The organism is Neobacillus sp. DZ-9 (genome assembly GCF_059587065.1).
This window is the reverse complement of sequence record NZ_JCAIOL010000008.1, coordinates 173,940-231,610: the sequence shown is the minus strand read 5'-3', so window position 1 is coordinate 231,610 and position 57,671 is coordinate 173,940. Positions and strand designations below refer to the sequence as shown.

The following is a 57,671-nucleotide window of genomic DNA, read 5'->3' as shown; positions in this document are numbered from 1 at the left end:
AAGGGTAAATTAAACGGTATGGCAATGCGCGTTCCAACTCCAAACGTTTCTGTTGTAGACTTAGTTGCTGAATTAGAAAAAGAAGTAACGGCTGATGAAATCAACGGAGCATTAAAAGCAGCGGCTGAAGGCCCATTAAAAGGTATTTTAGCTTACACTGAGCTTCCATTAGTTTCTACAGACTTTAACGGAAGCACTGCTTCTTCTACAATTGATGCATTGTCTACAATGGTTCTTGAAGGCAACATGGTAAAAGTATTATCTTGGTACGACAACGAAGTTGGTTACTCAAACCGTGTTGTTGACTTAGTAGATTATATTGCTTCAAAAGGACTATAATATTGGATTGAATTTCCAACGATAAATCATTTATAATGGTTAATGGTATTCCAAGGGGAGTGGGGAGGATTCCCCCTCTCCTTTTTTATTGCACGTCACTTACATATGTGGGAGGTCCTTTACTTGAACAAGAAAACCTTAAAAGATGTCGATGTAAAAGGCAAACGCGTATTTTGCCGGGTTGATTTCAACGTTCCAATGCAAGATGGAAGAATTACGGATGAAACACGAATCCGTGCCGCATTGCCAACGATTCAGTATTTAGTAGACAATGGTGCAAAGGTGATTTTAGCGAGCCATTTTGGCCGTCCGAAGGGTAAAGTTGTTGAAGAGATGCGCTTGACTCCAGTTGGTGTTAGACTGTCTGAGCTTCTTGGCAAAGAAGTGAAAAAGGCGGATGAAGCTTATGGTGATTCGGTTAAGGCAACGATTGATACCATGAACGAAGGCGACGTTCTTCTGCTTGAAAATGTTCGTTTCTATCCTGGTGAAGAAAAGAATGATCCGGAACTTGCCAAATCATTTGCTGAACTTGCTGATGTTTATGTGAATGATGCCTTTGGCGCTGCACACCGTGCCCATGCTTCAACTGAAGGAGTAGCTCACTATCTTCCAGCTGTATCTGGCTTTTTAATGGAAAAAGAACTTGAAGTACTTGGTAAGGCTCTTTCCAATCCAGAGCGTCCTTTTACAGCGATAATCGGTGGTGCGAAAGTAAAGGATAAGATTGGTGTAATTGAAAATCTCCTAGAACTAGTAGATAACTTAATTATTGGCGGCGGCCTTGCTTATACATTTGTAAAAGCACAAGGTCATGAAATCGGGAAATCTCTTCTAGAAGCAGATAAAATCGACCTTGCTAAGTCGTTTATGGAAAAAGCAAAGGCGAAAGGTGTTAACTTCTACATGCCAGTTGACGCCATTGTTGCTGATGATTTCTCTGCAGATGCTAACACTAAAGAAGTCTCAATCGATGAAATTCCTGCTGACTGGGAAGCTCTTGATATTGGACCAAAAACGGCAGAAATCTATCGTGATGTCATTCAAAAATCCAAGCTAGTGATTTGGAACGGACCTATGGGTGTGTTTGAAATCGATAAATTTGCTGGCGGAACAAAAGAAGTTGCAGAAGCACTTGCGGAAGCAGAAGGCGCTTTTTCTGTTATCGGTGGCGGAGATTCTGCAGCAGCAGTTGAAAAGTTTAATTTAGCGGAAAAAATGAGCCATATTTCCACAGGCGGCGGTGCCTCACTTGAGTTTATGGAAGGCAAAGCATTGCCAGGCGTTGTGGCCTTGAACGATAAATAATTTTTTTCACCAGAAAGGATGTGCCTCAATGCGTAAACCGATCATTGCAGGAAACTGGAAAATGAACAAAACCATTTCGGAAGCAAAAAGCTTTGCAGAAGAAGTAAAAGGACTTGTACCAGCTCCAGACAAGATGGATTCAGTCATTTGTGCACCTGCTTTATTTTTACAAAGCCTATTAGAAGTTACTGCAGGCAGCGATGTGAAAATTGGTGCTCAAAACATGCACTTTGAAGAAAGCGGTGCGTTTACGGGAGAAATCAGCCCTAAGGCACTTGCTGACCTTGGTGTACACTATGTGATTATTGGACACTCTGAACGCCGTGAAATGTTCAATGAAACGGATGAATCTGTTAACAAGAAAACTCTTGCGGCCTTTAAATACAACTTAACTCCAATCGTATGCTGCGGCGAAACGTTAGAACAGCGTGAAAACGGTGAAACAAACCAATTAGTCGGTGACCAGGTTGCAAAGGCACTAGCTGGTCTAACAGACGATCAAGTGAAACAAACGGTCATTGCTTACGAACCGATTTGGGCAATTGGAACAGGTAAATCTTCCACTTCTAAAGATGCCAATGAAGTATGTGCCCATATCCGTCAAGTAATTGCTCAGCAATTTTCACAAGATGTTGCCGACGTAGTAAGAATTCAATATGGCGGCAGCGTAAAGCCGGAAAATATTAAAGAATATATGGCAGAGCCAGATATTGATGGTGCATTAGTAGGCGGCGCAAGCCTTGAAGCACAATCATTCTTGCAATTACTGGAGGCAGGAAAGTATGAGTAAATCTCCAGTTGCTCTGATCATCCTCGATGGCTTTGGATGCAGGGGCGAGACGAAAGGGAATGCCGTGGCGCAGTCGAAAAAACCAAATTTTGACCGGTTTTGGAGCACCTACCCACATTCCCACTTAACAGCTTCAGGTGAGGCGGTCGGTCTTCCTGAAGGACAAATGGGAAACTCCGAGGTTGGGCACTTGAATATCGGTGCCGGCCGCACTGTTTATCAAAGCTTAACACGTGTGAACATTGCCATCCGCGAAGGTGAATTTGAAAAAAATGAAACCTTTACCGGTGCCATGGAACATGTAAAGAAAAACGGTACAGCCCTTCATTTATTCGGTTTACTATCTGACGGTGGTGTTCACAGCCACATCAGCCATATGTTTGCCTTGCTTAAGCTGGCTAAAGAAGAAGGCGTGGAAAAAGTTTATGTTCATGCCTTTCTTGATGGCCGTGATGTCGGTCCGAAGACTGCTGCAAAATATATTCAGCAGACACTGGATAAAATGAAGGAGTATGGTGTCGGCGAATTCGCCACCATTTCTGGAAGATACTATTCCATGGACAGGGACAAGCGCTGGGAGCGCGTCGAAAAGTCCTATCGTTCGATGGTATACGGTGAGGGACCAACTTATAGCAATCCGTTAGAGGTAGTGGAGGATTCCTACTCACATGGAATCTTTGACGAATTCGTGCTTCCATCGGTGATCACAAAAGAAGATGGCCAGCCAGTTGCCACTATTCAAAACAATGATGCTGTTATTTTCTATAACTTCCGTCCAGACCGTGCGATTCAAATTTCGAACACGTTCACGAACGAAGATTTCCGTGCGTTTGACCGCGGACCAAAGCATCCGAAGGATCTGTTCTTTGTGTGCTTAACCCACTTCAGTGAATCGGTCAATGGTTATGTTGCTTTTAAACCGAGTAACTTGGACAATACTTTAGGCGAAGTGCTGTCGCAGAATAATTTGAAGCAGCTGCGGATCGCGGAAACAGAAAAATATCCGCATGTCACCTTCTTTATGAGCGGTGGTCGTGAAGCTAAGTTCCCTGGCGAAGAACGGATTTTAATCAACTCTCCAAAGGTTGCAACCTATGACCTTAAGCCGGAAATGAGTGCTTTTGAAGTAACGGATGCGCTTCTAAATGAAATTCAAAATGATAAATTTGATGCCATTATCTTAAATTTTGCCAATCCAGATATGGTCGGGCATTCAGGGATGCTTGAGCCTACCATTAAGGCGATCGAAACCGTTGATGAATGCTTAGGAAAAATTGTCGATTTAATCCTTGAAAAAGGCGGCACAGCCATCATTACAGCTGACCATGGCAATGCAGACGAAGTAATAACTTTGGAAGGCGAGCCAATGACAGCTCACACAACAAATCCTGTACCGGTTATCGTAACAAAACAAGGTGTAGATCTACGTGAAGGCGGAATCCTTGGGGATTTAGCGCCAACCATGTTAGACTTATTAAATGTGGAAAAACCAGCAGAAATGACTGGTACATCTTTAATAAAATAATCCAATTTTAAGGAGAGAAAAACAAATGCCATTTATTGCTGATGTATATGCACGTGAAGTATTAGATTCCCGCGGTAATCCTACAGTTGAAGTTGAAGTTTTCACTGAATCAGGCGCTTTTGGCCGAGCTTTAGTTCCAAGCGGTGCTTCAACAGGTGAATACGAAGCTGTTGAGCTTCGTGACGGCGACAAAGAACGCTACCTTGGAAAAGGTGTTCTTAAAGCGGTTGACAATGTAAACGAAATTATTGCTCCAATGCTTGTTGGTGAAGAGTTCAGCGTCCTTGATCAAGTGGCTGTTGATAACGCTCTAATCGAGCTTGACGGCACAGACAACAAAGGTAAATTAGGTGCTAATGCCATCCTTGGTGTCTCTATGGCGGTTGCTCATGCGGCTGCAAACTACTTAGATATTCCTTTATACCAATACCTTGGCGGCGTCAACGCTAAGCAGCTTCCTGTGCCTATGATGAACATCGTAAACGGCGGCGAGCATGCAGATAACAATGTGGACATTCAAGAATTCATGGTTATGCCAGTAGGTGCTCCAAGCTTTAAAGAAGCACTTCGCATGGGTGCAGAAATTTTCCATAGCTTAAAATCAGTTTTAAAATCTAAAGGCCTTAACACTGCTGTTGGTGATGAAGGCGGCTTTGCACCAAACCTTGGTTCAAACGAGGAAGCACTTCAAACCATTGTAGAAGCAATCGAAAAAGCCGGCTACAAGCCTGGCGAAGAAGTCATGCTTGCAATGGATGCTGCATCCTCTGAGTTCTACAATAAAGAAGATGGAAAATACCATCTTGCAGGCGAAGGTGTTGTGAAGACTTCTGCAGAAATGGTTGATTGGTATGCAGAACTTTGCTCTAAATACCCAATCATTTCAATCGAAGACGGCTTAGACGAAAACGACTGGGAAGGCCACAAGCTATTAACCGAGCGTCTTGGCAAAAAGGTTCAATTAGTGGGTGACGATTTATTTGTTACTAACACTAAAAAGTTAGCTGAAGGAATTGAAAAAGGAATTGGCAACGCCATCCTAATCAAAGTTAACCAAATCGGTACTCTTACTGAAACGTTTGATGCGATTGAAATGGCAAAACGCGCTGGTTACACAGCTGTAATTTCCCACCGCTCTGGTGAAACAGAAGACAACACAATCGCTGACATTGCCGTTGCAACGAACGCAGGTCAAATCAAGACTGGTGCTCCTTCACGTACAGACCGTGTGGCAAAATACAACCAATTGCTTCGCATTGAAGACCAATTAGGTGAAACAAGCCAATACAACGGTTTTAAATCATTCTACAATCTTAAGAAGTAATTTTTATAAAAAAACCCTTGCTCACATTGGGCAAGGGTTTTGCTTTTTTTTGGGATGGCTGTGTTAAAGTCCATTGTGATTTTTAACAATGTTGATTGGAGCGGAAGGCGCGAAGACTCCTGCGGGAGTACGGGACAGGGGAGACCCCACAGGCGCTTTAGGCCGAGGAGGCTCCCCGGAACGCCCGCGGAAAGCGAAGCGCCTGGAGCGTAAATCAACAACAAAGTTTAACAGAGCTTTTGGAATAAAAAAGCAGGGAAATAACCAGTTCATGTTTAATATAAAAATAAACAAAAAAACTGGGGAGACATAGATGAAAAAATATTTAGCTAAACTATCACGGACACAACAAATCATTATTCTCTTTGCTGTTCTCTCTTTAGGATTTATTTATTATTTTTCAAAAGGTGCATTGCCAGTTCAAAAGGATACGGTAACCGTTAAAGTACAAAAAACGGACGAAGGAGAAACCGTCATTCAAATTCAGGATAAGAACAGTGATGAAATTGCTAAAGACTTTCCTTTAAATATGTCCGAAGATGACATGAGGGATGCCATCCACCAAATGTCACATCAAAAAGTAGTGGCAGAAAAGAAGTGGGGAGCGATTCCCTTAAGCAACAAGCGGGTAAATCGGTTATTAGAAGTAGTGAAAGAAAATAAGGCAAACTATAAAAACACGGATGTTTATTACGGTATTTTAAGGCGCTGGGCCGATGGCGATTTTTCCCGTGTCGATGAGGACCATAATGAAATCTGGAGCCTTCAGAACGGGTCTGTCGGGAAAGCAAAAGGAATTGCCTCCTCCAAAGAAGAAAGAGATTTTATTGTTGAGAATTTCAAAGTTAAACAATAAACGGCATTCCCAAAAGCTGTCACAATAACTACTATTGTTAAAAGGGAAATAATATGGTAAATTAAGAATACTGTGAAATGTACGTTCTAACAGGAGGTGGCCTTCATGCATGCATTAATTGTTACACTATTAGTAATCGTAAGTATTGGACTTATTATTGTTGTATTACTTCAATCAGGTAAAAGCGCTGGATTATCTGGTGCCATTTCAGGTGGTGCTGAATCCTTATTCGGTAAGCAAAAAGCACGTGGAATTGATTTGATCCTACATCGTATTTCGATTGTATTATCTGTTTTATTTTTCTTGCTTGCTCTTGCTGTTACTTACTTTAAAATCTAATAATCAAAAATGCAAAACCTGGCCAGTGGGTCAGGTTTTTTGTGTGTAGAAATGGACGCTCGCGAATTAATTGTGTAAACAGGTGAAATCCACTTTCCATAAGCCTTTTTTCTGGAATGTTCATCACTGCTTTGCTTAAACTAAGATAAGCTAATAGATATTGAAGGAGTTTTTTGTATGAAAGTTACTTTACCAAAGCCATTTACCTTTGAGGGAGGAAAGCGAGCTGTTCTTTTGCTGCATGGATTCACCGGTAATTCTGCGGATGTCCGGATGCTGGGACGGTTCCTTGAAAAAAAAGGCTACACAAGCCATGCACCGCATTACAAAGGGCATGGGGTCCCGCCGGAAGAACTTGTTCACACTGGTCCTGAGGATTGGTGGCAGGACGTTCTAAAGGGCTATGAATTTTTGAAAAATAAAGGCCATGAAGAGATTGCGGTGGCGGGACTTTCCCTTGGCGGCGTATTTTCTTTGAAATTAGGATACACTGTACCTATAAAAGGAATTGTAACGATGTGTGCGCCTATGTATATAAAAAGTGAAGACGTGATGTACGAGGGAGTTCTCGATTATGCACGGGAATTTAAGAAACGGGAAGGAAAAACAGACGAGCAAATCGAATTGGAAATGAACGAGTTTAAAAAGACACCGATGAACACTTTAAAAGCGCTGCAGGGATTAATCGCAGAGGTTCGCGATAATGTCGACATGATTTATGCACCAACCTTCGTGGTCCAAGCACGCCACGACAATATGATCAACACCGAAAGTGCCAATATTATTTACAACGAAATCGAGTCAGTTGAAAAGGAAATCAAATGGTACGAAGAGTCGGGACATGTCATTACGCTTGATAAGGAACGCGACCAGCTGCATGAGGATGTTTTCGCCTTTTTAGAAAAACTGGACTGGCGCGATTAAAAGGAGAGATTTTTTTGGAAGAAAACATACAAAAGCACATTGACAGGCTTTTGCAATATATGAAAGACGAGGCTTACAAGCCATTAACAGTTCAAGAGCTGGAAGCAGCATTTGGCATCGAGGATTCCAGTGCCTTTAAGGAATTTGTCAAAGCCCTCGTGCAAATGGAGGAAAAAGGGCTGGTTGTCCGTACCCGCAGCAACCGTTACGGCCTTCCGGAAAAAATGAATTTAATCCGCGGTAAGCTGACCGGGCATGCGAAAGGCTTCGCATTTGTCGTTCCTGATGAACCGGGTATGGATGACATTTTTATCCCGCCAAATGAAACAAACACGGCGATGCATGGCGATACGGTCCTAGCCAGGGTTTCTTCAGAATCGTCCGGACAACGCCGGGAAGGAAGCATTATCCGCATCATTGAGCGCGGTGTCCAGCAAGTAGTTGGAACCTATGTGGAAAGCAAAAGCTTCGGGTTTGTGATTCCCGATGATAAAAAGTTTGCCAGTGATATTTTTATTCCTAAATCAGCATCAAAAGGAGCAGTCGAGGGTCATAAAGTAGTGGTGAAACTTGTCACCTATCCGGAAGGGCGAAAAAGTGCAGAGGGTGAAGTCATCACTATTCTCGGTCACAAAAACGACCCTGGAGTGGATATTCTTTCGGTTATACATAAGCACGGCCTTCCGCTAGCCTTTCCTGATGATGTACTAATTCAGGCAAATGAAACGCCAGATACCATTGATGAAAGTGAATTGGCCAACCGCCGCGACCTCCGTAATGAAACAATCGTGACGATAGATGGGGCGGATGCGAAGGATCTTGATGATGCCGTAACCGTTACGAAGCTTGAAAACGGTAACTATAAGCTCGGTGTTCATATTGCCGATGTCAGCTATTATGTTAAAGAAGGAACACCTATTGATGTTGAAGCAGAGGACAGGGCGACAAGCGTTTATTTAGTAGACCGAGTGATTCCGATGATTCCGCACCGGTTATCGAATGGAATCTGTTCGTTAAATCCAAAGGTGGATCGGCTAGTATTATCGTGCGAAATGGAAATTTCCTCAGAGGGTGCTGTCGTTTCGCATGAAATTTTTCAAAGTGTAATTAAAACAACCGAGCGGATGACCTACCATGATGTGAACCGAATCCTGATCGATAAAGACGAAGAAACTCGCGCACGGTACGAACCGCTTGTACCGATGTTTGAATTAATGGAAGAACTCGCGGGGATTCTTCGAAACAAACGGATGAATCGGGGAGCAATAGATTTTGATTTTAAAGAATCAAAGGTATTAGTTGATGAGGAAGGCAAGCCGACGGATGTCATTCTTCGTGAGCGCTCAGTAGCAGAACGGTTAATTGAGGAGTTTATGTTAGCAGCTAATGAAACGGTCGCTGAACATTTCCACTGGATGGAAGTACCGTTTATTTATCGAATTCACGAAGATCCAAAGGAAGATAAGCTGCGGAAATTTTTCGAGTTTATCACGAACTTTGGCTACATTGTAAAAGGAACTGCTAACGATGTTCATCCTAGGGCTTTGCAGGAAATTATTGAAGAGGTTCAAGGAAAACCGGAGGAAATGGTTGTTTCAACGGTTATGCTTCGTTCGATGCAGCAGGCAAAGTATGATCCTGAGAGTCTCGGACATTTCGGATTATCAACCGAGTTTTATACTCATTTCACCTCGCCGATTCGCCGTTATCCTGATACAATTGTTCATCGCTTGATTCGTACCTATTTGATTGAAGGTAAGCTTGATGAAGCAACTCGGGAAAAATGGAATGCCCAATTGCCGGAAATTGCCCAGCATTCTTCGAAAATGGAGCGCCGTGCCGTAGATGCCGAGCGTGAAACGGATGAATTGAAGAAAGCTGAATACATGGAGGACAAGATTGGCGTTGAGTATGACGGCATTATCAGCTCGGTGACCAATTTCGGTATGTTTGTCGAGCTTCCAAATACGATCGAAGGTCTAGTCCATGTCAGCTATATGACCGATGATTATTACCGGTTTGATGAGCGTCACTATGCGATGATTGGCGAGCGGACGGGAAATGTGTTCCGTATCGGCGATGAAATCACTGTTCGTGTTGTAAAGGTTAATAAGGAAGAGCGTGTGATTGATTTTGAAATTGTCGGCATGAAGGGGACGCCGCGCCGGGATCGTTCAGAAACACCAAAAGTTTTTAAAACCGGCAGTGATACCAATAAGCCGCGCAGGAACAAACAGCAGGGTGGACAGAATCAAGACCGTAATCAAGGTAGAAGCCAAGAGCGAAACAAAGGGCGCAATCAAGGCGGCAGCCAGCAAGGTAGTTCTGAGGCCGGCGCCGGTCAAGGCAAAAAGACGAAAAAGAAACGTAAATTTTACGAAAATGTCCCAAAAAATAAGAGCACGAAGCGGAAAAACAAACGGAATTTTTAATATGAGGGAGGGCCTAATGTAAGAGGCTCTCTTTTCATTGTCTCGGTTAGTTTATTTTGCTAAAATAAAATGTATAAACGAGGTGAAAAATATGCCAAAAGGTGAAGGGAAAGTCGTTGCGAATAATAAAAAGGCTTACCATGATTATTTTATCGAAGAAACCTACGAAGCCGGCATCGTTCTACAGGGGACAGAGATAAAGTCCATTCGCGCAGGAAAAATAAATCTCAAGGATTCCTATGCGCGAATATTAAATGGGGAAGCTGTATTAATTGGATTGCACATTAGCCCATACGAGCAGGGGAATCGTTACAATCACGACCCATTGCGAACAAGAAAGCTTTTGCTTCATAAGCGTGAAATCAATAAGCTGATTGGCGAAACCAAAGAAGCCGGATATGCACTTGTTCCTTTAAAAATGTATTTGAAAAATGGTTTTTGCAAGGTATTAATCGGCCTGGCAAAAGGTAAGAAAAATTATGATAAGCGTGAAGCGTTAAAGCAAAAAGAAGCGAAGCGTGAGATTGAACGGGCATTCCGCGATCGTCAAAAGATGTAGCTTACAAATAATTACAATTGAAATTCGCTCACAGTGTGTTATAATAAGTTTGTCGCTAAGTTGCGACACAATCTTTTGCTCAAACAACTTGTTGAGCATCCGATATCGTCTGCTAGAAACATTAAGTTGTTTTAGCACATTCTATAATGGGGACGCTACGGATTCGACAGGGGTAGTTCGAGCTTGGGTTGCGAGTCGAGGGGATCGGCCTCGTTAAAACGTCAACGCCTATAACTGGCAAAACTAACAACAACTTAGCTTTCGCAGCTTAATACTGCATAGCTGTTCGCCCCTCCATCGCCTATGTGGTAGGGTAGCGGACTCACTCTTAGTAGGCTACGCCGGAGTCCACCGTCTGAGGGCGAAGGAAGAGAACAACCAGACTAGCTGACCGGACGCCTGTCGATAGGCAAATGGCTCAGCGAAATGCGAATATGTCGACTACACTCGTAGAAGCTTAAGTGCCGATATCTTTGGACGCGGGTTCGATTCCCGCCGTCTCCACCATACATAGGTGGATAACAAGACCAGTCTAACAGGCTGGTCTTTTTTATATTTGAAAAAAAGATTCCTCAAAAGCTATTTTCTTTTTAAGTATTTCCTTATTATATTTTCCATTCCTTGGAGTACACTTTTCATAGTTTTCCAGTATCCATAAAGTACAATTTCTTTTTTTGTTCACTCTAAGAAACAGAGAATTGACAAAACCAAAGTAATAGTAAGAATCTTTTGGCTATGTATTTACCGGAAAATATTCTATAATTGGGGGGCTATAAAAATACTGGCGGATTGAAATGTTAGCTAATGATGTTTCAAAGTATTTTTGAACCTGTCAAGGAAAATAATAGGAAATATGGATTCGGAAAACAGATTGTTTAGGGTGTGAAAATAATGCTGGAAGAGATATTGCAGCAAGTTCAAGAAGGCAAATTAAGTGTTTCAGAGGCGAAAGATAAGTTAGCCACATATGAGAATTTAGGCTTTGCCAAGGTCGATCATCATCGCAAGAATCGTCAAGGGTTCCCGGAAGTGATTTATGGAGAAGGGAAGACGAAGGAACAAATCCTATCCATCATTCAAGCCATCAAATTAAAAGGTAATGATGTCTTAGTTACACGGATTTCAGAAGAAAAAGCTGATTTTATCCTTCGTGAGCATCCTGAATTTATCTATAATGAAACAGCACAGATTCTCTTCTGGAAAGAGAACAAAAATAGTAAGGATTCTTATCAAGGCTACGTTGCCATTGTTTGTGCTGGCACATCAGATTTGAGAGTGGCCGAAGAAGCAGCAGTAACAGCAGAGGCATTAGGAAGTGAAGTGCGCCGCTTTTATGATGTGGGTGTTGCTGGGATTCACCGATTATTTGACAATATTGAACAAATCCAACAGGCGACTGTTTCAGTAGTGGTAGCAGGAATGGAAGGCGCGTTGCCAAGTGTCGTTGGGGGACTTGTATCACATCCGGTCATTGCCGTTCCAACCAGTGTTGGTTATGGAGCCAATTTCCATGGTTTATCAGCATTATTGACCATGTTGAATTCGTGCGCGTCTGGCATCAGCGTTGTAAATATCGACAATGGCTTTGGTGCTGCCTACAACGCGGTACTGATTGATAACATCGCAAGAAAAGGAGGCAACAAGGGATGAAAACACTTTATATCGATTGTTTTTCGGGGATCAGCGGTGATATGTTCATTGGAGCGCTTTTAGATGCAGGGGCAGATCCGGCTGTTTTAGAAAATGAATTAAAAAAGCTTAATTTTGAAGATGAATATCAATTGACGTGGAAGAAAATCGTGAAGAACGGAATCACAAGTACTAAGTTTGATGTAGAGTTAGCACAAACTAGTCACCAACACGAGCATAACCACCATCATGCACAAGATCACCAACACGAGCATGACCATCACCATCACCATGAGCATGATCACCATCATGCACATGATCATCATCACGAGCATGACCATCACCATGAGCATGATCACCATCACGAACATGATCATCATCATCACCGTTCATACAGTGATATTGTAAAAATGATCGAATCATCCGATTTGGCACCTGAAGTAAAAGAGACTTCATTAAAAATCTTTCGGAAAATTGGTGAAGCAGAAGGGCATATTCATGGTATGCCATTAGAAAAAGTTCATTTTCATGAAGTAGGTGCAGTCGATTCGATCATTGATATTGTGGGAGCGGCCATCTTAATTCATCAGTTAGACATTAAGAAAATAAAATCTTCAGCTGTTCCTGTCGGCTCAGGAAAAATACATATTGATCACGGTATTTATCCAGTTCCTGCACCAGCCACACTAGAGGTATTAAAAGGTGTACCAATTGAACAAAGCAATGTGCGATTTGAACTTACAACCCCAACGGGTGCAGCTATCGTAGCAGTGCTGGCAGAAGAATTTTGTGCGATTCCATCTATGAAAGTAGAATCAATTGGGTATGGTGCTGGAACAAAAACCTTTAAAGACCGTCCCAATGTACTCCGTGTCATTGTTGGAGAATAGGCCGTAGGAGGAGTAAAATTGGTTTCACATCCTCATAACAACGAACATATTGATGATGAAATGGTCAAGATGGAAGTGAATCTTGATGATGTACCAGGTGAATGGCTCGGTTATGTCATGGAATTACTTTTTGAAGCAGGGGCGAACGATGTATTTTATACCCCTATCTATATGAAAAAAAATCGGCCGGGAGTTATGCTGCAGCTTCTTTCCTCGCGACACAAATTAGAAAAAATGAAAGAAATATTATTTAACGAAACCACCACTTTAGGGGTGCGCTATTATCCCTTAACGGTCCATCGGCTTGAGAGACAGTTTAAGCGAGTCGAAACCGTGTGGGGCCCTGTGACGGTGAAAGAAGGGTATTATCAAGGTCTGCTTGTCCAAAGAGCCCCAGAGTATGAGGAGTGTAAAGAAATAGCCAAACTTCATCGTATCCCATTGAAACAAGTATATGAGCAGGTTTGGAAGAAACTCGATCAAGATGAATAAAAATGTTTAGTAAAGCGGGTAAAGGCTTCGGGCCTTTATCCGCTTTTTTTATCATTAATAGTTGGTAATACCTTGCAGATTTTAGGAGAGAATAAATATAGTTCAACAAACGATAAAAGGTCAATTCGCCCAATTGTGTTGCGAGAATAAGAGGTGATCTTTCAATCAAAATAATATTTGTTGAAAAAACTAACAAAAAAATAATACAACTTGTCCTATTGACAACTTTTAATGAAGATTATAAAATGATAACGTTAACATGTGATGCGATATACGACAGTTTTAACGAAATCTATGATCACCTCTTATGAAAATGTTGCAATTTTATCTAAGTTAAGAAAAAGGTGTTTCATAGAACAACATTTCTAACTCAAGCGAATAATAGGGAAAAACGATCAGTGAGTCTACACTCCTGATATTTTTATCCGCTTTGATGAAAGCATTTGCAAACGTGCCGAGAGTCACTATGTGAAGGTGCAGAAACGTTGTAAGTAAGAACAATCAATATACGTCATATGTAAAAGAAATCATCTAATATTTTTATAAAAAAGAAAGAAGATGGGGGAAAACAATTATGCCTTTAGTAATAATCGCATTAGGGGTACTATTATTACTTATTTTAATTATGCGCTTCAAATTAAACACATTTGTATCATTGATCATCGTTGCCTATCTTGTAGCATTGGCATTGGGCATTCCAATGAAAGATGTTGTTAAATCAATTGAAACCGGTTTAGGTGGAACACTTGGCCATATAGGAATTATTTTTGGACTTGGTGCCATGCTTGGCCGTTTAATCGCCGATGCAGGCGGTGCAAACCGAATTGCTACAACTTTAATTGACAAATTTGGTGAAAAAAGAATTCAATGGGCGGTATTAGTCGCTTCATTCATTTGTGGTATCGCATTATTCCTTGAAGTTACAATCGTATTATTAATCCCAATTATTTTCTCAATCGCAAAAGAATTAAAAGTATCCATTGTAAAATTAGGGCTTCCAATGGTAACAGCTGCCCTTGCGGCACATGCTTTCTTGCCTCCGCATCCGGGTCCAATCGCTGTTGCAGCAGAATATCATGCCAATGTTGGTCTCATGTTACTTTACGGAATCATCGTTGCCATCCCAACGGTCATTTTAGCTGGTATTTGGTATCCTAGAATTGCTCAAAAAATTGTTCCATCGGCATTCACTAGAGAAGGCAGTTCGTCATTCGGCGTACAAAAAACATTTAAATCAGAAGAAACACCAGGTTTTGGAATCTCTGTTTTTACTGCATTATTCCCTGTTATCTTAATGGCGATTGGTGCCATTGTGGATATCTCGCAGCAAACGTTAGGATTTAAAGATAATGCGGTAATTGGTTTTATCCGCTTTATTACAAACTCTGACTCTGCTATGATCCTTTCCGTTTTATTCGCAGTCTACACAATGGGATTACAAAGAAAGATTCCTGTGAAAACGTTAATGGATTCTTGTTCTTCAGCGGTAAACGCTTTAGGAATGCTGCTTTTAATTATCGGCGGCGGCGGTGCCTTAAAGCAAGTGCTTATTGATGGCCATGTTGGTGATTATGTTGCTAAGTTATTCGAAGGTACTCATATGTCACCGATTCTTTTTGCTTGGATTGTTGCAGCATTATTACGTGTATGCTTAGGCTCTGGTACTGTTGCTACCTTAACAACTCCTGGGCTAGTGCTTCCAATGCTTGCTACAATGCCGGATGTTAACTTAGAACTTGTTGCCTTGGCAACTGGTGCTGGAAGTGCGATTGCATCACACGTGAACGACGCTGGATTCTGGATGGTTAAAGAGTCTTTAGGTATGAACATCAAAGAAGCATTTGGAACTTACACAGTGCTTTCAACGATCGTTGGTGTATCAGGATTAGTCTTCACCTTAATATTAGATATGTTCTTTTAAAATAAAGAAGGGGCCATTTTATAGATTCTATAAAATGGTTTCTTTTTTTAATGGACAAATAATTTGCGAATATTGCAAATCAATTACTGCCTGCTTTTACTTTAATGGAAATTAGCTTATACTTTTAATGTGTTGCAAAATGCATAAGTTGAAATCTGAAAGGGTTTAAAATATTAAGATAGGTGGAATTCGGCATGAATCAGAAGTATGAACGGTTGAAAGAAATTTTAAGTGAAATGGGTAATGTAGTAGTTGCTTTTTCGGGTGGTGTGGATAGTACATTTTTATTAAAAGCAGCTGTCGATGTTTTAGGAGTGGGCCAAGTCCTGGCTGTGACGGCTGATTCGGAAACGTACCCTTCCAGTGAATTAGAAGAAGCGAAAAGATTAGCAAAAATGATTGGCGCAGCCCACCAAGTAATTGAAACCTCTGAATTAAATATACCGGGCTATGTAGAAAATGACCAAAACCGCTGCTATTTCTGTAAAAATGGCTTGTTTGAACAAATTATTCCGATTATGCATCAGCAGGGCTTTGAAAACGTAGTATACGGTTTGATTGCTGACGATATGAGTGAGCATCGTCCTGGTGTACGTGCAGCCAGAGAGCATGGTGTCCGCGGGCCGCTCCAAGAGGCGAACCTTTTTAAAGAAGAAATCCGGGAGCTTTCGAAACAATTAAACTTGCCTACCTGGGAAAAACCTTCTTTCGCCTGTTTATCGTCCCGCATTGCCTATGGTGAAAAAATTACGCAGGAAAAATTAACGAAGATTGAAAAATCCGAGGCTTATATCAAAGGCTTGGGAATCAGACAAGTGCGCGTGCGGACTCATCAAGAGATCGCAAGGATTGAAGTGGAGCCTCAGGATATGCCATTAGTGCTGGCACACTACCAAGATATATTGGAAAACCTCCAACAATTCGGTTACAAATATGTCACGCTTGATCTTCAAGGCTATGTCAGCGGCAGTATGAATAAAGTGTTGAAACCAAGCTTTACTAAGGTGAGCCAATAATGGAAAATAGAAGAATAGAGGATATCTTAGTAGGTGAAGGGTAATGATGAAGGCATTGGTAATTGTCCCTTATGAGGGATTGTTTGAAATGATGAAAGAAATCCAGCAACAGGTGGATGACATTCAATTAGATATTGAATTAGGGAACTTGCATGAAGGGGTAGCTATTGCCAAGGCAGCTGAGCATAATGGCTACCATGTCATCATCAGCCGCGGCGGAACAGCTTCGATGATTCAGGAGGCCGTATCTTTACCTGTGATTGATATCCAGGTGACTGGCTATGATGTATTACGCATTATCACACTCGTAAAAGGATTTTCACGAAAAGCTGCTATTGTTGGTTTCTCGAATATTACACATGGGGCTGCTACGATCTGTAAGCTGCTTGATTTAGATATTGAGACATTCACGATTACACAGGAGTTCGAGGTTCAAGAAAAATTAGCCCATTTAAAAAGCCTTGGCTATGAGGTGGTCATTGGAGACGTTGTTACGGTACAGTCTGCCAGGCAATTGGGGCTGACAGGAGTCCTCATTACTTCTGGAAAGGAAGCTATTATTGATGCATTAGAAGAAGCGAGAAGGACTTATCGGATATACTCGCAGCTCCAACAGAATGTTTCTTTATTTCAATCGATTCTCGATTGCAATGAACAGGCGGTCGGGGTTTTTAACCTCGAAGAAAAAATGGTATATGGAAATGAGCTTTTCAATAAAGAATTTCATGGAATGAATCTAGAGAATTTGCCGGAAATTAAAAGATTAATCCAAGAGACGAGAGATGGAACTCAAATCAAAACCCTCCACATCCATCCTTCGTTTTGGAAAATAACAGCAAGCCCGAAAGAGGATGCGGTTGTCTTATTTTTTGAAAAAAGCCTTCCACATCAAAGGCATTTTCAGGATCAGGAAAGTATTCAAAAGAATGCGTTAGAAATTCATACATCCGCATCGTATTCCCCGATTTCAGGAAAAAGTGAATCGATCCAGCGGGTGTTAAAGCAAATCGATCAATACAGTAAAAGTGAAGAACCTGTCTGGATTATTGGAGAAACGGGAAATGGCAAAGAATTAGTTGCCAACTCCCTTTATTCAAAAAGGAAATCGATAAATGAACCATTTATCGTCGTGCATTGTGACGTATTAAACGCAGACCAGCTGAAGGATTTGATAAACGATGACTTTATCCAAAAGTTTGCGAATGGGGTTATCTACTTAAAGAACATCGATCAGCTGAACGGTTATATGCAAAATGAATTAAACAAAATCGTCCAGAATGAAAAGCATCATAAGCTGCAATGGCTTGTGTCTTCTGAATGCAATATGGAAGAAAAGGTCAAAACTGGCACGTTTAATGGTGAATTGTATCATTCGTTAGGAAAATTAACCATTTGTATACCGCCGCTCCGGGAACGCAGAGAAGATATTGAGGACCTGGTTCATGTCTTTATTTCTGAATTGCATCCCAAATATGGCAGTTTGGTGGTGGGAATTCGACAGGACGCATTAATGGAATTGACCAACTATGATTGGCCAGGAAATGTTGAACAGCTCAAACAGGTTATCGAGCAATTGTTTTTACAAACAAAAGCTTATTATATTGAAAAAGAAGATGTTGAAGTCGTTTTAAAACGATTCGTTCAACAGGAGAAGAAAAGTGATGCATTGGCACCGATTGATTTAAGCGGAACATTGGAAGAAATCGAAAAACAAGTAATCACGAAGGTGCTCGAAGAGGAAGGGTTGAATCAATCCAAAGCAGCTAAACGTTTAGGGATTAACCGCTCGACCTTATGGCGCAAGCTAAAATAATAGCTTGCGTTTTTTTGTGGCAAAAATGATGCAAAAAGCAACATAATGAAAATTTTGTAGAATTTTTAAAAATATATATTGCTAAATGCAACATTTTGATTTAATATTAATAGTGCTGAAAGCGTTTTTAACGCTTGAAAATGAAACAGTATTTAGAGCCGTAATGATAGCCAAACTTGAATAGGCAATTGAAGTCGGACTAAAAATAATAAAACGCAAACATATTGAAATTGCGCGTAAAGGGGGTAGGGATCTAGGTGAAACTAGCGGTTATAGCAGATGATTTAACAGGTGCAAATGACACGGGTGTCCAATTTGCCAAACAGGGCCTACACACCACTGTGCTATTTTCAGATACAGCATTACAACCATCACATTTAAATGAAGATGTCATTGTTTTAAATTCAGATAGCCGAGCGGTAGATTCGAGAAAGGCTTACGGTGACGTTTTTCATCTGGCAGAACAATTGAAAAACCTAAAGGTTCCAAAGCTATTTAAGAAAATAGACTCCACCATGAGAGGAAATATTGGTCCGGAAATTGATGCAGTCATGGATGCATTTAACTATAAGATATCGTTCGTTGTCCCGGCTTTCCCAAAGAGCAACAGGATTACAATGAATGGTAATCATTTTGTTAATGGTATTTTATTAGGGGAAACGGAAATCTCTCAAGATCCGGTCACCCCAGTAAAAGAAAGTTACCTGCCTAAATTGTTGCAGGAGCAAAGTAAGCGGGAGATAGAAATCATTTCCATTTCTGATGTAAGGAAAGGAAAAAGCCATTTATCTAAGATGATGCATGACTTGTCCTCAGGGGAAATGTCGAAAATTATTATCGTTGATGCCACAACGGATGAAGAACTAGAGACGATTGTGGAAGCTGCAGAAATTTTACATGAGAATTTTCTTTGGGTTGGTTCAGCTGGGATTGCTTATCATCTTTTCAACACAGGCCAGCCTGAGGAGCAACTATGCAGCAAACAAACTGGGGAAAGACTTCCGGTACTAGTGGTAGCAGGCAGTGTGAATCCGATCATTGATCGGCAAATAGACGTGCTGAAAGAGAAAAATCATGTTGAAGAAATTGTTATTTCTCCTGAAGAATTCTTTTATGAAGATAGAAGAAAACGTGAAATTGATCGCATTGTGAAAACAGGTCAAGCTTTATTGGAAAAAGGCGATTTAGTGATCACAACCAACCGGGAGCGCGAAACCATCAACAGGGTGAAGGAGCTTCAACGTCCACTTGGTTTATCGAACTTTGATGTAGGGAATACCATTGCTCAATCGATGGGGATCATAGCAGGCCGATTAATAGAAAGCAGGAAGATTTGCGGGGCCGTTTTAACAGGCGGTGAAATTGCAGGCGCCACATGTAAAGTATTGAATGGCGAAGGAATCCGGGTCATTGGTGAAGTAGAAGCCGGTATTCCTTACGGGAAATTGTTCGGAGGCTTCTTCGACGGGATGCCGCTTGTGACAAAAGCGGGAGCATTTGGAACTGAACAGGCTCTTTCGAAAGCTCTTCAAACGATTACTGAAGTTAATGCACAAGTTGAAAACTGCGATTGGCGGTATACAAGTATTTCATAAATGACAATTGGAAATTTTATAATGGGAGGAAACAAAAATGGTAGCCAACAAACCAAGCATCGCGATTACAATGGGGGATCCATCAGGAGTAGGACCGGAAATTATCGTTAAATCGTTAAACGATCACAACATCTATGAAAATTGCCAACCATTTGTAATTGGCGATCTTAAAATTTTAAAAAGAGCTTTAGATGTAACCAATAGCGATCTTCAATTAAATAGTATTTCAAATCCGGAAGAAGCAAAGTTCCAATACGGAACCATTGATATTATCGATTTGGATTTAGTTTCTGAAGATTTACCGTGGGGACAAGTTTCTGCTGAGGCAGGAAATGCTGCATTCCGCTATTTAGAAAAGGCAATTGCTTTTGCAAATGAAAAACAAATTCATGGAATTTGTACCGCACCTTTAAATAAAGAGGCGCTCCATAAAGCTGGTCATATTTATCCGGGGCATACTGAAATATTAGCTGAATTAACAAATACTAAAGATTTCGCGATGATGCTTTCAGCTCCTGGATTACGTGTTATACATGTAACAACCCATATCGGAATTATCGATGCAGTTAATAAAATTAATGTTGACCGTCAATATACAGTTATCAAATTAGCACATGATACTTTACAAAAAGCAGGGATTAAATCTCCACGCATCGCCGTTTGCGGAATTAACCCTCATGCCGGAGAAAATGGACTTTTCGGCAATGGAGAAGAGGAAGAAAAAATCATTCCTGCTGTAGAAAAAGCTCAGGCAGAAGGAATTAATGTGCAAGGGCCTCTTCCAGCCGATACCCTATTCTTTAGAGCAAGACGCGGCGATTTTGATATTGTTGTGGCACAATATCATGATCAAGGGCATGGGCCAATTAAAGTATTGGGTCTGGAAGCTGGTGTCAATATTACGGTTGGTCTTCCAATTATTCGTACAAGTGTTGACCATGGAACGGCTTTTGATATCGCCGGAAAAAATATCGCGGATGAGCTTTCGTTAAAAGAAGCAATTCGGATGGCGATTGAATTGGCTCCAGAGAAACTATAATAAAGAATTCAAGCAAGAGGTCATCGATGATCTCTTGCTATTCACGTATTGTCAATAAAGAAAGGGGACTTGTATAATGTCTTTTCCTAAAATGGCTAAAATCAGACAAAATTTTGTGGTGGAAAGTCTAAAGGATATATCCGGAACGATTTCTGATCAATTTAACCATGTGAATGCCGATGAAAAAATTAAGCCTGGCATGGAGATTGCCATTACCGTAGGAAGCAGGGGGATTAACAACATTCCTTTAATTGTGAAAAGTGTGGCTGATGAAATTAAGAAAAGAGGGGCAACACCGTTTATCATTCCTGCCATGGGAAGCCACGGAGGCGCAACAGCTGAAGGGCAAAAAGAGATGGTGGAAAGTTTAGGTTGTACGGAAGAATTCACGGGCTGTGAAATTCGTTCATCCATGGATGTGGTGGAAGTCGGAGTTACGTCAGCAGGCATTCCTGTTTATGTGGATAAGATTGCTTACAATGCTGATGGAATTGTCGTAATGGGCCGTGTGAAGCCGCATACCGATTTTAAAAATAAAATCGAAAGCGGCGTTTTGAAAATGGCCTCAATCGGAATGGGCAAACATAAGCAGGCATTGGCTTTACATACTTATGGCATTTATGGAATTAGTGAGATGATGCCTGAAGTAGGAAAAGTGGCGATTGCCAATTCCAATACCCTATTTGGTGTAGCAATTGTGGAAAATGCTCATGAAGAAACAGCGATCATTGAGGCGATTGAACCAGAGCAAATTGAAGAACGTGAAAGAGAATTATTGAAAAAAGCCTTTAACTTGATGCCAAGTCTGCCAGTCGATGAAATCGATATATTGGTCGTTGATGAGATTGGCAAAAACTACAGCGGCACGGGTATGGATACGAATATTATTGGCCGAATCCGTGTTTTAGGAGTAGAAGAGCCGAAAAAGCCTAGTATCAAATATGTGATTGCTTCCAATTTAAGTGAAGTAAGCCATGGTAATGCATTAGGAATTGGCTTAGCGGACCTGACAACCAAGCGTTTATTCGAAAAGGTCGATTTGAAAACGATGAATGAGAATGTAGTCACAAGTACATTTTTAGCTCGGGCTAGTATTCCAATTGTACTTGATAATGACCAAGAAGCACTAAAAGCGGCTTTACGCGCTACATGGGGAGTGGCTTCCGAAGAGGCAAGAATCGTAAGAATCCCAAATACGCTTCACATTGGGGAGTTATATGTATCTGAAGTTATTTTTAATGAGTTAAAGGATAAAGAAAACATCGAAGTTTTAGAGGACCTGCAAGAAATGAATTTTGATGCAGATGGTTATTTCTTGTCTTTGTAGCAGTTATTAAAGATAAACAAACACAGAAAAAAGCTATCCTTTCCACATCGGAAAGGATAGCTTTTTTTAATGCTTCATATTATTCATATTCATGTTGTTCATATTGTTTTGCATCTGTGGCATGCCTTGAGCTGGCCCAAATGCGTTCAAGATTTGTTGCATATCCTGCTGGGCAAGCTGCGGTACTTGGTAATAATGGTTTTTATTTTGATAAATAGAAAGTTCATAAGCCATTTCAATACAATTCGGAACGGAGTCAGCGAGTACACGGCGCACAACCGGATTGGTTACCTCACATGCAGCTACAGTCTTCATTGAAGCACCTGTTTTACATGAGGCTAGCATGCAACTTGAAATGTATTCATCATTAATCTCAGATGCGGATTGCCAAGGTTTTTTAGGCTGAGATGGAGTCATGCCATAGACCCAATCGTTGCCTTGCTTCATCATATATTTTCCTGTCGGTTTCGATGGATCTTGTCCGGTTTTGAAACACTCCAAGGTGATATTGTATTCATCCTGTATAAATTGATACTGCCTATTGAGAATATCCAATAATTCTGGATCTTTTACGTGTTGACGCAGCATTAAATACGAATTCATTGTCCCAATAGTGCTTGATAACACTTCATGTACATCGAAAAGTTCATGTCCCCCGTGATTCATTTGCGGCGGTACTGCTCCTGTATGCATATTTTGGTGCATTTGTCCTTGTTGTTGGTTTTGCATCATATTGAATCTCCTCCTATTGATATTGAACATAACCATAGTTAGTATGTTTCGGGATGTGGGAGTTATTCAAAAATAATGGAAAGATAGTTTTAAAGATACTCTTAAACGTCAATAATGAATTCTAGATGATTATTCAGGGGTGTGCAGAATGAAGGAAGAATTGAAGGTATTTTATCGGATTTTTACCACGACAAAGGATGCGATTGAAAAATTTATGAGCATGCTCGATCCGGTTATTCAAAATGCAACTGACGATCATGAGCGATTGTATTACCACCATATTTTTGAAGAGGAGGAGCAGCGGCTATCACGCTTGGTGGAGCTAATTCCACTCATCAGCAAATTTGAAAAGGAAAAAAGCGAAAAGGATTTCGCTCCGACGAATAATGAGTTTAATCGACTTTTGCAAGAGCTCAATCTTGAAAAATTCGGCTTACATAACTTTGTGGAACACCTCGATTTAGCCTTATTTCGCTTTACAGATAAAGAGCGGAGCACGATGCTAAATCAATTACGGGAAGTATCCTACCAGGACTATCAGCAGGTAAAAGGGATGTTAAATGAGATCAACGGCCGTTTTGATACTAACTACGTTGACCCGCATGCCCATCATGATGAGCATCATGACCATTTAGACCGATCGGGCTCTGCACCAGCTGCAGCCTCTTCAGTAATCGCTCCAGCCAAAATGAAAAAAGGATTTACGGTCGGAAGTTTGAGATAAAAAACAGGGTTATCGCGGAATAAATCGCAAAGTTGGCGGAATTAATCCTAGATTCCGCGGAATTATCATCAAACTTCGCGGAATAAAGGCTTGATTTCGCGGGAATTACTCAAAAACGCGCGAAATCCTGAAACAACTATTATAAAAGGAGAGGAAAAACGAATGAACAAATCACAATTATTCCCTGATTCACCCCTAACGGATCCAGAATTTTCTCAATTAGATAAAACCGTCATTGATACAGCACGCAGGCAGCTCGTCGGCCGCCGGTTTATCGAATTATACGGTCCGCTTGGACGTGGAGTCCAAGCAATTGCCAACGACATTTTTACAGAAAACAACGAAGCAAAAATGGATATCCAAGGCTCTTTTGACACCACCTTTGAATCCAGCAAACGCGTCAACCATACCATTCCCTTCCTATATAAGGACTTCGTTTTATTTTGGCGCGATCTTGAACAAACAAAGGTATTAGACATTCCGATTGATTTCTCACCTGCAGCCAATGCAGCCAGAGACGTCGCCAATTTAGAGGACCAAATGATTTTTCACGGGGCAAAGGAATTTGACATCCCAGGATTAATGAATGTTTCAGGCCGTTTAACCCATTTAATTGGTGAATGGTATGAATCAGGCAGTGCCTTTCAGGATATTGTTGAGGCCAGAAGCAAACTGCTCGAGATGAATCACCATGGACCATTTGCGCTTGTCCTTTCGCCGGAACTTTATTCCCTTATCCACCGTGTACATAAGGATACCAATGTTTTAGAAATTGAACATATTCGTGAATTGGTGACAGACGGGGTGTTCCAATCACCGATGTTAAAGGGCAGGGCTGGAGTCATCCTCAATACTGGACGGAACAATCTCGATCTTGCTGTATCCGAGGATTTTGATACAGCTTATATGGGGCAGGAAGGGATGAACCATCCGTTCCGTGTATATGAAACCGTTGTTTTAAGAATCAAAAGGCCGTCCGCCATCTGCACGCTGGAATCGATAGGGGATTAACCGGTGAGGCAGCGAGTATTTACTGTTGGCTCCCTGGTGCCAGGCAGTATTTCAATGGCAATTATTCAGGAGCAACCACAACCAGTAGTCAAGCCAATTCCTGAAAAAATTATCATTCAACAAGGCAGCCGAAAATTTGAGATTTCCCCGGCAAAAGGGAAACTGCTAGACGCGGCGCTTAACCAAGGGAAGGCAATCCAGTACAAATGTCGAAAAGGAACATGCGGCCAATGTACCGTGAAGGTTTTACAAGGTCCAACACTATCCACGCCCAATGAACAGGAGCATAAAAAGCTGGCGAATGCATTAAATGATGGGTATCGCTTGGCTTGCCAAGCAGAAATTCTCCAATAAAAAACGAGGTCCGCGTGAGTGGACCTCGTTTTGCTATGCAAATAACTGTACTAATTTTTCTTCAACTGGGAATGGAAGTGAAATGCTATGGTTTTTCAATTCCTTCACACTAATATCGCGGACAAGTTTAAGGGCTTCTTTCTTAAAGGAGCTAGTGACGAAGCCTTGGTTTACTTCACAAAGTTTTTGTAAGTATTGCAGTGTATCGCGAAGCAATAATTGTTTAATATAAGTATTATTCAGCTGGCAGATTAATTTGTGCTGCAGTCCTTTAATGACTGCAATTTGATCGACATGGATAATCATATTTGTGCCATTTTCATCGATAAAGCAGACGGATACATATTGCCCTTTAGAGATATCAACATTGGTAAACACCGGGTTTTGATAGGTTTCACCGGATGATAAGCGAATCGAATCCGCTTCAGCGGCACCGCCGATTTTACGATGATTAGTAATAACCGTATGTATATCCTTCAACCCATATAGCATGTTAAACATGTTGATAATCTCCCTTCGTAAAAAAAAATCTGCTATCTATACCGTCATTTTAAAGATAATGAGAATCATTGTCAATAAGATTTCGGAAACTTAATTTTGGCAGATTTATGAAACACTCCAATCAGATAAAACGTCTAATATAGCTGAAGGGCCATTTGAGGGGATGTGTGAATAGTGGTTAGATGGAAATTTCTCTTCATCGTAATAGCTTTATTTCTTTTAGCAGGATGTACTGCACAAAGCCGGGATAAAAAACCGGTTAAAGATTTGCCGCCAAAGCAAACGGAGCTCAAGCCGAAAGAAGAAAATCCTATTTCAATCCAATTAGATGGTATTAAAAATAAGGCAAAATTAGGATTGGTCAATGATTGCGAATTTAGTGCTCTCGATAGCACCATCGATCAAGTGAAGGAAAAATGGGGAGAGCCAGACAGAATTGACCGTGCCGGCTCAGGCTATTATGCGACATTTGAAAAAAGGGGGATTGCTTTTGGCTTTAATGCAGAAGGAAAAATATTCGATGTCCGATCCTATTCTAAAGATCTCCAGGACATTACCTTCGATGAAATTAAAGCCTATTTTGGAAACCCAGCTCAAGTAACAGAATTCAATCATGATAAAATATATACTTACGATATCAGTGCTGCAATCCAAATAAAGTTCATCCTTCCAGAGAAGACCAAGGTTGTAGACCATATCTCCGTTTTTAATCAACAAAGGTCGGAACGATATCTACTTGAAATTAAAGGGAACTCGAATCAACTATCAGCTACTGCCTGGGATAAAATGCTGCAATGGCGGAAACAAATCGTCAATTTTTCAAAGGGACAGGAAAATGTCTACATTAATGGTCCTAATGTAAAAAGGGTTGCCCTCACTTTTGATGATGGTCCTGATGCCACGATTACTTCCGCTATCATTGATATATTAGATAAATATAAGGTTACAGGAAATTTCTTTTTCGTTGGAGGCAATGTAGAGAAACATCCTGACGTTGTAAAGAAAGCGTATGACAAAGGCAACTTAATTCTAAATCACAGCTATAATCACGTCGATTTAACCAAATTAAATAACCAAGAAATACAATCGCAACTTGAAAAGACAGATGACGCAATCGCCGCGATTATTGGACATCGCCCTGCTATCCTCCGTCCACCATATGGAGAAACAAATGATCAGGTGGCGGACATTGCCAAAAAAGAAGGCTTTTCGATTGTGATTTGGTCGATTGACACGCTTGATTGGTCGCAAAAGGAAGCAGGTAATATTGTAAAAAATGTTGTGGATAATGTGAGAAACGGCGAAATTATTTTAATGCATACCACTCCAGAGCAAACTGAAACCAAAAAGGCTCTGCCAATCATCATCGAGGAACTTCAAAAGAGAAATTTTGAAATTGTCGGTTTAGACAAATTATTAAATGTAAAGGCCTATCAATAAAACAAACCATCTCGCATTCGTGAGATGGTTTGTTTTTTATAGTTGAAGCATGTCTCCTAGTTTAAAACCTAATTTTGCAACAGTACCTGGTGGAAGTTCTAGGACGGAGTAGGCATTTCGTACCGGTTTCACAAATTTCCACGGTTTAAGTTTTTCTACCATTTTTACAATTTGCCCCTCTTTATTAAGAAACACCGCATCAATATCGAACTTCATAAAGCACATATGGATGGAATTGCACGGTACAATCCACAACCCCTCCTCCACCAACTGATCCTTTCGAAACATCAATCCTTTTAATCTTTTAAAAAATGAATCTGCAAGGTTAATAGAATAAGGAAGTGTTCTATTTGAATGCTCCATATTTAATAGCTCCTATCATAAAATTTGTTCTATATATTGAATATACATCAGTAAAGGTTTGTTCTCAATAGTGAAAAATGTAGAATACTGTCGTACAGTATTTAGAACATTTTTCACAATTTCTATTTACAATTTGGGACGAACATACTATTATTTACTCAAGGGTTGTTCATTATACAGAACGAACCTCAAAAAAGATCGTTGTTCGATAAAATGAACATCATTCGAAAAAATAAACCATTTTTAGGAGGAAAGAACATGTTACAAAAATTGAAAAATTTAGTAGTTGAAGAAGATGGGCAAGGATTATCTGAGTATGGATTAATCTTAGCAGGTGTAGTAGTAGTTGCTGTTTCTGCTACAGCATTATTAACAGGTTCAATTACCACATTATTTACTAAGTTAAAGACTAAATTAGACTCTATTACTACACCATAATTTTGTGAAGTTAAAAGAGATTATCTTTAACCTAAGGAAATAGTATTTTTTAGAATCGGGGGCAACCGAAATTATTAGAATAGTGAAGAATTTAGTAGTTGAAGAAGCAGGGCAAGGATTGTCTGAGTATGGATTAATTTTAGCAGGTGTAGTAGTAGTTGCTGTTTCCGCTGTTGCATTATTAACAGATTCAATTACCGGATTATTTACTAACTTAAAGAACGCATTAGATAAAGCTTTGTAATTTTATGATTTTCTATATTAAGGCCCTACTTCCATAGGTAGGGCTTTCATTCTATTAAAACATGTGAGGTTGAAGTATGATTATTAATTTTGTACTGGGATTTGCATTGTTGGTCTCATTAATAACAGATATTAAATTTAGAAAAATATTAAATATAGTAACATTGCCAACTATCATTTTTGGATTTATTTATTATACAACTGTTCAGGGGTTCGGAGGCTTACTATATAGTGGGAAAGGCTTCTTGCTTGGATTCTCGTTATTATTGATTCCATATTTATTAGGGGGAATGGGAGCTGGTGATGTTAAATTACTGGCTGCAGTTGGTGCTTTAATGGGGGCGAGTTTCACTTTGAGTTCATTTGTTTATATAGCTCTAATTGGGGGATTAATTTCTGTTATCTTAATTTTGAAAAAAAATGGAATAATATATTCCTTAAAATCTTTTTGTTTTCAGATTATTTACTTAAGGGGTAATTTGGGAGCTCTACTACTTAGTAAAGATAAAAGTTCAAGCATTTCATTTCCATATGGGGTTGCAATAGCTTTGGGTACATTTTGTTCGTTCATTTTGGGGGGAGTTAGATGAATTCGGATAAAGGACAATCGTTAGTGGAGTTTGCACTGATTGTTCCGGTACTTATATTTCTTCTGTTGGGTATTATAGATTTTGGCCGAATTTTCCATGCTTATTTAACAATCGATAATGCCGGTAGGGAAGCAGCCCGGGCAGCAAGCATAGGCAAAGATGTACCCACTGTCCAAAGCATTGCTGTTAATCAGGCTTCAAGCATAGGTTTAACCACAGGGCAGGTTCAGGTAGCCACCGGGTCATCTGGAACGTATGCATCGATAACCATAGAGTATCCGGTAACTTTTCTAACCCCAATTATCGGTAGTATCCTAAGTCCCTTGACTTTAAAAGATACCACTATTATGAGGGTGGAATAATAATATGAAATATTTACTACGTTTATTAAAATTACGTGATGAAAGCGGTGGAGCATTAACTTTTATTGCTTTATTTATGGTGGTGTTACTTGGAATTACTTCGTTAGTTGTAGATGGTGGAAGATTATACACTGAGAAAAGCAAACTTCAAAAGGCTTTAGACGCTTCGGTATTAGCTGGGGGACAAGGGCTGCAAACCAGTCAAAATAGAGCAAGAGAGATTGCTGAAGATGTTTCTGAAAAAAATAGCTATAAAGTATCAGGAAGTGAAATTACCTTTCCAACAGACTCTATAAAAGCATCTAAAAGGGTTAGCATTCCTATGACATTTGCAAAAGTAATAGGAATTAATAACACAACAATTAGTGCAACAGCAACAGCAAAAATAGGCCAGTTAACCAAAGCTAGTGGGATTGCACCTATAGTAATTGAAAAAAGTAATATTCCGAATGCTACTGTATTGAATTGTGGAGAGACAAATCCAGGGACACTTCAAGGCAATTGTGGATATCTAAAATATAGTGGTGGGAATCTTAATAGTTCATTAGAAAATGGCGCGACCTATGAAGTTGGGAAAACAGCTTTTACGGATCCTGGAGGAAAAGTGGGACAGGTAAGAGATGCCATAAATTACTTAATAGCTAGTGATGAAGCCAAGCCACAATGTCAAAGTGCAAGTACTGCAGATAATTCATGCAAAAGGGTGGTAACGATTGTAGTTATTGAAAATTGGACTGATGTTAATGGCAAAGCGGTAACGGGCAGTAGTGAAGTAAGAATCATTGGATTTGCAGCTTATTGGATTGAAAAATATGAAGACAAAAAGCTATATGGAAAATTTATTAAAATGATTTCACCAGGGGAAATTGGTAGTGGTACAGGAATAGGGGAATATGGCCTTTATGGTGTCAAGCTTGTTGAGTAGACCACTTTTTGCCTAAAAGCTAGGGGGACATTATGAATACGAGAAAGATTTGGATCATTTCATTAATATTAGGAATCGCAGTGGCTGGTGTTGCCTATCTTACTGTCATTTCAAAAGGAAAGGCAACAACCACTTCAACGGCGGAGGTTAGTCAGGATAAAAAGGAAGCAAAAACAGACAGTAATTTGGAAAAACAAGTAGAAGAACAGAAAAAAGCTGATGAAAAGAAAAAGTATGCGAGGGACATCAAAAATCCCCTCATTGACATAAGCGAAGGAAAAAGGGCCATTTCGATCAAAGTCGATTTAGAACAAGGTGTTTCAGGTTATATTGCCCCAAATTCACTGGTAGATGTAATGGCCTATGAATCAACCAAGGATGATAAAACAAAGAAACAATATAAATCTGCCGTGTTGGTTCTTGAAAATATCAAAGTGTTATCTTCTGGTAAATCGGCAGACAGCAAAGTAGAGGCACTAAACTATGAAACAGTTACATTGGAAGTCACTCCAGAACAAGGGGTAATGCTTGGTTTAGCTTCAAAAGATAAGGATGGATTCTATCTAATGCTCCGAAATCCTGAGGATACAGGAACAGGAAAAGAAGGTCTAAAGCAAACAAGAGAAGTAATCAAAGATGATTCACAGGAGGAAAACAAATGATGATAAACTGGGTTTATTTTTCTGATACAAACATTCCTCCCGGGGAAATACAAACACTTTTGGAGAAAAAGCAATTTCCGTTGTCAGCAACCAATGAATTGGATAAGCTACATACCCTCTTAAATGAAAACAACCATACTGTCCTATTCATTAAAGCGCATACATTGTATAACGTTTATGAGTTTAGCCAAGAAATCGCCGCTCGATATCCGCATGTCTATATCATTTTAATCACTCCAGATAATATGGAAAATTTAAAAAAAGCGATGCTGATGGGGGCATCGGATGCCCTACGTGCATCGAATACGTCCAAAGAACTCAGTGAAACAATCAATCACGCAATAAAATTCATGGAGCATCGTACAAGTATGGTTAATACTTTTGACCATTTAAAGAAAGAAAAATCCAGAGTCATCGCCGTCGCTAGTCCAAAGGGGGGCGTTGGTAAGACGGTCCTTACTGTAAATCTTGCAACTGCGTTAGCAAGAACGGGAAAGAAAGTCGCTGTTATTGACGGGAACCTCCAATTTGGCGAAGTCGCCATGTACTATAATACGAAACCGAAGAAAACGATTTATGAATGGGTAAAGGAAGGGTATGGCCGCTCCATTTATTCCATCGACCAATATATGACTCTTGTCGATGGGGATGTTTCGATTTTGGCTGCTCCACCCCGTCCTGAATTTTTTGAAGGAATTTCCGAAAATCATATGAAGGAAGCAATCGAATCAGCAAAGGAAGCATTTGATGTCGTCCTGATAGATTTGCCGGTACATCTATCAGATATTCATTTGCGATGCCTGGCCTTGTCCGATGAGATCTTACTTCTCACCCTAAATGAAATATCTGTTCTAAGGTTAAGCCAGCTCTATCTAGAAACATTAGACACTATTAACCTAAAAGATAAGGCTAAACTAATTTTGAATCGCCATTTGAAAGGGCAGGGGCTGGAACAAAAAAAGATCGAGGAAATATTAGGGATGAAGGTTTATTTTACCTTGCCAGATCAACCTAAGATAACTTCCGCTTCAATAAAAGTTGGGCACCCTTTTATTCTTTCAAACTCACGCAGCGTCATTGGGAAAGCGGTTTGGAATCTATCTGAAGAGCTTTATAAACAACAAATCAATGAACTAACGGAGCTTAAGAAGAGTAAGAAAAGGTTTTTAGTTGGGAATTGGGGGGTTAGATAGATGTCATTATTTAAACGGTATATAGAAGGAGCTAATACGATTGCCTCCACTAAAGATACTTTTGATGACCCCGTCCTAAAAAGATCGAAAGAATTTTGGAATCTAGAAAGCAATCTTCACAATTATTTATTGGAAGAGTTAAAGAAGTATCCTGTTCAAAACAAAGAATCAGAAATTAAGAAAATAGAGGAATTGGCGGAAGCCTTTTTCGACGTAGAGGGTGGAAGACTAACATTTGAAGAAAAACAGGAAATTTTAAATTACGTCAAAGATGAGCTTTTGGCTTACGGGCCGATTTCGCCGTTGCTGGACAACCCCTTAATAAGTGAAGTGATGGTGAATAACTATGATGAAGTTTATTATGAGAAAAACGGCAAGGTTTATCGGAGCAACGTCAATTTTATCGATAACCAGCATGTCATGCGGGTGATTGAGCGAATCGTATCACCGATTGGGCGCAGGGTAGATGAAAGCTCGCCAATGGTTGATGCCAGGCTGCCCGATGGTTCACGTGTGAATGCGATTATCCCGCCTCTTTCTTTAAAGGGGCCGAGCTTAACCATTCGGAAATTCTCTGATACTCCTTTTACAATAAAAGATTTAATCCACTTTGGAAGCTTAAATGAAATGATGGCAGAATTTCTTGAGGTCTGTGTAAAATCCAAACTCAATATCTTTATTAGTGGAGGGACAGGTTCAGGAAAAACTTCGACCTTGAATGTATTATCTTCCTTTATTCCAAATACTGAACGAATTGTCACTATTGAAGACGCCGCAGAGTTAAAACTTATTCAAGAGCATATTGTATCGCTTGAGTCCAGACCTCCCAATATTGAAGGAAAGGGAGAAGTCACCATTCGTGATTTAGTCCGAAACTCGCTGCGGATGCGTCCTGATCGCATTGTTGTCGGAGAGGTTCGCGGAGCCGAGGCGCTGGATATGCTTCAGGCAATGAATACCGGTCACGATGGCAGCTTAAGTACAGGACACGCGAACTCTCCACGGGATATCCTTTCACGTTTGGAGACAATGGTTCTAATGGCAGGTTATGAGCTGCCGGTTAAGGCGATTCGTGATCAAATTGCCAATGCTATCGATATCATTGTTCATCAATCCAGGCTGAAGGATGGAACGAGAAGAATAACCCATATAACGGAAGTATTGGGCCTAGAAGGCGAAACCATTGTCCTCCAGGATCTTTTCGTTTTTAGGGAATCGGGTATTTCCCAGGATGGACGAATTGAAGGTAGATTCATAAGTTCAGGGATTCGTCCACGGTTCACAGAACAGCTCGAAATGAACGGATTTAAAATACCTGCCTCCTGGTTTGTTGGAGAGTGGCAGAAATGAATATAGTCATAGAACTGTTTATTATTTTTATAATCGTTACTCTATTGATGTTTTTAATCTTAAAAAGTTTAGTAGATAAAAGGAGAATGAAAGACCGTATAAAAGAGTTTTTACCATCTCATCAAGTGGAATCAACTCTTGATCAAGTAAAAAAGACAACTTTTCTTAAACAGTTTTTCCTTACAATGTCTACCATGTTTAAAAATGTTCGATTTAGTGAGAGTACTGCAAAAGTATTGCTTGAATCGGGAAGTAAACTGAAACCGGAGGAGTTTTTTGCACTAAGAATCTTAACTGCAGCTGGTTTAGGAATCGTTACAGGATTGATTGAACTTCCTTGGTTCCTTGCGATATTGGCTGCTGTTATTGGTTTTGTGTTACCAAAAATCAGTCTAAATCGCAAAAGAAAAAAACGGTTATCTCGAATAAATTATCAACTAATTGAAGTATTAGGAATGATGGCCAATTCGATGAGGGCAGGTTTCAGCTTTATGCAGGCGATGCAACTTGTCGGTAAAGAAGTGTCAGATCCGCTTGGACCCGAATTCGACCGAGTTGTCAGACAGGCGGGATTGGGTATCCCGCTAGATGACGTATTCGAAGAGTTAGTTGAGCGTTTGCCTAATAAAGAACTGGAGGTAGTGGTAAGGGCCATCCTTGCACAGCGGAAAAGCGGGGGCAATCTTGCTGAACTGCTTGAGACGATGGAAGAAACGATTAGAGGAAGGGTCCGTATTTTGGAAGAATTGCACACTTTAACAGCGCAAGGGAGGATGTCATCCTGGATTATTACTTTGCTTCCTGTTGCATTAGGTCTATATTTATCCTTGGTGAATAAGGAATATTTTTCACCTATGCTTCATCATCCATTGGGCTGGGTGATGCTCTCGGTTGCATCCGTTTCCATTCTTATCGGCTGGGCGATTATCCAGAAGATCATCCGAATTGAGGTGTAGAGAAATGCTTGATATTGTATTGATGATTCTATTAAGCGGGTTTGTAACTATGCTTCTGGCAGGAATATTGTTAACTCTTTTTAAAAGGCAAATTGCCTTCCATGAACGTGTAAATACGTATTTTGGTGACCCGGTAAATATACAAAAAGAGAGCCTTAAAAAGGAAAAGAAACAAAATAGGTTTAAAATAATGATTAAAATTTACTGGAACAAAGGAACAGAGGCGTTAAATAAAAGGGTTTCGATGGAAGAAAGAAAAAAGTTAGATATTCTTCTGCGAGACGCTGGCCATCCTTTTAAGTCCGCCATCGACTTCAGGCTGTTCCAATTTGTCCTCAGCGCCGGGATGAGTTTACCTATCTTTCTCTTTCTTTTGCCAATTTCAGAAAACAAAATGTTAACCTGGGTGATGATCCTCGCCATGGCATTTTTAGGGTTTCGATTGCCTGTGTTTTACCTCGGTAAAAGGAAGACTGCGAGAATTAAAACAATTAATCGATCCATGCCTGATTTTTTTGATACCGTCAATCTTTTGTTAGAGGCAGGGATGGGGCTCGATTTGGCTTTAGCCGAAGTCTCACAAAAAATTAAAGGCCCTTTGGCAGATGAGTTTCTGCAAACATTAGAGGATATGAAGCTTGGGAAGTCTAGAAGGGAAGCATTTTATGATCTCCGGAAACGTGTCCCGTCTGATTCATTTCAAAGCATTATCACTTCATTAATCCAGGCTGACCAGCTCGGAATTGGGATGGCGAAGGTATTAGGAAATTTAACAGTCAGGGTACGGGAACAACGCCGTGAGGCAGCGCGTGAACAGGCTATGAAGGCGCCAGTAAAAATGTTATTTCCAATGGTATTTTTCATTTTTCCATCACTGTTTATTGTGATACTAGGTCCATTAGTGATTACATTGGTAACAAAAGGCTTTGGCGGTTAACAAAAAAATAATAGTAACGTCAAAGAACCTAATTCTTAAAAAAGAATTAGGTTCTTTTCAATGTAAAAAAGACCATTAATACCCCGTCGTAATAACAGGCCCAACTGAAAAGGCGAACAGAGCGAACCAGAAAATAAAGCTTAAAACAATCATGATAAGCCCAAGGATTATACAGGTTTTTCCAACTGATTTCTTTTCTGGGTCATGATCTGTCATCCAAACAATCCCTATGATAATTCCAACGACAGGAATAAAAAATGATACGATGTAAAGCAGAGCTTTTAGCCCACCTGACACATCATCACCTCCACAATATCCCTTTCATAGGCCAATCATTGATATCTATGTCAGCCGTTTTAGGAACTTGCCTGTCTACATTTTGGAAATTCCTGAATAATTTTCCACCTATTTTATTCATTTTCAGGTATGATAGATATTGTAGGACATTGTCTAAATTTCTATCATTCTCACTATTATTTTAAAATAATTGTCATATTTTTAATAGATTTGTAACAATATAGACGAAATTTCGTCTATAATGGGGAAAGAAAAAATAAACATCAAAGAGGGAATGAATAATGGGGAATCGAAAGCGCGGATGGACGAAGGGGTCATTAGTAGTCATTATTGCGATTGGGTTCTTGTTTGCAGGGGTATTTGTCAGCAATTATTTTCAGGCCAAAGCGTCAAGTAAACCTAGTAATCTTCAAAAAAATGAACATATGAATCAGGCTGAACAGCATCCAAATCCAAAAATGGCAGCTCAGAACACGGAGGATGCAAAGCTTGAAAAAGAATGGATTCGAAAACAACAGCAAGATGCCATACGGAAAAATAAGCAAGAACAAAAGGAAGAACAAAAGCAAGAACAAAAGCAAGAACAAGAACAAAATCCGGTACAAAAGACAGTACAAACTCCTGCAGAAACTAAAGCGGCGCAGCCTCCAACAAAGGAAACGGGTACTTCACAACCACCGAATCAGGAAACGAACACACCTCAGTCTAATCAAACACAAACACCACCAAGAAGTGAAAGTCCAGGCTCTAAAAAGACGGTTTATCTAACATTTGATGATGGTCCTGCCCCCTTTTCCGGTGAGATTATTACACTTCTAGAAAAATATCATTTCAAGGCAACTTTTTTTATGATAGACGGGAATATCCGCCGATATCCAAATTCCGTTAAATTAATGGTACAGAACGGAGAATCAGTGGGCCTGCATAGTGTATCCCACAATGTGAAAATATTTTATGCATCGGCCCATTCGGTTTTAAGTGAATTAAATCAAAATCGGAATACATTGAAAACAGTATCCGGAATTGATTCCCATATCATGAGAACTCCTTATGGCAGTGCCCCAAATATGACAGACGAATATAAACAAGCAGTGAAGGACCAGGGGTATATCATGTGGGATTGGAATATTGACAGCAAGGATTGGTATTATAAAGACGCACGGTACGTTTCCAATGTCATCGAACAGATTAATAGGAAAGCAAATTATAATGGACCGCTTGTCATTCTTTTACATGAAAGAAAAGAAACACTGGCCCATTTGCCTGCACTGCTTGACTATTTAAGCAAACAAGGCTTTGAAAGTAAAGCCATCGATGCCACGACACCGCCTGTCCAATTTTAATTGTACAAATAACTTCTTAAAAGGACAAAATACGTTAGTTTTTGATATAATATTTATAGTTAATCACAGGATTGATAGTAAAAATAATGGGGTTCGATAATTGCCTATGATCAATAAACTTTTGCAGAGCAGCAGCTTCAAACGAATATCGATATTTATCATCATTGCGATCATCATTTATGCGATGAAAAGCATGATTAATTTAATTTTGCTGACGTTTATTTTTGCTTTTTTAATGGATCGGCTCGTTCAATTCATTGAACAAAAAATTCCTCTTAATCGAAAATTGATTGTTGTTATTTCGTATGCGTGTATAGTCGGCTTGCTTTCTTATGGCTTGGTTATGTATCTGCCAATGATTGCAGGTGAAATTAGGGCCCTAATCAAACAGCTGACGGTATTCTACACATCGAAGCATGACAACATGGTGCTGAACTATGTAGTAAGACGAATTGAAGAAATTCAAATTTCAAGTTACCTTGAGCAAGGCTTTACCTTTATATTTAAATATTTTACCGATATTAGTAAAATCGGTTTGCAAATCCTTTTAGCTCTTTTACTTAGTCTGTTTTTCTTGTTAGAAAAACCACGTTTAATTAAGTTTACGAAGAAATTTAAGAAAAGCAAAATTGCCTCTATTTACGAGGAAGTTGAATTTTTTGCCCGTAAATTTGTCGCAACCTTCGGGAAAGTCATTGAAGCACAGTTGATTATTGCGGTTGTGAACTGTATTCTAACAACTATTTCCTTATGGCTGCTCGATTTTCCACAATTGGGCGGTTTATCGATTATGATTTTCCTGTTGGGGCTGATTCCCGTTGCCGGGGTTATCATTTCCTTGATCCCGCTGGTGATCATCGCATATAGTATTGGCGGATTAATGAAGGTGCTGTATGTCGGGATCGCCATTGCAATCATTCATGGTATCGAGGCTTATATCCTCAATCCAAATTTGATGAGTTCCAAAACCAATCTGCCTGTATTCTATACATTTGTTGTGTTAATTTTCTCCGAACATTTTTTTGGTGTTTGGGGATTGATTATCGGAATTCCTGTCTTCGTCTTCCTCTTAGATGTTTTAGAAGTGACCGAAACAAAAAAGCCCAGTTGATGGGCTTTTTTGTTTGGGATAAACTAGAAATATCAAATTCAAGGAGTGTTACTAATGGGCGAATGTAAGCTGGATCATTCTCAAGAAGATGTAAAAAATAAATACGAATCTCAAGCAGTATTTTTGCCGGAAGAAATGAAGCCGTTGTTTGAAGATTTTTTTTCCAAGGAGCATACTCAAGCAATCCTGAACGAAGTGTTCCATTTGTTGAAAAAATATGATTTAGCATCAGAGGAAGAAAAAAGTGAACGAACCAACCGCTTAAATATGGTACTGCAGAATACATAAATAGAAGACCCCCATTATGATAGGGGGTCTTCAAACATTAACAAATGCAACTCTCTTTTTACTTCATTCCTGAAATGGTATAGCCCTCGATGATGTGCTTTTGGAAAATCATAAAAATGATGATGATTGGTACAACCATAAACGTAGAGCCAGCCATTTGCAGGGCATAGTTCCCGCCATATTGGCCTTTTAATAGTGATAAACCTACCGATAATGTATAAAGGCTTTCATCATTCGCGATAATTAAGGGCCATAGGAAGCTGTTCCAACCAGCGATAAAGGTAAGAATTCCTTGTACTGCCAGGATTGGACGTGAAATGGGCAGGACAATAGAGATAAATACTTTAAATTCACTGGCACCATCTAGTCTTGCTGCTTCTAACAATTCATCTGGAATGGTCTCCATAAATTGTCTAAACAAGAAAATGCTAAATGCACCGACGAGACCTGGAAGCACGATACCAGCCATCGTATTGGTTAAGTTCAACTCGTTTAAGATTAGATATACAGGTATCATCGTTACTTGACCAGGAATCATCATGGTCGCCAATACAAGATAGAAGAATTTATCTCTTCCCTTGAATTGGTACTTAGCAAAGGCGTATCCAGCCATTGCATTTAAAAATAATCCCAAAAAGGAACATAGGACTACGACGATCGTATTTCTTAAATAAAGTCCGAAACTCATATTCTCAAATAAATTGTTAAAGTTTTCTAATGTAAATTTACTTGGCAGAAGAGTAGGAGTAAGAGACATTACTTCATTCTCTGTTTTAAAGGCAGAAAGAATCATCCAAATGAATGGAATAGCTACTAAAATACCGCCAATAGTGAGAATAATCCCCACAAGCCATTGCTGAGAGCGTTCCTTACTGTTGGATTTAAGCGATTGGTTCTTTATCATTGTTGAATTCACCTCAATGGATTACTCAATAATCAACTTGCTTTTTTTGCAATTTAAATTGAAGCATCGTGATAATAATGATTGCGATAAACAAAATGAACGATCCAGCAGCGGCATAGCCAAAATTACTGAGTTGGAAACCATTTCGATAAATAAATAATGCTACTGAGGTCGTGCTATCAAGCGGCCCACCATTCGTCATAACAAATGGTTCTTCAAAGAATTGCAACCATCCTATCATGGTTGTAATCGATACAAAGAAGATCGCATAACGCAATAACGGAATTGTAATTTTTGTTAACTGTTTCCAGCCGTTTGCACCATCAAGCTGTGCCGCTTCATAATACGTCCTTGGGATTCCCTGCAAGGCAGCTAAGAAGATAATCATGTTTACGCCGATTGCTCGCCAAAGTGCCAGAGCAATTAAAGAAACCTTTGCCATAATCGGATCTTGCAGCCAAGGTACAGCAGGAAGATGAAGTAGTTTTAAAACATAATTAAATAATCCTAATTGCGGGTTGTATAAATAACTCCAAACAACGGCAACCGCAACAACGTTTGTAATAGAGGGCATATAGAATACTACTCTAAACATTTGAAAAATTCGTGCCTTCCCAAAGTTAATAAGAAGAGCGATTCCTAATGAAAAAATAATGACGAAAGGAACACCGAAGACAACATAAAAAAGAGTATTCAGGATGGACTTAACAAAAATCGGATCACTTAAAACATCTTTATAATTTTTTAAACCAACAAAATCAACTGTTGACAAGTCACCCAAACCTGCTAGATCAATATCAGTAAAACTGATGATAAGAGCAACAAAAATAGGCAGGATAGAAAACACGGTCAATAATAATATCGTTGGTGCTATGAAGAAATAGGGTGTTTTACTCTTTGTATAACTTTTCATGGGAAGTACCTTCCTTCGTATACCAGAAATATGACAATTATAGCTAACTAGCAAGAAACCCCTGCTAGCCAGCCACAATTTTTAAAAAATTATTCGCTTAAAATTTCCTCAGACTTCTTATTGAAGTTATCCATTTCTTTTTGTACATTTGCACCACCGCGATAAACTTGCTCGAAGCTGCTCAAGTATGTTTGCGCAATTTTTTCCCATTGCTTAATCACTGGCATAGCTTGAGAATTGTTCATTTGGTCACCAAAAACTTTTAATAGTGGATCATTCTTTAAAGTTTCATCTTCCCAAGACTTCTTATTGGCTGGCATTGCATTGGTCATTTTCATCCATTCTAGCTGTGTTTCAGGTTTGCTCATATAAGCTAAAAACTTAAGAGATGCATCTTTATGTTTTGTGTATTGGAATACTGATAAATTGGAACCGCCAAGGGCAGAAATATTATTTTCCTTCGCTGGAAGAACAGCTGTTGCCCATTTGCCTTTTAATTCAGGAGCTTGGTCATTAATCAACTTAACCATCCATGGTCCGCTAATAAACATCGGAATCATTCCATCACCCTTAAAGGCTTGGATAATATCAACACCTAAGTCATCTTTCGGAGCTGAACCATCTTTAAAGAATCCGTTCAAATAGTTAACTGCTTCAACAAATTCTTTTTGATTGAATAATGGTTTATTTCCTTCAAGCAATTTCGATCCGTTTTGGCGTGCAAACATGAAAGCTAAGCTTTGCTCTTTTGTATCAATGCTAATACCGTATTTATTATCGCCCCGGTTTTTTAATTTCTTTGCAGCATCACGGAGTTCATCCCATGTTTTTGGTGCGGCATCATATCCAACTTCTTTTAATAAATCAGTACGGTAGTATAGGACACGAGTGTCAACATACCAAGGTACGCCAACTACTTTATTATCATACTTTGTTGTTTCAACAGATCCATCGAAGAAGTTATCTGCAGCCAGTTCAGGATATTTTTCTCCTTCAGCTGATAAATCCATAAGAGCTTTTGCTGAAGCAAATTCCGGAATCCAGGTTGTGCCCATTTGAACAACGTCAGGGCCTTTTTTAGATGCAACTGCAGTCAACAGTTTATCATGAGCTTTATCCCAAGGAATAGCTTGTACTTTTACATCAATCTTAGGATTCTCTTTTTCAAATTGATCGGCTATTTTAGGAAGGCTCTTTGCTTCCTCTCCCATACCCCAAACAGTGATGGTTGTTTTTTCTCCTGCTGTACCACTTGATTTATCATCAGATTTTCCGCAGCCCGCAAGTACTCCGGAAACAACTAGTGAGCTTAACAAAGCTGCAGTTGCCGCTTTTTTAGTCAACATTTTTAATTTCATAATTGTATCCCTCCAGCTAGTATCATTTAATTTAGTATTTTGCATTCTCTCATGGATATACTAGATTTGTTATCCATTCAGGTTTAATAATGATTACAAAGAATAATAGTAACTATTATTAACTAACCTCCGCAGGATACCCCCTTTAGTGAAACGTTTCGAAAATAGGATAAAAAAATATCAAAAAATACTAGAGAAACGTTTCGATTAAAAAGAAAAAAATTACACTTTTGAAAGTGCACGTTTAGGAGAAACGTTTCGATAGGGCAATTATATGATAAGCTGAAATCGTTTTCAACTATTTTTTCATATTTTAATTTTTTTTTAGATTCAAACCAACAAAAAAAACGTTAATAAACGCTCTTTTTCAAAGAATAAATTTTATATTTATCGAAACGTTTCAATTAATTCGTTGACTATGATTAGGAAAGCGCTTATAATCCAGTTAGAAAACAATTGAAACGTTTCGATTTTAATGATTCGATTGAAGCGTACCATATAAAAATCCGAATTAATGGAGGATTTGAGATGAATGAAAAACGCATACAGTCATTACTTAAACAAATGACATTAGATGAAAAAATTGCTCAATTAATTCAGTTAGCTGGTCCCTTTTATGAAGGATCAAAAGATAGCGGGCAAATTACTGGTCCTATGGCAGATATGGGAATAACCGATGATATGATTCAAAATAGTGGTTCTGTTCTTGGAGTTTCAGGAGCAAAGGAAGCGATTGGTGTTCAAAGTTCTTATTTAAAGAATAACCGCCTCGGAATTCCGTTATTATTTATGGCTGATATAGTTCATGGATATAAAACAATATTTCCAGTCCCATTAGCTATTGGATGTTCATGGGATACAGAATTAGCTGAAAAGAGTGCTGCCATTGCGGCAAAAGAAGCATCTGCTGCAGGCGTTCATGTAACCTTTGCACCGATGGTTGACTTAGTCCGTGACCCACGGTGGGGAAGGGTAATGGAGTCTACTGGAGAGGACCCTTATTTAAATAGTGAATTTGCACGGGCGTTTGTCCGTGGATTTCAAGGGAACGACTTAACGAACGATCAATCTCGTGTCGCAGCATGTGTGAAGCATTTTGCCGCTTATGGCGCACCAGAGGGTGGACGCGATTACAATACGGTAAATATGTCGGAACGGCAAATGCGTGAATCCTATTTACCAGCCTATAAAGCAGCACTTGACGAAGGCTGTGAGATGGTCATGACGGCATTTAATACAGTTGATGGCATTCCAGCGAGCGGAAACAAATGGCTTATGCGTGATTTGCTCCGTGATGAATGGAATTTTGATGGAGTCCTTATCTCGGATTGGGGCGCAGTAAAAGAAATGATTCCTCATGGTGTTGCTGAGGATGAAGCGGAAGCAGCATACAAAGCAATTCAAGCAGGTGTCGATATTGAAATGATGACTGCCTGTTACGTTCATAACTTGAAGGATCTAGTTGAAAAGAAACAAGTGGATGAAGCCCTAATAGATGAAGCTGTTATCCGTATCCTTAAATTAAAGGACAAGTTAGGTCTATTTGAGAACCCTTATCGTGGTACCGACGAACGACTGGAACAGGAAATCGTCATGTCTGACGCACATCGCCAACTAGCACGTGAACTGGCAGCGAAATCAACTGTTCTATTGAAAAATGAAGGTGTGCTGCCGCTTAATAAAGAGCAAAAGATTGCCTTAATTGGACCATTTGGAAAAAGCGGTGACATTTTAGGTCCTTGGTCTTGGGCGGGCTCTAAAGAAGAGGCTGTCCAATTATACGATGGTCTTATCAGGAAAACACAATCCTCTCATTTATATTTTGCCGAGGGCTGCGGTATTGAGACCATCACGGAGGATCAAATAAACGATGCGGTCGAAACGGCTCAAAAGGCAGATATCCTTCTACTTGCCCTTGGGGAACATTCGGATATGAGCGGAGAAGCCGGCTGCCGAGCGGATATACGCCTGCCGGAAAGTCAGCTTCGCTTAATTTCAGAGCTTAAAAAACTTCAAAAGCCGATGGTCGCCGTCTTATTTAACGGTCGTCCACTTGATTTACATGGGGTAATTGATCAAGCAGAGGCTGTTTTAGAGGCATGGTATCCAGGTACGGAAGGCGGAGCAGCCATAGCCGATATTCTTTTCGGTGATGTGAACCCATCTGGAAAGTTAACGATGTCGTTTCCTTATTCTGTGGGCCAGGTTCCAGTCTATTATAACCATTTCAATACAGGCCGCCCGCAAAATGCACCTGATGCTCAAGAACGGTATGTTTCACAATATTTGGATACACCAAATGAGCCATTACTTCCATTTGGATTTGGCTTGAGCTATACAACCTTTTCTTATAGTGATGTCGATGTATCTGATGAGATTCTAACGGAAGAAAAACCTTTGACGGTATCTGTAGAGGTGGCTAACACGGGTGAAATTCCAGGGGAAGAAATTGTTCAGTTATATGTACGTGATGTAGCTGGTGAAGTGGTTCGTCCGTTGAAAGAATTAAAGGGCTTCCAAAAAATTACCCTTGAGCCTGGGGAGTCAAAAAAATTGACTTTTACCATTACAGAAAAACAGCTGCGCTATCATCATTCAGATTTACAGTTTACTAGTGATAACGGTAGTTTTGTGGTCTATATTGGTCCAGATAGTCAAAATGGAATCGAAATACCTTTTAAATTAGTAAGGCTCTTTTCGTAAACTTTGTTGCTTTTGGAACCTAATAAGGTTCATTTACTAAGTTTATAGGCAATTTTCGCAAAAGTGCTTACGAAAAGATGCCACGACTCTTCTAGTTATACGGGTTAATAAACTTATACGAAAAACAACAATTTATGCGAAAATTGCCATTAGTAAAGAAGTAAGTGAGGAGATAACGATGACAACAACAGATTCTAAATTTTATATAAAATCGGGAGACTTCACCTTTTCATTTTTAAATAGCGGCGATATTTATGAAGCAAGCTATAAATCTTTTATGCTCAATCAATGGCTTTCCAATCCGATTGATGGGGCATTAAATAATCTTTATTTACGTTTGCATCAGGGAAATGAGATAAAGGTAATCCCTTTGCTTGGAATCAACTCAGAAAGCCGGGTAAGTTTTTTAGAATCAAAAGTAGTTTGGGAAGGAACACATAGTGGTGTTGATTATAAGGTAGTCTTTTCACTGAATGAAAAAGGTATTTGGTTCTGGGATGTAACTGTAACCGGGAGTGGCACCGAAGTCGACATCATATATGGACAGGATTTAGGTTTAGCTGAAAAAGGGGCTATTCGCACAAACGAAGCGTTCACCGCTCAGTATATTGACCATCAAGTGTTTGAGCACCCTCGAAAAGGGTATATTGTGTGCTCCCGGCAAAACCAGCCGCAGCGAGGGCTGTTTCCCTACTTGCAGCAGGGTTCATTAACCAAGGCGATTGGCTATTCAACGGATGGCTATCAATTTTTCGGATTATCCTACAAAGAAACGAATGAACCAGAGGCTTTGTTTTACGAAAAGCTCCAAAATGAAGTATATCAATTTGAATTCGCCTATACCGCGCTGCAATCAGAGCGGGTGAAATTATCAGGTGAAGCGCATTTTGTCTTTTATGGTATTTTTCAAGAAAGTCATCCCGCTGCCGTTACAGCTCTAGAATTCGAAACGGAAGTAGCTGAAGCATGGGAGCAATTGCAGAAGCAAGAAATTCAAACATCTACATCTAAATTTGTAGAAAAAGTTTCTTTATCTTCTTCTTTTGGAAAACCAATGCAAACCGTTTCGATGTCAAAGAATGAAATTGATCAATGGTTCCCAAACCGACATCAAGAAGAATGGGATGGCGATACCCTGCTTTCTTTCTTTACGGATACCCATGAGCACGTTGTTTTAAAAGAAAAAGAGCTGCGAGTAGAACGGTCACATGGTCATATTGTCATGACAGGTAATAATGTCAAAAGGAAGGAAAATGTTTTAACTTCTACTTCCTATATGTATGGTATTTTCAACTCTCAGCTTGTAGTCGGGAATACATCCAATAATAAAATGATGACGAATGCCCGTAACGGATTAAATGTTATGAAAACCTCTGGTCAGAGGATATTTGTAGAAATCGATGGGGTATTTCACCTGCTGACGATGCCGTCTTTATTTGAAATTGGATTTAACTATGCCCGCTGGTTCTATAAAACAGCAGAAGACATGCTGATTGTGACTAACTTTACGATGGTAGATACTCCGGAGCTTCAATTACAGGTCCGTTCAATCAGTGGAAAATCGTACCGGTATATGGTGACGAACCAAGTATCCATGAATAATAATGAGTACGATTCCCCATATCAATTAGAGACAAGCGGGGACATCATCCAAATTCGTGCCAATACTCAATCAGACAGCTCAGAAATTTATCCTGAACTGCAATATCGGATAAAAATCGCAGGTGCTGATGTTCACCTCAAAGATGAACGTGAATTTTCACAACTGATTCAGCCTGGTGCAGCTTCCTTGGTTCTTTTTGATATTAGCAAGACAGCAGAATGGACTATGACCATTCAAGGACTGCTCCACGGAGAAGAAATACCATTTATCAATCATGATGCAATAACAGAAATTGAAAAATATCGTTCGTTCTACCAATCTGTTATGAACGGATTCCAGTTAAAGCAAAACGGTAAAACCCAAGAGCATCTTGAAAAAGTTAATGATCTTGCCTGGTGGTATACGCATAACATGCTAGTCCATTATTCAGTTCCACATGGTCTCGAACAATACGGCGGGGCTGCCTGGGGAACACGGGATGTTTGCCAAGGACCAACGGAGTATTTCCTGGCGACGCAAAAATATGACATTGTTAAAGACATTTTATTAACGGTGTTCTCGCATCAATATGAAGATGACGGCAACTGGCCGCAATGGTTCATGTTTGACCAATATTATAGGATCCAGCAAGAAGAAAGCCATGGTGACATTATTGTCTGGCCACTAAAAGTGTTAAGTGATTATTTAGCAATCACAAAAGATTTCACAATTCTCGAAGAAAAGGTTCCTTTTACGAAGAAAGGAAGCTTCGAATTTACTGAAGAAACCTATTCTATTTTTGACCATGCAAAAAAAGAAATTGAATATATTAGACAGCATTTTCTCCATGATACATTTTTATCATCGTACGGTGATGGCGACTGGGACGATACCCTTCAGCCGGCCAATGCCAATTTAAAGCAATACATGGTAAGCAGCTGGACAGTGGCGCTAACCTATCAAGTATTCAATCAGCTTTCAAAGCAATTAGAGGAATTGGATGAAAAAGAGGCAGGGATGCTTCGCGAGTTGGCAGCCGGCATCGAAAAGGACTTTAATCGCTATATGCTGCAAACGGATGTTATTCCAGGTTTTGTTTACATGGAAAAGCCTGGTGAAGCAGAACTGATGCTTCATCCGAGCGATGAAAAAACTGGGATCAACTATCGCCTGCTGCCAATGACTCGGAGTATGATTGCCGAACTTTTATCTGCAGAGGATGCGGAGTCCCATTACCAAATAATTAAAGAAAAATTATTTCATCCAGACGGGGTACGATTAATGGACCGCCCTGCTAATTACGCTGGAGGGGTCAGCACTCATTTTAAACGTGCAGAACAGGCTTCCAATTTTGGCAGAGAAGTAGGTCTTCAATATGTTCACGCCCATATCCGCTTTGTTGAAGCAATGGCAAAGCTGGGGAAAAGTGATGAAGCTTGGAAAGGGCTGGAGGTAATTAATCCGATTGGCATTCAACAAGTAGTTCCAAACGCTGAATTAAGGCAAAGTAACGCCTACTTCAGCAGTTCGGATGGAAAATTTAATACACGCTATGAAGCACAGGAACGGTTTGATGAACTGCGCCATGGAAAAGTACCGGTTAAAGGCGGCTGGAGAATTTATTCAAGTGGCCCGGGAATTTATATGAATCAATTGATTTCGAACTGTTTAGGAATCCGTATCTCCAGCGGTGATCTAGTCCTGGATCCTGTGCTGCCAAAGGATTTGGACGGTCTGGAATTTGAATTTATGATTTTGGAAAAGCACGTTAAGTTTGTTTACCGCTTGAATGAACAACAAGAAAAACGTGTCCTTGTTAATGGTCATGAGGTTTCTGCAGAGGCTTTAAAAAATCGCTATCGTCAAGGCGGGTTTATTATTAATCAAAGCGTGCTTGAACAATGCTTGGTAAGTACTGAAAATGTCATTGAAATCTTTATTTAAATAAATGGCAGCGGTCAAGCTTTGGCCGCTGCCTTTTTCATTAATAGGAGGATTAACATGGAACGTGAATGGTGGCATGATATTGTTATTTATCAAATTTACCCGCGCAGCTTTCAGGACTCAAACGGAGACGGAATTGGTGACCTCAAGGGAATCATTTCACGACTTGATTATATTCAAGATTTAGGTGTGGAAATGATTTGGCTGTGCCCGGTCTATGCATCACCAAATGACGATAATGGATATGATATTAGTGACTATTATTCCATTAATCCTGAATATGGCTCAATGAGTGACATGGAGCAATTAATTGCTGCAGCAAGAAAACGCGGTATTGGAATTATGATGGATATTGTAGCAAACCATACTTCCGACGAACATCCTTGGTTTATTGAGGCGAGCAAGGATAAGGATAATCCATACAGGCAGTATTATGTATGGAAGGATGGGTTTAACGAGCAGGAACCAAGTGAACTTCAATCCTTTTTTGGAGGAAGTGCATGGGAATATAGCAATCAAACAAAACAATATTACTTGCATATGTTTAGTAAAAAGCAACCTGATTTAAACTGGCATTACCCGAAGGTTCGACAGGCTATCTACGACGTAATGAAATTTTGGATTGAAAAAGGTATTAAAGGATTCCGTTTTGACGTAATTGATTTAATAGGGAAAGATATTGATAACAATATTATCGGAAACGGACCGCTGCTACATCCATACCTGAAAGAAATGAACGAGGAAGTACTTCAGGGATCAGGAGTTGTCACGGTGGGCGAAACAGGAAGTGCTGATTTAATGCAAGCCCTTTTATATACAGCGCCTGATCAACATGAATTAAATATGATTTTCTCATTTGAACATATTGCCCTTGATGAACAGCCTGGAAAACAAAAGTGGGATCTTAAACCGTTAAATATGGAAGATCTGAAACGAGTCTTCACAAACTGGCAGGTCGGGTTAGGGAATCAAGGCTGGAATAGCTTATTTTGGAATAATCATGACCAGCCCCGGATTGTATCAAGATGGGGAAATGATTCAACATACCGCTATGAAAGTGCTACAATGCTTGCGACTCTTCTTCACCTTATGCGAGGCACCCCTTATATATATCAAGGAGAAGAAATTGGCATGACCAATGTCAGTTTCCCGGAAATTTCAGCTTATCATGACATTGAAACGCATCAAATGTATAGGGAACGTATCGAAAAGGGATATTCTCATGATGACGTGATGACATCCATTTATGTAAAAGGCCGAGATAATGCCCGAACACCAATGCAATGGGATGGAACGTCTCATGCCGGTTTTACAAAAGGGGAACCATGGATTTCGCTTAATCCTAACTATTTAAACATTAACTCCGAGAAGGATATTCAAACCGAACGGTCTATCTTTCGCTATTACCAGCAATTAATTCGGCTGCGAAAAGAAACTAGCATCGTTGTTTATGGTGATTATCAATTGTTAGCTACTGAGCCAGAAGTGTTTGCCTATAAAAGGAATTACAATAATGAATGCTGGATGATTATTTGTAACTTTTCAGAAAAAATCGTTCAATGTGGTTGGTTAGATGACTTAACTATAGAGGAAATAGTGATTCATAATTATAGGGAGCCATTTATTCCCGGGAAACTTAAACCTTATGAAGCAATAGTTTGGAAAATGAAAAGATAGTATTAAAGTTCACGAATAGAACAAGGTATAATAAAAGTAGTATTCTACCGAAAAGATAGGAGAGAGCTTCGTGGTAAGTATTAAAGATATTGCTAAAAAGGCAGGTGTTTCCATTTCTACCGTTTCATATGCCTTAAATGGCAGTCCAAAGGTGACAGAAGAAACTTCTGCTAAAATTCACGCCATAGCGAAAGAATTAAATTATATCCCCAATGCTGCAGCACGGTCATTGAAGAAGCAGGAGACCAAAATCATTGGTGTATTTTTAACCAACTATAGTGGTGCGTTTTATGGGCAGCTTTTACAGGGAATGCAGGAATCTCTTAGTATTCAAGGATATGAGTTAATAGTTTGCAGCGGGAAACAGTCGCATCGCTTTCTTCCTGAGCGAATGATTGATGGTGCAATTATTTTAGATGTAACTTTTTCAAGCGAAGAGTTATTAATGTATGCCAATCGCGGTCATAAATTGGTTGTTATGGACAGAGAAATAGAACACGCTAATATTAACCAAGTACTCCTCCATAACAAGTCAGGGGCAACGTTAGCGATAGATTCGATAATTGAAAAAGGGCATAAAAAAATATATGTTGTCACAGGTCCGAGTTGTTCCTATGATTCTAACCAGCGCCTGCAGGCTGCAAGACAAGCTGTTGAACGGTATAGTGGAATTGAATATAAAGAAATTGAAGGCGATTTCAATAAATCTTCAGGAGAACGTGCGGCCAAGCAAATCGTTCAAGAATATACGCAGCCAGTGGCTGTCTTTTGTTTAAACGATGAAATGGCAATTGGCATGTACAATTATATTTCTAAGACAGATTTTCGGGTCGGAGAGCATATCCATATCATCGGTTTTGATAATATTGAATTAACACATTATACCCATCCACGTCTTGCTACGATTGATTATTCCGAAAGAAAATGGGGCTCGTTGGCTGCTGAGCAATTGTTAAAATTAATCGGCAATGAAACCGTGGAAAATGAACGGATATATGTGACGTTAATTGAAGGAGAATCCGTTAAACATATAAATTAACAATTTTGGTGAATGCTAAACATCAATGGGGAAATGCGGTATTAATGAATATGATTAATATTAATGTAGATTTAGTTCAAAATTTAATAAAAGAGCAATTTCCAGAATGGTCCAATTTAGAAATAAAACCAGTTAAAAATGGCGGACACGACAACAGAACTTTTCATTTAGGTGAAAATATGAGTGTAAGGCTGCCAAGTGCTGAATGGTATGTTCCCCAGGTTGAGAAAGAGCAAAAATGGCTGCCTTTTATTTCTAAGCATCTTTCCTTGCCAATTTCTAAACCACTTGCTAAAGGTAAACCCAATAAGGATTATCCATACCCTTGGTCTATTTACAAATGGGTGGATGGCGAGACTTTGACCCGCGAAAATATAGCCGATTTGAATCAATTTGCTAAAGATTTAGGGGGATTTTTAGTAGAGTTACAGTCTATAGACGCGAGTGAAGGGCCTTTTGCGGGTATTCATAATTTTTATAGGGGTGGGGATTTAGCTGTTTACGATGAACAGTCTAAAAATGCGATCGAAAATAATAAAGATATTTTCAATGAACATCTGTTGAAAGAAATATGGGAGTTGTCATTAGATTCTAATTGGGATAAAGAACCAGTATGGCTTCATGGGGATGTAGCACCAGGAAATATCCTGGTGAAAGATGGGAAACTATGTGCCATTATTGATTTCGGTGTTTTAGGTATTGGTGATCCTTCTTGTGATGCAGCAATGGCATGGACATTTTTTGATGACAATAGTAGAAAAATCTTCAAGACAGCATTGAAAATGGATGAAGAAACATGGAACAGAGCAAGAGGTTGGGCGTTATGGAAAGCTTTAATTACTTATGATGGTAATAAAGATTCTAACAAAACAATAGCTGATGAGTCATTTAGATTTATTAAAATAATAATAGATGAGTATGAAATCCAAAGATGAGAAAATAGTTTTTCCGACACCCAAGGAAGGTTCATTAAGGACCTTCTATTTTGATTTTTAAAAAAATATACAAACATGAATCCTTGCATTTTAGAAAATATTAAGAACAACCAATTAGTTTAATAAAGAAAAGAGGATTCGATGGGAGAAATTTTTCAGTTATTAAAGCGCGGAAATAAATCGGCGATGCTCGCTGCGATTATTAATACGATCATTTCGATCATAAAGGGTGTAGCCTACATGTACACAGGCAATGTCGCGATGTTCGCTGAAACGATGCACAGCCTTGGTGATGCTGCTAACCAATTCTTTGTATTTGTGGGTTCGGCCTTAAGTAAAAAGGCCCCTACTGAAAAATATCCTAATGGATTTGGCCGTTTGGTGAACCTCGTTCTCCTAGGTGCCGTGTTAATCGTTGGTATTATGGCGTTTGAAACGATAGTCGAAGGTTATCACCATGTTGTCCATCCAACGGAATCCGGCGGTTTCATCATTAATTTACTCGTACTTGCGGTCGCTACCCTGCTTGAAACCTTTGTCCTGTTTAAAGCGATGAAAGAAATATTGCATGAAATTGAGGTAGAAGCAACCGGAGCGAGCGTATTTGTTAAAAGTTTTGCCAATTTGGGCCGTGCGAAGCCAGCAACAAAGCTTGTTTTTATGGAAGACCTAGTTGCTACATTGGGCGGTTTGTTAGCCATTATCGCAGTGCTAATTGCTCATTTCACGACCTTCCATCGCGCTGAAGGTTTAGCCTCGATGATTATTGGAGTGATGATGTTCTTCGTTGTTGGCAAAGTCTTTTTAGATAATGCGGCAGGTGTAATTGGCCAGGCTGATGAAGAAATGGAGAACAAAATTGGGGAACTAGTCATGGCAGATCCCGATGTGAAGGATATTCAAGGGCTTACCGTCATTAAAGAAGGGGAAGATTTGCATGTTGAATTGGAAATCGAGGTTGACCCTAAATTAACGGTGGCAGCCGCTGATGATATAAAAGATCGCTTAGAAGAAAAAATCATGGCGGAAAAAGGCGTTGTCGATGTAACAATAGAGATTGATGAAGAAGATGGAATTATGAGTTGGAAAAATCGCAGCGAACCGACAACCGAATAAGAATTAAGTTCATTTTTTGAATTTCAATAAATCCAATCAGGTATAGGGAATCTATTCAGAAACTGTAAAAAGGTTCGCCATCGCGGCGAACCTTTTGTTATTCCCACGGTTTACTGGTTGTAAAGTAACTAGCGAGCTCCTTGCTGTTTTTGCGATGCTTTTTCCGCTCTTCGGCCCGTTCTTTTCCCGTTTCAAAAAGCTTTTTTTCCTCTTGGGTTTCAGGAATAATACCTGGGACCGCTGATGGTTTCCCATCGTCATCTAGAGCCACAAATGTTAAAAAGGCAGTGGCAGCAATTTTTCTATCTCCAGTTAATAAGTTTTCAGCTGTAATTTTTACAAAAACCTCCATTGATGAGGTGCCGGTCCACGTAACAAAGGATTCAAAACAAACGGAGTCCTGCGGGGTGATTGGGCTTAAAAAATCTACGGAGTCCGTTGAAGCAGTGACACATTCCTTCCGTGAATGCCTGGTAGCCGTAATGGATGCCAGCATATCGACATCACTCATCAGCTTCCCGCCAAATAAGGTATTATGGTTATTAACATCATTCGGGAATATCCTGCTCGTTCTTACCACTCTCGATTCATTGCACGTCTTTGCTTCCATCTAAATCCCTCCCATACATTCCTAAAATTACTTTACCCATAAACCGATAAAATTTTCCACTTATATTGCTTTAGATTTTAGTGAAAAAGGTGCAATTGTGGTACATTACATATATCAAAGGTTAGCTAAGGGGGACCCGAGGATGAGTATCCAATCACAAATCATGAAGGAACTAAATGTTACTTCACTCATTCAACCAAAGGAAGAAATTCGAAAGCGAATCGATTTCTTAAAAAACTATTTGCGAAAAACAAAAGCGAAGGGATATGTGCTGGGAATTAGCGGCGGACAGGATTCCACCCTTGCAGGACGTCTGGCACAGCTAGCAGTGGAAGAACTGAGGAACGAAGGAACCGAGGCTTTCTTCATTGCCATTCGCCTTCCATATGGAGTTCAGCAGGATGAGGAAGATGCAAGACGTTCCTTAGACTTTATTGAAGCGGACCACGAGACGGTATTTAATATCAAATCCTCTGTGGATGAAGTACAGAACGAATATAATACCAATTATGAAGGGGAAGCTTTAAGTGATTATCAAAAAGGAAATATTAAGGCGCGCATGAGGATGATTGCACAGTATGCCATTGGCGGAATGGAAGGGATGCTAGTCATCGGGACAGACCATGCAGCCGAAGCCGTTACGGGATTCTTTACAAAGTATGGCGATGGCGGGACTGATATTCTTCCGCTGACGGGATTAACAAAACGGCAGGGTAAGGCTCTGCTTAAAGAGCTTGGGGCTGATGAACGGTTGTATTTAAAGGTTCCAACAGCGGACCTCCTTGACTATAAACCCGGACAGGCAGATGAAACAGAACTTGGTATTTCATACGATGAGCTGGATGATTACCTTGAAGGAAAGCCGGTATCCCCAGAAGTGGCGGACAAAGTCGAAAAGCGTTACCTGATGACAGAACATAAGCGGAGACCGCCAGTTAGTATGTTTGATGATTGGTGGAAATAAAGCATAAAGAGAGATTGCCAAGTCGGCAGTCTCTTTTTTTAGGCAGTATAAAAGGAATTTTTAAATTTTGAAGTATGTTGATTGGAGTGGAAGGCGCGAGACTCCTACGGGAGCACGGGGCAGGGGAGACCCTGCAGGCGCTAATGCGCCGAGGAGGCTCCCCGAGCCGCCCGCGAACCGCTCGCGCCTGGAGTGCAAATCAACACCCATGTTTCAAATATCATTTTTTGAAAATTATTTTAGTTCTCTAATGCTTTATCACAATAAAATTTTCCATTGACATAGAATGTAGACGGGCTTATTCTAGTAACATAATAAATCGAAAAATTATTTTACTAAAATAAAAGTAGTCAACATCGAGAGGAGTTCACACCATGGGTAAATCAAATAAACTTGGTTTTTGGGTTTTGACGGCGCTTGTCGTTGGAAATATGGTTGGTTCGGGAATTTTTATGCTGCCAAGATCTTTATCAGAGGCAGCAAGTCCTGCTGGTGTTATTTCAGCATGGTTATTAACAGGTTTTGGGGTTCTAATGACAGCCCTCGTTTTTGGAAATCTGGCGGTTCGCAAGCCGAACCTAAACGGCGGCCCGCAAATATATGCAAAAGAGCTTTTTAAGCCAGGTTCTAATGCATCAACCCTTTCCGGCTTTATGTCTTCATGGGGCTATTGGATTGGGAACCTTGCAGGAAACGTAGCCATCATCACAACGTTTGCCGGCTATTTATCAACGTTTTTCCCGATTCTTACAAGCGGAGCAAAATGGTTTTCCATCGGCAGTTTCACCTTGAAAGTAGGTAATGGATTAACTTTTATCGTTTGTACCATCCTGTTATGGGGAACACACTTCATTATTTTACGCGGCATGGAAAGCGCGGGGAAATTAAACTTCGCAGCAACTGCTGCAAAAGTCGCCGGCTTTTTCGTCTTTATCATTGTTGGTCTGTTTGCCTTCGAAAAAAGCAATATGCTGCCAATGATGGCAACAAGAATGGATGAAGCTGGACATGCCCTAGGGTTACTATCGCAGGTAAACAACGCAGCAGTAAACACATTATGGGCATTCATCGGAGTAGAATCGGCAGTTGTTTTTGCCTCACGTGCGAAAAAGCAAACGGATGTCAAGCGTGCTACAATCTTAGGCTTATTCATTGCCTTAGCCATTTATATGGGAATCAGTACACTGGTAATGGGTATGTTAGATCAAAACACCCTAATCCACTCTGACAAACCATTGATTGATGCGATTCAAACAATCTTAGGACCAATTGGCGGCAAAGTGTTAGCGGGAATTGGCTTAATCAGCCTATTTGGTTCAACCATCGGCTGGGTAATGCTGAGTGCAGAAGTGCCATACCAAGCGGCAAAGCAAGGATTATTTCTTCCTGCTTTCTTAAAAGAAAATAGAAAGGGCTTGCCATTATTTTCGCTTCTGATTACCAATGGGTTAGGACAGCTATTTATTTTCTCAACGATTTCAAAATCGATCTCTGGTGCTTTTGACTTTGTCATTGTCATTGCAACATTATCCTATTTAGTACCATACTTCATCTCATCTGTTTATCAGCTGAAGCTGGTTATTACAGGCGAAACATACGAAGGAAACAAAGCAAGAGTGACCGATGGAATGATCGCCTTTCTTTCAACAGTTTACTCAATTTGGGTTATTATTGCTGGTACTGCCGACCTTAAAACCTTTACGTTTGGAATGCTCTTGTTAGCAAGCGGAATCTTGTTTTATGGACCACTTATGAAAAAGAAACGAGCTGTTAAAAAGGTTGTATCAAAAGCGGCATAGTACCTGATAGCCTACCAGAGAATCTCTGGTAGGTATTTTTACATGTTTTTTCTTCCCCAGGGTAAAATAAATTCGACAATTATCACATTTTTTTCTTTGACAGAAATTTAGGCATGTATTATTATTAATAAATCCTAGCAAAACAATCAGAATTAGGGGGTTTTATTTCATGAAGAAAAAATTATCTGTCCTTTTTGCACTCTTACTTAGCTTTATGTTTATTTTGTCAGCTTGCGGAACTAATAATGCCGCTGATAAGAACAAGAAAACAGAAACAAAAGAAACTGCTGGCGAAGATTTATTAAAGAAGGTAAAAGATGATGGCAAGATCTTAATCGGTACGGAAGGTACATATGCACCATTCACGTACCATGATGAAAGTGGTAAATTAACTGGCTTTGACGTTGAACTTGCTGAAGAAGTTGCTAAACGTCTTGGCGTAAAGGCTGAATTTAAGGAAACACAATGGGATGGAATGTTTGCTGGTCTTGATGCAAAACGTTTTGATATGATTGCCAACCAGGTTGGAATTCGCCCAGACCGTCAGGAAAAGTATGATTTCTCCAATGGGTATATCACTTCAAAAGCTGTCTTAATTACATCGAAGGATAACGATAAAGTAAAAGCATTCGAGGATATTAAAGGATTAAAAGCCGCTCAATCGCTTACAAGCAATTACGGTGATATGGCGAAAAAGAATGGCGCTACCCTTGTCGGAGTTGAGGGCTTCCAACAGTCTGTCGAGCTTTTAGGGCAAAAGCGTGTCGATGTTACAATCAATGATAATATTGCCTATTTAGACTATATGAAGCATAAACCAGATGCACCAATAAAGGTTGTCGCAACTGCAGAAGACGCATCACAAAGTGGCTTTATGTTTAGAAAAAATAGCAATACTCTAGTGGAAGCAGTGAACAAAGCGTTAAAAGACATGATTGATGACGGTACCTACAAAAAAATCTCTGAGAAATGGTTTGGTGAAGATGTACTTAAATAGTATTTTTGCTGATCCTGAAAGAACTGCTAAATTAATTGAGATTGCAAAAAACTCCCTCCAGCCGTTGCTGGAGGGTGCTATTATGAATACCATTCCTTTAACGATTATCTCGTTTATCGTCGGTATCATTTTAGCCATTTTAACAGCATTGGCCCGAATATCTTCTGTTAAAATTTTTCAAATCATTGCAAGAGTGTATGTTTCCGCTATCCGAGGAACACCTTTATTGGTCCAATTATTTATTATTTTTTATGGGCTTCCGAATATCGGAATTATTCTTGATCCGTTTATTTCTGCCGTAATTGGTTTTTCCTTAAGTGTGGGTGCATATGCATCGGAAATTATTCGAGCTGCAATTCTTTCCATTCCGAAGGGACAATGGGAAGCCGGCTACTCAATTGGGATGACCTATACACAGGCTTTAAAAAGAATCATCTTGCCGCAAGCGTCAAAGGTATCCATTCCGCCATTATCAAATTCGTTTATAAGTCTTGTTAAAGATACCTCGCTCGCGTCGATTGTACTTGTAACAGAGATGTTTCGGCGTGCCCAGGAAATTACGGCAGCCAACTATGAATTCTTATTGGTCTATTCCGAAGCCGCACTCATCTATTGGGTCATTTGCTTTTTTCTTTCCATTATTCAAGGATTTTTGGAAAAAAGAATGGACCGTTATGTGTCTTAATGAGGGAGTTTTATCATGATTTCAATTAATGGTTTATACAAGCAATTCGGGCAATTGGAAGTCTTAAAGGGAATTGATCTCAATGTTGAAAAAGGAAAAGTGGTCGTAGTCATTGGACCTTCCGGATCTGGTAAGACAACCATGCTTCGCTGCCTCAATGTGTTGGAAACACCTACAAAGGGTGTCATTTCCATTGAAGGCCAGCAACTTGATTTTTCAAAGGCCGTTTCGAAAAAAAATATTGCCTCGTTCCGCCGCTTGACTGGAATGGTTTTTCAAAATTACAATCTGTTTCCTCATAAAACCGCTCTTGAGAATGTCATGGAAGGACCGGTGATCGTAAAAGGGGAGAGAAAAGAGGCCGCTCGAAAAAAAGCACAGTCTCTGCTCGAAAAAGTCGGTCTTGGTGATAAAATTGACTATTACCCAGCGCAGCTTTCCGGCGGACAGCAGCAGCGTGTCGGCATTGCCAGGGCATTAGCAATGGAACCAAAGGTCATGCTATTT

52 protein-coding genes, 1 other RNA gene and 3 pseudogenes (1 of these 56 only partly in view) are annotated in these 57,671 nt (G+C 39.9%); 47 read left to right on the top strand and 9 right to left on the bottom strand.

The features are described 5' to 3' along the window. The 15 genes and pseudogenes from gap to larE form a co-directional block, all read left to right on the top strand. Positions 1 to 339, top strand: the 3' portion of a protein-coding gene (gene gap, locus AC59HZ_RS22215; protein WP_496547937.1) for a type I glyceraldehyde-3-phosphate dehydrogenase. The gene continues 669 nt to the left of window position 1, outside the view; the window shows 339 of its 1,008 coding nt (coding positions 670-1,008); its start codon lies beyond the left edge, outside the window; it ends in the stop codon at positions 337 to 339. A 123-nt stretch (positions 340 to 462) separates the two neighbouring features. Beyond that, positions 463 to 1,647, top strand: a complete 1,185-nt coding sequence (locus AC59HZ_RS22210) for a phosphoglycerate kinase (protein WP_496547936.1) — start codon at positions 463 to 465, stop codon at positions 1,645 to 1,647. A 28-nt stretch (positions 1,648 to 1,675) separates the two neighbouring features. Further along, on the top strand, positions 1,676 to 2,437 hold the full coding sequence (tpiA, locus tag AC59HZ_RS22205) for a triose-phosphate isomerase (RefSeq protein ID WP_496547935.1): 762 nt from the start codon (positions 1,676 to 1,678) through the stop codon (positions 2,435 to 2,437). After that, positions 2,430 to 3,962: a 2,3-bisphosphoglycerate-independent phosphoglycerate mutase gene (gene gpmI, locus AC59HZ_RS22200; protein WP_496547934.1), complete on the top strand. Its 1,533-nt coding sequence runs from the start codon at positions 2,430 to 2,432 to the stop codon at positions 3,960 to 3,962. Before tpiA ends, gpmI begins: the two co-directional genes overlap by 8 nt. 25 nt (positions 3,963 to 3,987) lie before the next feature. Further along, positions 3,988 to 5,286: a phosphopyruvate hydratase gene (eno, locus tag AC59HZ_RS22195; protein WP_496547933.1), complete on the top strand. Its 1,299-nt coding sequence runs from the start codon at positions 3,988 to 3,990 to the stop codon at positions 5,284 to 5,286. A gap of 313 nt (positions 5,287 to 5,599) precedes the next feature. Beyond that, complete coding sequence (locus AC59HZ_RS22190) at positions 5,600 to 6,142, top strand: DUF6241 domain-containing protein (protein ID WP_496547932.1); 543 nt, start codon at positions 5,600 to 5,602, stop codon at positions 6,140 to 6,142. A gap of 105 nt (positions 6,143 to 6,247) precedes the next feature. Further along, positions 6,248 to 6,481: a preprotein translocase subunit SecG gene (secG, locus tag AC59HZ_RS22185; RefSeq protein ID WP_496547931.1), complete on the top strand. Its 234-nt coding sequence runs from the start codon at positions 6,248 to 6,250 to the stop codon at positions 6,479 to 6,481. A 177-nt stretch (positions 6,482 to 6,658) separates the two neighbouring features. Further along, positions 6,659 to 7,405 (top strand): alpha/beta hydrolase, encoded by a 747-nt coding sequence (locus tag AC59HZ_RS22180; protein ID WP_496547930.1) that lies wholly within the window; start codon positions 6,659 to 6,661, stop codon positions 7,403 to 7,405. A 14-nt stretch (positions 7,406 to 7,419) separates the two neighbouring features. Beyond that, positions 7,420 to 9,837 carry a ribonuclease R gene (gene rnr, locus AC59HZ_RS22175; RefSeq protein WP_496547929.1) on the top strand — a complete coding sequence of 806 codons (2,418 nt, stop codon included), beginning with the start codon at positions 7,420 to 7,422 and terminating at the stop codon, positions 9,835 to 9,837. A 91-nt stretch (positions 9,838 to 9,928) separates the two neighbouring features. After that, positions 9,929 to 10,396: an SsrA-binding protein SmpB gene (gene smpB, locus AC59HZ_RS22170; RefSeq protein ID WP_223592056.1), complete on the top strand. Its 468-nt coding sequence runs from the start codon at positions 9,929 to 9,931 to the stop codon at positions 10,394 to 10,396. Positions 10,397 to 10,544: 148 nt separating this feature from the next. Then, positions 10,545 to 10,903: a transfer-messenger RNA gene (gene ssrA, locus AC59HZ_RS22165) on the top strand. A gap of 384 nt (positions 10,904 to 11,287) precedes the next feature. After that, complete coding sequence (gene larB / locus AC59HZ_RS22160; protein ID WP_496547928.1) at positions 11,288 to 12,046, top strand: nickel pincer cofactor biosynthesis protein LarB; 759 nt, start codon at positions 11,288 to 11,290, stop codon at positions 12,044 to 12,046. After that, positions 12,043 to 13,407, top strand: a pseudogene (gene larC / locus AC59HZ_RS22155) (nickel pincer cofactor biosynthesis protein LarC). Before larB ends, larC begins: the two are co-directional and overlap by 4 nt. A gap of 574 nt (positions 13,408 to 13,981) precedes the next feature. After that, complete coding sequence (locus AC59HZ_RS22150) at positions 13,982 to 15,328, top strand: gluconate:H+ symporter (protein ID WP_496547927.1); 1,347 nt, start codon at positions 13,982 to 13,984, stop codon at positions 15,326 to 15,328. A 194-nt stretch (positions 15,329 to 15,522) separates the two neighbouring features. Continuing rightward, positions 15,523 to 16,293, top strand: a pseudogene (larE, locus tag AC59HZ_RS22145) (ATP-dependent sacrificial sulfur transferase LarE); the annotation flags it as partial. On the opposite strand, the pseudogene AC59HZ_RS22140 reads toward larE, so the two are convergent. Beyond that, a pseudogene (locus AC59HZ_RS22140) lies at positions 16,276 to 16,341 on the bottom strand (hypothetical protein); the annotation flags it as partial. The pseudogenes larE and AC59HZ_RS22140 sit on opposite strands and share 18 nt — an antisense overlap. 46 nt (positions 16,342 to 16,387) lie before the next feature. Here AC59HZ_RS22140 and AC59HZ_RS22135 point away from each other — a divergent pair. From AC59HZ_RS22135 to AC59HZ_RS22120, 4 genes are all read left to right on the top strand, one after another. Continuing rightward, positions 16,388 to 18,157: a sigma-54-dependent Fis family transcriptional regulator gene (locus AC59HZ_RS22135; RefSeq protein ID WP_496547926.1), complete on the top strand. Its 1,770-nt coding sequence runs from the start codon at positions 16,388 to 16,390 to the stop codon at positions 18,155 to 18,157. A 257-nt stretch (positions 18,158 to 18,414) separates the two neighbouring features. After that, on the top strand, positions 18,415 to 19,752 hold the full coding sequence (locus AC59HZ_RS22130; RefSeq protein WP_496547925.1) for a four-carbon acid sugar kinase family protein: 1,338 nt from the start codon (positions 18,415 to 18,417) through the stop codon (positions 19,750 to 19,752). 37 nt (positions 19,753 to 19,789) lie between these two features. Beyond that, on the top strand, positions 19,790 to 20,791 hold the full coding sequence (gene pdxA / locus AC59HZ_RS22125) for a 4-hydroxythreonine-4-phosphate dehydrogenase PdxA (RefSeq protein ID WP_496547924.1): 1,002 nt from the start codon (positions 19,790 to 19,792) through the stop codon (positions 20,789 to 20,791). Positions 20,792 to 20,867: 76 nt separating this feature from the next. Continuing rightward, positions 20,868 to 22,118, top strand: a complete 1,251-nt coding sequence (locus AC59HZ_RS22120; RefSeq protein WP_496547923.1) for a nickel pincer cofactor-dependent isomerase, group 22 — start codon at positions 20,868 to 20,870, stop codon at positions 22,116 to 22,118. 66 nt (positions 22,119 to 22,184) lie between these two features. Here AC59HZ_RS22120 and AC59HZ_RS22115 read toward each other — a convergent pair whose 3' ends face one another. Beyond that, a complete protein-coding gene (locus AC59HZ_RS22115; RefSeq protein WP_496548002.1) occupies positions 22,185 to 22,847 on the bottom strand; it encodes a spore coat protein in 663 nt (220 codons plus the stop codon). Positions 22,848 to 22,998: 151 nt separating this feature from the next. Here AC59HZ_RS22115 and AC59HZ_RS22110 point away from each other — a divergent pair, with 151 nt between their 5' ends. From AC59HZ_RS22110 to AC59HZ_RS22100, 3 genes are all read left to right on the top strand, one after another. Next, positions 22,999 to 23,574 carry an IMEF encapsulin system ferritin-like cargo protein gene (locus AC59HZ_RS22110; RefSeq protein ID WP_496547922.1) on the top strand — a complete coding sequence of 192 codons (576 nt, stop codon included), beginning with the start codon at positions 22,999 to 23,001 and terminating at the stop codon, positions 23,572 to 23,574. Positions 23,575 to 23,736: 162 nt separating this feature from the next. Then, positions 23,737 to 24,585: a family 1 encapsulin nanocompartment shell protein gene (locus tag AC59HZ_RS22105; protein WP_496547921.1), complete on the top strand. Its 849-nt coding sequence runs from the start codon at positions 23,737 to 23,739 to the stop codon at positions 24,583 to 24,585. A gap of 3 nt (positions 24,586 to 24,588) precedes the next feature. Next, on the top strand, positions 24,589 to 24,939 hold the full coding sequence (locus AC59HZ_RS22100) for a 2Fe-2S iron-sulfur cluster-binding protein (RefSeq protein WP_496547920.1): 351 nt from the start codon (positions 24,589 to 24,591) through the stop codon (positions 24,937 to 24,939). A gap of 33 nt (positions 24,940 to 24,972) precedes the next feature. Here AC59HZ_RS22100 and AC59HZ_RS22095 read toward each other — a convergent pair whose 3' ends face one another. Beyond that, positions 24,973 to 25,440: a hypothetical protein gene (locus tag AC59HZ_RS22095; protein WP_496547919.1), complete on the bottom strand. Its 468-nt coding sequence runs from the start codon at positions 25,438 to 25,440 to the stop codon at positions 24,973 to 24,975. A gap of 174 nt (positions 25,441 to 25,614) precedes the next feature. Between AC59HZ_RS22095 and AC59HZ_RS22090 the strand changes: the two genes are divergently transcribed. Beyond that, positions 25,615 to 26,880: a polysaccharide deacetylase family protein gene (locus tag AC59HZ_RS22090; RefSeq protein ID WP_496547918.1), complete on the top strand. Its 1,266-nt coding sequence runs from the start codon at positions 25,615 to 25,617 to the stop codon at positions 26,878 to 26,880. A gap of 36 nt (positions 26,881 to 26,916) precedes the next feature. Here the strand turns inward: AC59HZ_RS22090 and AC59HZ_RS22085 are convergent, their stop codons facing one another. Further along, entirely contained in the window at positions 26,917 to 27,243 is a 327-nt protein-coding gene (locus AC59HZ_RS22085; protein WP_496547917.1) for a DUF192 domain-containing protein, read from the bottom strand. Between the two features lie 258 nt (positions 27,244 to 27,501). Between AC59HZ_RS22085 and AC59HZ_RS22080 the strand changes: the two genes are divergently transcribed. From AC59HZ_RS22080 to AC59HZ_RS22035, 10 genes are all read left to right on the top strand, one after another. Continuing rightward, positions 27,502 to 27,681 (top strand): Flp family type IVb pilin, encoded by a 180-nt coding sequence (locus tag AC59HZ_RS22080; RefSeq protein WP_496547916.1) that lies wholly within the window; start codon positions 27,502 to 27,504, stop codon positions 27,679 to 27,681. Positions 27,682 to 27,763: 82 nt separating this feature from the next. Next, positions 27,764 to 27,925 carry a Flp family type IVb pilin gene (locus tag AC59HZ_RS22075; RefSeq protein WP_496547915.1) on the top strand — a complete coding sequence of 54 codons (162 nt, stop codon included), beginning with the start codon at positions 27,764 to 27,766 and terminating at the stop codon, positions 27,923 to 27,925. A 76-nt stretch (positions 27,926 to 28,001) separates the two neighbouring features. Further along, positions 28,002 to 28,514: an A24 family peptidase gene (locus AC59HZ_RS22070; protein ID WP_496547914.1), complete on the top strand. Its 513-nt coding sequence runs from the start codon at positions 28,002 to 28,004 to the stop codon at positions 28,512 to 28,514. Further along, positions 28,511 to 28,876, top strand: a complete 366-nt coding sequence (locus tag AC59HZ_RS22065; RefSeq protein WP_496547913.1) for a TadE/TadG family type IV pilus assembly protein — start codon at positions 28,511 to 28,513, stop codon at positions 28,874 to 28,876. The genes AC59HZ_RS22070 and AC59HZ_RS22065 overlap by 4 nt, the downstream gene beginning before the upstream one ends. A gap of 4 nt (positions 28,877 to 28,880) precedes the next feature. After that, positions 28,881 to 29,801, top strand: a complete 921-nt coding sequence (locus AC59HZ_RS22060; protein ID WP_496547912.1) for a Tad domain-containing protein — start codon at positions 28,881 to 28,883, stop codon at positions 29,799 to 29,801. A gap of 32 nt (positions 29,802 to 29,833) precedes the next feature. Further along, positions 29,834 to 30,463 carry a Flp pilus assembly protein CpaB gene (cpaB, locus tag AC59HZ_RS22055; protein WP_496547911.1) on the top strand — a complete coding sequence of 210 codons (630 nt, stop codon included), beginning with the start codon at positions 29,834 to 29,836 and terminating at the stop codon, positions 30,461 to 30,463. Continuing rightward, complete coding sequence (locus tag AC59HZ_RS22050; protein ID WP_496547910.1) at positions 30,460 to 31,656, top strand: CpaE/TadZ family protein; 1,197 nt, start codon at positions 30,460 to 30,462, stop codon at positions 31,654 to 31,656. The genes cpaB and AC59HZ_RS22050 overlap by 4 nt, the downstream gene beginning before the upstream one ends. Beyond that, a complete protein-coding gene (locus AC59HZ_RS22045) occupies positions 31,657 to 33,006 on the top strand; it encodes a TadA family conjugal transfer-associated ATPase (RefSeq protein ID WP_496547909.1) in 1,350 nt (449 codons plus the stop codon). Continuing rightward, the gene (locus AC59HZ_RS22040; protein ID WP_496547908.1) at positions 33,003 to 33,962 is read left to right on the top strand and encodes a type II secretion system F family protein; all 960 of its coding nucleotides are present in this window, start codon (positions 33,003 to 33,005) and stop codon (positions 33,960 to 33,962) included. Before AC59HZ_RS22045 ends, AC59HZ_RS22040 begins: the two co-directional genes overlap by 4 nt. Positions 33,963 to 33,966: 4 nt before the next feature. After that, the gene (locus tag AC59HZ_RS22035; RefSeq protein ID WP_496547907.1) at positions 33,967 to 34,899 is read left to right on the top strand and encodes a type II secretion system F family protein; all 933 of its coding nucleotides are present in this window, start codon (positions 33,967 to 33,969) and stop codon (positions 34,897 to 34,899) included. A 75-nt stretch (positions 34,900 to 34,974) separates the two neighbouring features. On the opposite strand, the gene AC59HZ_RS22030 is transcribed toward AC59HZ_RS22035, so the two are convergent. Beyond that, positions 34,975 to 35,196, bottom strand: a complete 222-nt coding sequence (locus AC59HZ_RS22030) for a hypothetical protein (protein WP_496547906.1) — start codon at positions 35,194 to 35,196, stop codon at positions 34,975 to 34,977. Positions 35,197 to 35,477: 281 nt separating this feature from the next. Here AC59HZ_RS22030 and AC59HZ_RS22025 point away from each other — a divergent pair, with 281 nt between their 5' ends. The 3 genes from AC59HZ_RS22025 (at position 35,478) to AC59HZ_RS22015 (ending at position 37,938) form a co-directional block, all read left to right on the top strand. Further along, a complete protein-coding gene (locus tag AC59HZ_RS22025; protein ID WP_496547905.1) occupies positions 35,478 to 36,539 on the top strand; it encodes a polysaccharide deacetylase family protein in 1,062 nt (353 codons plus the stop codon). A gap of 106 nt (positions 36,540 to 36,645) precedes the next feature. Beyond that, complete coding sequence (locus tag AC59HZ_RS22020) at positions 36,646 to 37,650, top strand: AI-2E family transporter (RefSeq protein WP_496547904.1); 1,005 nt, start codon at positions 36,646 to 36,648, stop codon at positions 37,648 to 37,650. A gap of 54 nt (positions 37,651 to 37,704) precedes the next feature. Beyond that, complete coding sequence (locus AC59HZ_RS22015) at positions 37,705 to 37,938, top strand: hypothetical protein (protein WP_496547903.1); 234 nt, start codon at positions 37,705 to 37,707, stop codon at positions 37,936 to 37,938. Between the two features lie 58 nt (positions 37,939 to 37,996). Here AC59HZ_RS22015 and AC59HZ_RS22010 read toward each other — a convergent pair whose 3' ends face one another. The 3 genes from AC59HZ_RS22010 to AC59HZ_RS22000 form a co-directional block, all read right to left on the bottom strand. After that, on the bottom strand, positions 37,997 to 38,842 hold the full coding sequence (locus tag AC59HZ_RS22010; protein ID WP_496547902.1) for a carbohydrate ABC transporter permease: 846 nt from the start codon (positions 38,840 to 38,842) through the stop codon (positions 37,997 to 37,999). A gap of 25 nt (positions 38,843 to 38,867) precedes the next feature. Beyond that, positions 38,868 to 39,755 (bottom strand): carbohydrate ABC transporter permease, encoded by an 888-nt coding sequence (locus AC59HZ_RS22005; RefSeq protein ID WP_496547901.1) that lies wholly within the window; start codon positions 39,753 to 39,755, stop codon positions 38,868 to 38,870. Between the two features lie 89 nt (positions 39,756 to 39,844). Beyond that, entirely contained in the window at positions 39,845 to 41,101 is a 1,257-nt protein-coding gene (locus AC59HZ_RS22000; protein ID WP_496548001.1) for a sugar ABC transporter substrate-binding protein, read from the bottom strand. A 540-nt stretch (positions 41,102 to 41,641) separates the two neighbouring features. On the opposite strand from AC59HZ_RS22000, the gene AC59HZ_RS21995 reads away from it, so the two are divergent. The 6 genes from AC59HZ_RS21995 (at position 41,642) to AC59HZ_RS21970 (ending at position 52,109) form a co-directional block, all read left to right on the top strand. After that, positions 41,642 to 43,816, top strand: a complete 2,175-nt coding sequence (locus AC59HZ_RS21995; protein ID WP_496547900.1) for a glycoside hydrolase family 3 N-terminal domain-containing protein — start codon at positions 41,642 to 41,644, stop codon at positions 43,814 to 43,816. A gap of 178 nt (positions 43,817 to 43,994) precedes the next feature. Then, the gene (locus tag AC59HZ_RS21990) at positions 43,995 to 47,342 is read left to right on the top strand and encodes a GH36-type glycosyl hydrolase domain-containing protein (RefSeq protein ID WP_496547899.1); all 3,348 of its coding nucleotides are present in this window, start codon (positions 43,995 to 43,997) and stop codon (positions 47,340 to 47,342) included. 57 nt (positions 47,343 to 47,399) lie between these two features. Next, entirely contained in the window at positions 47,400 to 49,019 is a 1,620-nt protein-coding gene (locus AC59HZ_RS21985) for a glycoside hydrolase family 13 protein (protein WP_496547898.1), read from the top strand. Between the two features lie 70 nt (positions 49,020 to 49,089). Then, positions 49,090 to 50,058 (top strand): LacI family DNA-binding transcriptional regulator, encoded by a 969-nt coding sequence (locus tag AC59HZ_RS21980; protein WP_496547897.1) that lies wholly within the window; start codon positions 49,090 to 49,092, stop codon positions 50,056 to 50,058. 50 nt (positions 50,059 to 50,108) lie between these two features. Continuing rightward, entirely contained in the window at positions 50,109 to 50,993 is an 885-nt protein-coding gene (locus AC59HZ_RS21975) for an aminoglycoside phosphotransferase family protein (RefSeq protein WP_496548000.1), read from the top strand. Positions 50,994 to 51,134: 141 nt separating this feature from the next. Beyond that, positions 51,135 to 52,109: a cation diffusion facilitator family transporter gene (locus AC59HZ_RS21970; protein WP_496547896.1), complete on the top strand. Its 975-nt coding sequence runs from the start codon at positions 51,135 to 51,137 to the stop codon at positions 52,107 to 52,109. A 97-nt stretch (positions 52,110 to 52,206) separates the two neighbouring features. On the opposite strand, the gene AC59HZ_RS21965 is transcribed toward AC59HZ_RS21970, so the two are convergent. Further along, positions 52,207 to 52,719 carry an acyl-CoA thioesterase gene (locus AC59HZ_RS21965; RefSeq protein WP_496547895.1) on the bottom strand — a complete coding sequence of 171 codons (513 nt, stop codon included), beginning with the start codon at positions 52,717 to 52,719 and terminating at the stop codon, positions 52,207 to 52,209. A gap of 142 nt (positions 52,720 to 52,861) precedes the next feature. On the opposite strand from AC59HZ_RS21965, the gene nadE reads away from it, so the two are divergent. The 5 genes from nadE to AC59HZ_RS21940 form a co-directional block, all read left to right on the top strand. After that, positions 52,862 to 53,683 carry an NAD(+) synthase gene (gene nadE, locus AC59HZ_RS21960; RefSeq protein WP_496547894.1) on the top strand — a complete coding sequence of 274 codons (822 nt, stop codon included), beginning with the start codon at positions 52,862 to 52,864 and terminating at the stop codon, positions 53,681 to 53,683. 374 nt (positions 53,684 to 54,057) lie between these two features. Next, a complete protein-coding gene (locus AC59HZ_RS21955) occupies positions 54,058 to 55,482 on the top strand; it encodes an amino acid permease (RefSeq protein WP_496547893.1) in 1,425 nt (474 codons plus the stop codon). A 169-nt stretch (positions 55,483 to 55,651) separates the two neighbouring features. Continuing rightward, positions 55,652 to 56,479 (top strand): amino acid ABC transporter substrate-binding protein, encoded by an 828-nt coding sequence (locus tag AC59HZ_RS21950; protein ID WP_496547892.1) that lies wholly within the window; start codon positions 55,652 to 55,654, stop codon positions 56,477 to 56,479. Then, the gene (locus tag AC59HZ_RS21945; RefSeq protein ID WP_496547999.1) at positions 56,466 to 57,164 is read left to right on the top strand and encodes an amino acid ABC transporter permease; all 699 of its coding nucleotides are present in this window, start codon (positions 56,466 to 56,468) and stop codon (positions 57,162 to 57,164) included. The genes AC59HZ_RS21950 and AC59HZ_RS21945 overlap by 14 nt, the downstream gene beginning before the upstream one ends. A gap of 15 nt (positions 57,165 to 57,179) precedes the next feature. After that, on the top strand, positions 57,180 to 57,671 hold a 492-nt coding region (locus tag AC59HZ_RS21940), incomplete at its 3' end, for an amino acid ABC transporter ATP-binding protein (RefSeq protein ID WP_496547891.1).

Coding starts and splice junctions, on each gene's coding strand:
- tpiA (WP_496547935.1), top strand. CDS start 1,676: ATGCGTAAACCGATCATTGCAGGAAACTGGAAAATGAACAAAACCATT.
- gpmI (WP_496547934.1), top strand. CDS start 2,430: ATGAGTAAATCTCCAGTTGCTCTGATCATCCTCGATGGCTTTGGATGC.
- eno (WP_496547933.1), top strand. CDS start 3,988: ATGCCATTTATTGCTGATGTATATGCACGTGAAGTATTAGATTCCCGC.
- AC59HZ_RS22190 (WP_496547932.1), top strand. CDS start 5,600: ATGAAAAAATATTTAGCTAAACTATCACGGACACAACAAATCATTATT.
- secG (WP_496547931.1), top strand. CDS start 6,248: ATGCATGCATTAATTGTTACACTATTAGTAATCGTAAGTATTGGACTT.
- AC59HZ_RS22180 (WP_496547930.1), top strand. CDS start 6,659: ATGAAAGTTACTTTACCAAAGCCATTTACCTTTGAGGGAGGAAAGCGA.
- smpB (WP_223592056.1), top strand. CDS start 9,929: ATGCCAAAAGGTGAAGGGAAAGTCGTTGCGAATAATAAAAAGGCTTAC.
- larB (WP_496547928.1), top strand. CDS start 11,288: ATGCTGGAAGAGATATTGCAGCAAGTTCAAGAAGGCAAATTAAGTGTT.
- AC59HZ_RS22150 (WP_496547927.1), top strand. CDS start 13,982: ATGCCTTTAGTAATAATCGCATTAGGGGTACTATTATTACTTATTTTA.
- AC59HZ_RS22135 (WP_496547926.1), top strand. CDS start 16,388: ATGATGAAGGCATTGGTAATTGTCCCTTATGAGGGATTGTTTGAAATG.
- pdxA (WP_496547924.1), top strand. CDS start 19,790: ATGGTAGCCAACAAACCAAGCATCGCGATTACAATGGGGGATCCATCA.
- AC59HZ_RS22120 (WP_496547923.1), top strand. CDS start 20,868: ATGTCTTTTCCTAAAATGGCTAAAATCAGACAAAATTTTGTGGTGGAA.
- AC59HZ_RS22115 (WP_496548002.1), bottom strand. CDS start 22,847: ATGCAAAACCAACAACAAGGACAAATGCACCAAAATATGCATACAGGA.
- AC59HZ_RS22110 (WP_496547922.1), top strand. CDS start 22,999: ATGAAGGAAGAATTGAAGGTATTTTATCGGATTTTTACCACGACAAAG.
- AC59HZ_RS22105 (WP_496547921.1), top strand. CDS start 23,737: ATGAACAAATCACAATTATTCCCTGATTCACCCCTAACGGATCCAGAA.
- AC59HZ_RS22095 (WP_496547919.1), bottom strand. CDS start 25,440: ATGTTTAACATGCTATATGGGTTGAAGGATATACATACGGTTATTACT.
- AC59HZ_RS22085 (WP_496547917.1), bottom strand. CDS start 27,243: ATGGAGCATTCAAATAGAACACTTCCTTATTCTATTAACCTTGCAGAT.
- AC59HZ_RS22080 (WP_496547916.1), top strand. CDS start 27,502: ATGTTACAAAAATTGAAAAATTTAGTAGTTGAAGAAGATGGGCAAGGA.
- AC59HZ_RS22070 (WP_496547914.1), top strand. CDS start 28,002: ATGATTATTAATTTTGTACTGGGATTTGCATTGTTGGTCTCATTAATA.
- AC59HZ_RS22065 (WP_496547913.1), top strand. CDS start 28,511: ATGAATTCGGATAAAGGACAATCGTTAGTGGAGTTTGCACTGATTGTT.
- AC59HZ_RS22060 (WP_496547912.1), top strand. CDS start 28,881: ATGAAATATTTACTACGTTTATTAAAATTACGTGATGAAAGCGGTGGA.
- cpaB (WP_496547911.1), top strand. CDS start 29,834: ATGAATACGAGAAAGATTTGGATCATTTCATTAATATTAGGAATCGCA.
- AC59HZ_RS22050 (WP_496547910.1), top strand. CDS start 30,460: ATGATGATAAACTGGGTTTATTTTTCTGATACAAACATTCCTCCCGGG.
- AC59HZ_RS22045 (WP_496547909.1), top strand. CDS start 31,657: ATGTCATTATTTAAACGGTATATAGAAGGAGCTAATACGATTGCCTCC.
- AC59HZ_RS22040 (WP_496547908.1), top strand. CDS start 33,003: ATGAATATAGTCATAGAACTGTTTATTATTTTTATAATCGTTACTCTA.
- AC59HZ_RS22035 (WP_496547907.1), top strand. CDS start 33,967: ATGCTTGATATTGTATTGATGATTCTATTAAGCGGGTTTGTAACTATG.
- AC59HZ_RS22025 (WP_496547905.1), top strand. CDS start 35,478: ATGGGGAATCGAAAGCGCGGATGGACGAAGGGGTCATTAGTAGTCATT.
- AC59HZ_RS22020 (WP_496547904.1), top strand. CDS start 36,646: ATGATCAATAAACTTTTGCAGAGCAGCAGCTTCAAACGAATATCGATA.
- AC59HZ_RS22015 (WP_496547903.1), top strand. CDS start 37,705: ATGGGCGAATGTAAGCTGGATCATTCTCAAGAAGATGTAAAAAATAAA.
- AC59HZ_RS22010 (WP_496547902.1), bottom strand. CDS start 38,842: ATGATAAAGAACCAATCGCTTAAATCCAACAGTAAGGAACGCTCTCAG.
- AC59HZ_RS22005 (WP_496547901.1), bottom strand. CDS start 39,755: ATGAAAAGTTATACAAAGAGTAAAACACCCTATTTCTTCATAGCACCA.
- AC59HZ_RS22000 (WP_496548001.1), bottom strand. CDS start 41,101: ATGTTGACTAAAAAAGCGGCAACTGCAGCTTTGTTAAGCTCACTAGTT.
- AC59HZ_RS21995 (WP_496547900.1), top strand. CDS start 41,642: ATGAATGAAAAACGCATACAGTCATTACTTAAACAAATGACATTAGAT.
- AC59HZ_RS21990 (WP_496547899.1), top strand. CDS start 43,995: ATGACAACAACAGATTCTAAATTTTATATAAAATCGGGAGACTTCACC.
- AC59HZ_RS21985 (WP_496547898.1), top strand. CDS start 47,400: ATGGAACGTGAATGGTGGCATGATATTGTTATTTATCAAATTTACCCG.
- AC59HZ_RS21975 (WP_496548000.1), top strand. CDS start 50,109: ATGATTAATATTAATGTAGATTTAGTTCAAAATTTAATAAAAGAGCAA.
- AC59HZ_RS21970 (WP_496547896.1), top strand. CDS start 51,135: ATGGGAGAAATTTTTCAGTTATTAAAGCGCGGAAATAAATCGGCGATG.
- AC59HZ_RS21965 (WP_496547895.1), bottom strand. CDS start 52,719: ATGGAAGCAAAGACGTGCAATGAATCGAGAGTGGTAAGAACGAGCAGG.
- nadE (WP_496547894.1), top strand. CDS start 52,862: ATGAGTATCCAATCACAAATCATGAAGGAACTAAATGTTACTTCACTC.
- AC59HZ_RS21955 (WP_496547893.1), top strand. CDS start 54,058: ATGGGTAAATCAAATAAACTTGGTTTTTGGGTTTTGACGGCGCTTGTC.
- AC59HZ_RS21950 (WP_496547892.1), top strand. CDS start 55,652: ATGAAGAAAAAATTATCTGTCCTTTTTGCACTCTTACTTAGCTTTATG.
- AC59HZ_RS21945 (WP_496547999.1), top strand. CDS start 56,466: ATGTACTTAAATAGTATTTTTGCTGATCCTGAAAGAACTGCTAAATTA.